The 57,671-nt window shown below is 31.0% G+C and carries 63 protein-coding genes, 1 pseudogene and 1 riboswitch; of the genes and pseudogenes, 5 read left to right on the top strand and 59 right to left on the bottom strand.

Features of this window, described 5'->3' with window-relative positions:
• Positions 1-201: 201 nt before the first annotated feature.
• The 9 genes from HMPREF3265_RS09625 to HMPREF3265_RS09585 all read right to left on the bottom strand — a co-directional run bounded on the left by HMPREF3265_RS09625 (position 202) and on the right by HMPREF3265_RS09585 (position 7,131).
• The gene (locus tag HMPREF3265_RS09625) at positions 202-1,083 is read right to left on the bottom strand and encodes a polyprenyl synthetase family protein (protein WP_070861538.1); all 882 of its coding nucleotides are present in this window, start codon (positions 1,081-1,083) and stop codon (positions 202-204) included.
• Positions 1,061-1,291 carry an exodeoxyribonuclease VII small subunit gene (locus HMPREF3265_RS09620; RefSeq protein ID WP_011275689.1) on the bottom strand — a complete coding sequence of 77 codons (231 nt, stop codon included), beginning with the start codon at positions 1,289-1,291 and terminating at the stop codon, positions 1,061-1,063. Before HMPREF3265_RS09620 ends, HMPREF3265_RS09625 begins: the two co-directional genes overlap by 23 nt.
• A complete protein-coding gene (gene xseA / locus HMPREF3265_RS09615; RefSeq protein ID WP_070861535.1) occupies positions 1,284-2,621 on the bottom strand; it encodes an exodeoxyribonuclease VII large subunit in 1,338 nt (445 codons plus the stop codon). The genes HMPREF3265_RS09620 and xseA overlap by 8 nt, the downstream gene beginning before the upstream one ends.
• An 18-nt stretch (positions 2,622-2,639) precedes the next feature.
• Positions 2,640-3,026, bottom strand: a complete 387-nt coding sequence (gene nusB, locus HMPREF3265_RS09610) for a transcription antitermination factor NusB (RefSeq protein WP_070861532.1) — start codon at positions 3,024-3,026, stop codon at positions 2,640-2,642.
• Positions 3,027-3,057: 31 nt separating this feature from the next.
• Positions 3,058-3,417: an Asp23/Gls24 family envelope stress response protein gene (locus tag HMPREF3265_RS09605; protein WP_011275686.1), complete on the bottom strand. Its 360-nt coding sequence runs from the start codon at positions 3,415-3,417 to the stop codon at positions 3,058-3,060.
• Between the two features lie 13 nt (positions 3,418-3,430).
• Positions 3,431-4,786, bottom strand: a complete 1,356-nt coding sequence (accC, locus tag HMPREF3265_RS09600; RefSeq protein ID WP_070861530.1) for an acetyl-CoA carboxylase biotin carboxylase subunit — start codon at positions 4,784-4,786, stop codon at positions 3,431-3,433.
• Positions 4,786-5,271 carry an acetyl-CoA carboxylase biotin carboxyl carrier protein gene (gene accB, locus HMPREF3265_RS09595; RefSeq protein ID WP_070861527.1) on the bottom strand — a complete coding sequence of 162 codons (486 nt, stop codon included), beginning with the start codon at positions 5,269-5,271 and terminating at the stop codon, positions 4,786-4,788. Before accB ends, accC begins: the two co-directional genes overlap by 1 nt.
• A 216-nt stretch (positions 5,272-5,487) precedes the next feature.
• On the bottom strand, positions 5,488-6,045 hold the full coding sequence (gene efp, locus HMPREF3265_RS09590) for an elongation factor P (protein ID WP_011275683.1): 558 nt from the start codon (positions 6,043-6,045) through the stop codon (positions 5,488-5,490).
• Positions 6,046-6,072: 27 nt separating this feature from the next.
• Complete coding sequence (locus HMPREF3265_RS09585) at positions 6,073-7,131, bottom strand: M24 family metallopeptidase (protein ID WP_070861525.1); 1,059 nt, start codon at positions 7,129-7,131, stop codon at positions 6,073-6,075.
• A 103-nt stretch (positions 7,132-7,234) separates the two neighbouring features.
• On the opposite strand from HMPREF3265_RS09585, the gene HMPREF3265_RS09580 reads away from it, so the two are divergent.
• Positions 7,235-7,816: a putative periplasmic lipoprotein gene (locus tag HMPREF3265_RS09580; protein WP_070861523.1), complete on the top strand. Its 582-nt coding sequence runs from the start codon at positions 7,235-7,237 to the stop codon at positions 7,814-7,816.
• Positions 7,817-7,830: 14 nt separating this feature from the next.
• A complete protein-coding gene (locus HMPREF3265_RS09575) occupies positions 7,831-8,046 on the top strand; it encodes an SA1362 family protein (RefSeq protein ID WP_011275680.1) in 216 nt (71 codons plus the stop codon).
• 43 nt (positions 8,047-8,089) lie between these two features.
• Here the strand turns inward: HMPREF3265_RS09575 and HMPREF3265_RS09570 are convergent, their stop codons facing one another.
• Complete coding sequence (locus HMPREF3265_RS09570; protein WP_070861522.1) at positions 8,090-8,920, bottom strand: lipoate--protein ligase family protein; 831 nt, start codon at positions 8,918-8,920, stop codon at positions 8,090-8,092.
• Positions 8,921-9,071: 151 nt separating this feature from the next.
• Between HMPREF3265_RS09570 and HMPREF3265_RS09565 the strand changes: the two genes are divergently transcribed.
• The gene (locus tag HMPREF3265_RS09565; RefSeq protein ID WP_011275678.1) at positions 9,072-9,458 is read left to right on the top strand and encodes a rhodanese-like domain-containing protein; all 387 of its coding nucleotides are present in this window, start codon (positions 9,072-9,074) and stop codon (positions 9,456-9,458) included.
• 164 nt (positions 9,459-9,622) lie between these two features.
• On the opposite strand, the gene gcvPB is transcribed toward HMPREF3265_RS09565, so the two are convergent.
• From gcvPB to HMPREF3265_RS09415, 30 genes and pseudogenes are all read right to left on the bottom strand, one after another.
• Positions 9,623-11,101, bottom strand: coding sequence for an aminomethyl-transferring glycine dehydrogenase subunit GcvPB (gene gcvPB / locus HMPREF3265_RS09560; RefSeq protein ID WP_070861520.1), 1,479 nt, complete (start codon positions 11,099-11,101; stop codon positions 9,623-9,625).
• Positions 11,088-12,440 carry an aminomethyl-transferring glycine dehydrogenase subunit GcvPA gene (gene gcvPA / locus HMPREF3265_RS09555; protein ID WP_016931107.1) on the bottom strand — a complete coding sequence of 451 codons (1,353 nt, stop codon included), beginning with the start codon at positions 12,438-12,440 and terminating at the stop codon, positions 11,088-11,090. The genes gcvPB and gcvPA overlap by 14 nt, the downstream gene beginning before the upstream one ends.
• Before the next feature lie 16 nt (positions 12,441-12,456).
• Positions 12,457-13,548, bottom strand: coding sequence for a glycine cleavage system aminomethyltransferase GcvT (gcvT, locus tag HMPREF3265_RS09550; RefSeq protein ID WP_070442828.1), 1,092 nt, complete (start codon positions 13,546-13,548; stop codon positions 12,457-12,459).
• A gap of 76 nt (positions 13,549-13,624) precedes the next feature.
• Positions 13,625-13,741: riboswitch (glycine riboswitch) on the bottom strand.
• On the bottom strand, positions 13,738-14,256 hold the full coding sequence (locus HMPREF3265_RS09545; RefSeq protein ID WP_070861518.1) for a shikimate kinase: 519 nt from the start codon (positions 14,254-14,256) through the stop codon (positions 13,738-13,740). (Overlaps the previous riboswitch by 4 nt.)
• Positions 14,257-14,326: 70 nt before the next feature.
• Positions 14,327-14,623 (bottom strand): hypothetical protein, encoded by a 297-nt coding sequence (locus HMPREF3265_RS13000; RefSeq protein ID WP_256323930.1) that lies wholly within the window; start codon positions 14,621-14,623, stop codon positions 14,327-14,329.
• Positions 14,624-14,780: 157 nt separating this feature from the next.
• Complete coding sequence (locus HMPREF3265_RS09535; RefSeq protein WP_011275672.1) at positions 14,781-15,080, bottom strand: hypothetical protein; 300 nt, start codon at positions 15,078-15,080, stop codon at positions 14,781-14,783.
• Positions 15,061-15,513: a competence type IV pilus minor pilin ComGD gene (gene comGD / locus HMPREF3265_RS09530; RefSeq protein ID WP_245164761.1), complete on the bottom strand. Its 453-nt coding sequence runs from the start codon at positions 15,511-15,513 to the stop codon at positions 15,061-15,063. The genes HMPREF3265_RS09535 and comGD overlap by 20 nt, the downstream gene beginning before the upstream one ends.
• Positions 15,494-15,814 (bottom strand): competence type IV pilus major pilin ComGC, encoded by a 321-nt coding sequence (comGC, locus tag HMPREF3265_RS09525; protein ID WP_011275670.1) that lies wholly within the window; start codon positions 15,812-15,814, stop codon positions 15,494-15,496. The genes comGD and comGC overlap by 20 nt, the downstream gene beginning before the upstream one ends.
• 13 nt (positions 15,815-15,827) lie before the next feature.
• Positions 15,828-16,892 carry a competence type IV pilus assembly protein ComGB gene (gene comGB, locus HMPREF3265_RS09520; protein WP_070581608.1) on the bottom strand — a complete coding sequence of 355 codons (1,065 nt, stop codon included), beginning with the start codon at positions 16,890-16,892 and terminating at the stop codon, positions 15,828-15,830.
• Entirely contained in the window at positions 16,864-17,838 is a 975-nt protein-coding gene (gene comGA / locus HMPREF3265_RS09515) for a competence type IV pilus ATPase ComGA (RefSeq protein ID WP_070861513.1), read from the bottom strand. The genes comGB and comGA overlap by 29 nt, the downstream gene beginning before the upstream one ends.
• A gap of 51 nt (positions 17,839-17,889) precedes the next feature.
• The gene (locus HMPREF3265_RS09510) at positions 17,890-18,516 is read right to left on the bottom strand and encodes an MBL fold metallo-hydrolase (protein WP_070861511.1); all 627 of its coding nucleotides are present in this window, start codon (positions 18,514-18,516) and stop codon (positions 17,890-17,892) included.
• A 1-nt stretch (position 18,517) separates the two neighbouring features.
• A complete protein-coding gene (locus tag HMPREF3265_RS09505; RefSeq protein ID WP_011275666.1) occupies positions 18,518-18,841 on the bottom strand; it encodes an MTH1187 family thiamine-binding protein in 324 nt (107 codons plus the stop codon).
• Complete coding sequence (locus HMPREF3265_RS09500) at positions 18,841-19,827, bottom strand: ROK family glucokinase (protein WP_070861510.1); 987 nt, start codon at positions 19,825-19,827, stop codon at positions 18,841-18,843. Before HMPREF3265_RS09500 ends, HMPREF3265_RS09505 begins: the two co-directional genes overlap by 1 nt.
• A complete protein-coding gene (locus HMPREF3265_RS09495) occupies positions 19,824-20,027 on the bottom strand; it encodes a YqgQ family protein (protein ID WP_070861509.1) in 204 nt (67 codons plus the stop codon). Before HMPREF3265_RS09495 ends, HMPREF3265_RS09500 begins: the two co-directional genes overlap by 4 nt.
• On the bottom strand, positions 20,011-21,468 hold the full coding sequence (locus HMPREF3265_RS09490; protein WP_070861507.1) for a rhomboid family protein: 1,458 nt from the start codon (positions 21,466-21,468) through the stop codon (positions 20,011-20,013). The genes HMPREF3265_RS09495 and HMPREF3265_RS09490 overlap by 17 nt, the downstream gene beginning before the upstream one ends.
• A 15-nt stretch (positions 21,469-21,483) precedes the next feature.
• Entirely contained in the window at positions 21,484-22,020 is a 537-nt protein-coding gene (locus HMPREF3265_RS09485) for a 5-formyltetrahydrofolate cyclo-ligase (RefSeq protein ID WP_070581602.1), read from the bottom strand.
• Positions 22,021-22,256: 236 nt separating this feature from the next.
• On the bottom strand, positions 22,257-22,406 hold the full coding sequence (gene rpmG / locus HMPREF3265_RS09480; protein WP_011275661.1) for a 50S ribosomal protein L33: 150 nt from the start codon (positions 22,404-22,406) through the stop codon (positions 22,257-22,259).
• A gap of 117 nt (positions 22,407-22,523) precedes the next feature.
• Complete coding sequence (locus tag HMPREF3265_RS09475; RefSeq protein ID WP_070861504.1) at positions 22,524-24,569, bottom strand: peptidoglycan D,D-transpeptidase FtsI family protein; 2,046 nt, start codon at positions 24,567-24,569, stop codon at positions 22,524-22,526.
• Between the two features lie 127 nt (positions 24,570-24,696).
• Positions 24,697-25,296 carry a superoxide dismutase gene (locus tag HMPREF3265_RS09470; protein ID WP_037558187.1) on the bottom strand — a complete coding sequence of 200 codons (600 nt, stop codon included), beginning with the start codon at positions 25,294-25,296 and terminating at the stop codon, positions 24,697-24,699.
• Positions 25,297-25,752: 456 nt separating this feature from the next.
• Positions 25,753-26,175, bottom strand: coding sequence for a Fur family transcriptional regulator (locus HMPREF3265_RS09465; protein ID WP_011275658.1), 423 nt, complete (start codon positions 26,173-26,175; stop codon positions 25,753-25,755).
• Positions 26,162-27,024, bottom strand: a pseudogene (locus HMPREF3265_RS09460) (metal ABC transporter permease). The gene HMPREF3265_RS09465 and the pseudogene HMPREF3265_RS09460 overlap by 14 nt, the downstream one beginning before the upstream one ends.
• A 62-nt stretch (positions 27,025-27,086) precedes the next feature.
• Positions 27,087-27,863, bottom strand: a complete 777-nt coding sequence (locus HMPREF3265_RS09455; protein ID WP_037536591.1) for a metal ABC transporter ATP-binding protein — start codon at positions 27,861-27,863, stop codon at positions 27,087-27,089.
• A 247-nt stretch (positions 27,864-28,110) separates the two neighbouring features.
• Positions 28,111-29,001, bottom strand: coding sequence for a deoxyribonuclease IV (locus HMPREF3265_RS09450; protein ID WP_070861502.1), 891 nt, complete (start codon positions 28,999-29,001; stop codon positions 28,111-28,113).
• A 9-nt stretch (positions 29,002-29,010) separates the two neighbouring features.
• Positions 29,011-30,357 carry a DEAD/DEAH box helicase gene (locus HMPREF3265_RS09445; RefSeq protein ID WP_070861500.1) on the bottom strand — a complete coding sequence of 449 codons (1,347 nt, stop codon included), beginning with the start codon at positions 30,355-30,357 and terminating at the stop codon, positions 29,011-29,013.
• 46 nt (positions 30,358-30,403) lie between these two features.
• Positions 30,404-31,504: a Nif3-like dinuclear metal center hexameric protein gene (locus tag HMPREF3265_RS09440; protein ID WP_070861498.1), complete on the bottom strand. Its 1,101-nt coding sequence runs from the start codon at positions 31,502-31,504 to the stop codon at positions 30,404-30,406.
• Complete coding sequence (locus tag HMPREF3265_RS09435) at positions 31,494-32,183, bottom strand: tRNA (adenine(22)-N(1))-methyltransferase (RefSeq protein ID WP_070861496.1); 690 nt, start codon at positions 32,181-32,183, stop codon at positions 31,494-31,496. Before HMPREF3265_RS09435 ends, HMPREF3265_RS09440 begins: the two co-directional genes overlap by 11 nt.
• Before the next feature lie 241 nt (positions 32,184-32,424).
• On the bottom strand, positions 32,425-33,531 hold the full coding sequence (gene rpoD / locus HMPREF3265_RS09430; RefSeq protein WP_011275651.1) for an RNA polymerase sigma factor RpoD: 1,107 nt from the start codon (positions 33,529-33,531) through the stop codon (positions 32,425-32,427).
• Positions 33,532-33,832: 301 nt separating this feature from the next.
• A complete protein-coding gene (gene dnaG, locus HMPREF3265_RS09425; protein WP_070861494.1) occupies positions 33,833-35,638 on the bottom strand; it encodes a DNA primase in 1,806 nt (601 codons plus the stop codon).
• 59 nt (positions 35,639-35,697) lie between these two features.
• Positions 35,698-36,513, bottom strand: coding sequence for a pyruvate, water dikinase regulatory protein (locus tag HMPREF3265_RS09420; protein WP_070441027.1), 816 nt, complete (start codon positions 36,511-36,513; stop codon positions 35,698-35,700).
• Between the two features lie 11 nt (positions 36,514-36,524).
• On the bottom strand, positions 36,525-37,148 hold the full coding sequence (locus tag HMPREF3265_RS09415; protein WP_075140644.1) for a transcriptional regulator CcpN: 624 nt from the start codon (positions 37,146-37,148) through the stop codon (positions 36,525-36,527).
• Between the two features lie 339 nt (positions 37,149-37,487).
• Here HMPREF3265_RS09415 and HMPREF3265_RS09410 point away from each other — a divergent pair, with 339 nt between their 5' ends.
• On the top strand, positions 37,488-38,879 hold the full coding sequence (locus HMPREF3265_RS09410) for a glycine--tRNA ligase (RefSeq protein WP_070581592.1): 1,392 nt from the start codon (positions 37,488-37,490) through the stop codon (positions 38,877-38,879).
• Between the two features lie 77 nt (positions 38,880-38,956).
• Here the strand turns inward: HMPREF3265_RS09410 and recO are convergent, their stop codons facing one another.
• From recO to lepA, 19 genes are all read right to left on the bottom strand, one after another.
• Positions 38,957-39,709, bottom strand: coding sequence for a DNA repair protein RecO (recO, locus tag HMPREF3265_RS09405; protein WP_070441033.1), 753 nt, complete (start codon positions 39,707-39,709; stop codon positions 38,957-38,959).
• A 31-nt stretch (positions 39,710-39,740) separates the two neighbouring features.
• Positions 39,741-40,640, bottom strand: coding sequence for a GTPase Era (era, locus tag HMPREF3265_RS09400; protein WP_070861492.1), 900 nt, complete (start codon positions 40,638-40,640; stop codon positions 39,741-39,743).
• A complete protein-coding gene (gene cdd, locus HMPREF3265_RS09395; protein WP_070861490.1) occupies positions 40,641-41,045 on the bottom strand; it encodes a cytidine deaminase in 405 nt (134 codons plus the stop codon). It lies immediately after the preceding gene.
• 19 nt (positions 41,046-41,064) lie between these two features.
• Entirely contained in the window at positions 41,065-41,400 is a 336-nt protein-coding gene (locus HMPREF3265_RS09390) for a diacylglycerol kinase family protein (protein ID WP_070861488.1), read from the bottom strand.
• 4 nt (positions 41,401-41,404) lie between these two features.
• Positions 41,405-41,866, bottom strand: a complete 462-nt coding sequence (gene ybeY / locus HMPREF3265_RS09385; RefSeq protein ID WP_070441039.1) for an rRNA maturation RNase YbeY — start codon at positions 41,864-41,866, stop codon at positions 41,405-41,407.
• The gene (locus HMPREF3265_RS09380) at positions 41,867-42,814 is read right to left on the bottom strand and encodes a PhoH family protein (protein WP_037550663.1); all 948 of its coding nucleotides are present in this window, start codon (positions 42,812-42,814) and stop codon (positions 41,867-41,869) included.
• A 312-nt stretch (positions 42,815-43,126) separates the two neighbouring features.
• Positions 43,127-43,816, bottom strand: a complete 690-nt coding sequence (locus tag HMPREF3265_RS09375; RefSeq protein WP_070861486.1) for a hypothetical protein — start codon at positions 43,814-43,816, stop codon at positions 43,127-43,129.
• A gap of 18 nt (positions 43,817-43,834) precedes the next feature.
• Positions 43,835-44,821, bottom strand: coding sequence for a flotillin-like protein FloA (floA, locus tag HMPREF3265_RS09370; RefSeq protein ID WP_070861483.1), 987 nt, complete (start codon positions 44,819-44,821; stop codon positions 43,835-43,837).
• Between the two features lie 12 nt (positions 44,822-44,833).
• Complete coding sequence (locus HMPREF3265_RS09365) at positions 44,834-45,505, bottom strand: NfeD family protein (protein ID WP_370591693.1); 672 nt, start codon at positions 45,503-45,505, stop codon at positions 44,834-44,836.
• A 196-nt stretch (positions 45,506-45,701) separates the two neighbouring features.
• Positions 45,702-45,878 carry a 30S ribosomal protein S21 gene (gene rpsU, locus HMPREF3265_RS09360; RefSeq protein WP_000048060.1) on the bottom strand — a complete coding sequence of 59 codons (177 nt, stop codon included), beginning with the start codon at positions 45,876-45,878 and terminating at the stop codon, positions 45,702-45,704.
• Between the two features lie 129 nt (positions 45,879-46,007).
• Entirely contained in the window at positions 46,008-47,354 is a 1,347-nt protein-coding gene (gene mtaB, locus HMPREF3265_RS09355) for a tRNA (N(6)-L-threonylcarbamoyladenosine(37)-C(2))-methylthiotransferase MtaB (RefSeq protein ID WP_070861481.1), read from the bottom strand.
• A 5-nt stretch (positions 47,355-47,359) separates the two neighbouring features.
• The gene (locus HMPREF3265_RS09350; RefSeq protein WP_070441051.1) at positions 47,360-48,112 is read right to left on the bottom strand and encodes a 16S rRNA (uracil(1498)-N(3))-methyltransferase; all 753 of its coding nucleotides are present in this window, start codon (positions 48,110-48,112) and stop codon (positions 47,360-47,362) included.
• Position 48,113: 1 nt separating this feature from the next.
• The gene (gene prmA, locus HMPREF3265_RS09345) at positions 48,114-49,052 is read right to left on the bottom strand and encodes a 50S ribosomal protein L11 methyltransferase (RefSeq protein ID WP_070861478.1); all 939 of its coding nucleotides are present in this window, start codon (positions 49,050-49,052) and stop codon (positions 48,114-48,116) included.
• Between the two features lie 4 nt (positions 49,053-49,056).
• The gene (dnaJ, locus tag HMPREF3265_RS09340; protein ID WP_070581587.1) at positions 49,057-50,190 is read right to left on the bottom strand and encodes a molecular chaperone DnaJ; all 1,134 of its coding nucleotides are present in this window, start codon (positions 50,188-50,190) and stop codon (positions 49,057-49,059) included.
• A gap of 151 nt (positions 50,191-50,341) precedes the next feature.
• Positions 50,342-52,177, bottom strand: coding sequence for a molecular chaperone DnaK (gene dnaK / locus HMPREF3265_RS09335; RefSeq protein ID WP_070861476.1), 1,836 nt, complete (start codon positions 52,175-52,177; stop codon positions 50,342-50,344).
• A gap of 50 nt (positions 52,178-52,227) precedes the next feature.
• Positions 52,228-52,854 carry a nucleotide exchange factor GrpE gene (gene grpE / locus HMPREF3265_RS09330; protein ID WP_037536635.1) on the bottom strand — a complete coding sequence of 209 codons (627 nt, stop codon included), beginning with the start codon at positions 52,852-52,854 and terminating at the stop codon, positions 52,228-52,230.
• Between the two features lie 31 nt (positions 52,855-52,885).
• The gene (hrcA, locus tag HMPREF3265_RS09325) at positions 52,886-53,863 is read right to left on the bottom strand and encodes a heat-inducible transcriptional repressor HrcA (protein WP_070861474.1); all 978 of its coding nucleotides are present in this window, start codon (positions 53,861-53,863) and stop codon (positions 52,886-52,888) included.
• A 101-nt stretch (positions 53,864-53,964) separates the two neighbouring features.
• Positions 53,965-55,086 (bottom strand): radical SAM family heme chaperone HemW, encoded by a 1,122-nt coding sequence (gene hemW / locus HMPREF3265_RS09320; protein ID WP_070441069.1) that lies wholly within the window; start codon positions 55,084-55,086, stop codon positions 53,965-53,967.
• Positions 55,087-55,219: 133 nt separating this feature from the next.
• Positions 55,220-57,043, bottom strand: a complete 1,824-nt coding sequence (gene lepA / locus HMPREF3265_RS09315; RefSeq protein ID WP_070861472.1) for a translation elongation factor 4 — start codon at positions 57,041-57,043, stop codon at positions 55,220-55,222.
• Positions 57,044-57,379: 336 nt separating this feature from the next.
• Between lepA and rpsT the strand changes: the two genes are divergently transcribed.
• Complete coding sequence (rpsT, locus tag HMPREF3265_RS09310) at positions 57,380-57,631, top strand: 30S ribosomal protein S20 (RefSeq protein WP_011275628.1); 252 nt, start codon at positions 57,380-57,382, stop codon at positions 57,629-57,631.
• Positions 57,632-57,671: the final 40 nt, after the last annotated feature.

Raw genomic sequence — 57,671 nt, 5'->3', positions numbered from 1 at the left:
TCAATAATCGTAAATTGTTTTAATTAAATACTAATAGGTACAATTAGTTAATTTGTATTGAAAAAATGTATAAACGAATAAATAAATATGTAAACTAAAATTAGGATATAAATGTAATACCACAATTTAAAATAGTGTACTAAAACACCCTTCAACGCCAGTTTTTAAACAGTAGCTTTGAAGGGTTAATATTAATGATAATTAATGATCACGTGTGTAGAAAAGCTCAACGATATCTAATAGAGGTTTAATATCATAGTGAGAAGAAAGTTGTTCTATTGATTCTATGGCAGCATCTTTATGGAAATTTAATTTATTTTCAGCACCATCTTTACCTAATAAAGAAACATACGTACTTTTGTGATTTTCGATGTCACTACCAACTTTTTTTCCTAATTTAGATTCATCACCATATACGTCGAGCAAATCATCTTTAATTTGGAACATCAAACCCATATGATTACTAAAATCTTCAAGAGATTGTGATGTAGACTTGTCTACTTTAGCAATATCTGCTGCACTTAATACCGCGAATTGAAGTAATGCTCCTGTTTTAGCTTTATGTATCCGTTCAAGTGTATCCAAATCAACAGGTTTATCTTCACTTTGCATGTCTAATGTTTGTCCTCCGACCATGCCTAAGTGACCACTGTTATGCGCTAATCTGGAAAGTATTTTAACTTTGACGTCAGATTCTAATAATTCATCATCAGCAATGATTTCAAATGCCTTAGTTAGTAGTGCATCACCAGCTAGAATAGCTTTCCATTCACCATAGACTTTGTGATTGGTAAGTTTACCACGACGGTAATCATCATTATCCATCGCAGGAAGATCATCATGAATTAAAGAATATGTGTGAATCATTTCCAATGCCAATGCAGTTTTTTTACCTTTTTTATAATCTTGATTTAATACATCTAATGTTAAAAATAAAAGAAGTGGTCTTATTCTTTTACCACCTGCATTGAGAGAATATTGCATACTTTCTTCTAGATTAGTATTTAGTGGTGATGTTTCGATTACACCGTCAAGAGCACTATTAATTTGATCAATTAATTCATTCATTGACTTCTTTGCCATTTTCTTCATCCTCTGCTTCATCTTTAATAAGTTGATTTACTTTCTTTTCAGCATCTTTAAGTGTTGCATCACATGTTGCAGAAAGTTTCATACCACGTTGATATAACTCTAATGATTCTTCTAATGATACAGTCTCATTATCTAACTTTTGAACGATATTTTCTAATTCTTGCATCATTTCTTCAAAACTTTGTTGATCTTTACTCATGTTCACACCTAACCTTTTTAACGATGGCATCTACGTTACCATCTTTCATTGCTAATGTAATTTCATCATCTTTACTTAAATCCTGTGTACTTGTAATGACTTTATCATCTTTATTAATAATAGAATAGCCTCTTAACATAGTATTAGTAGGACTTAAATTATTTAATAGTTCAACTTTATTTTTGAGCTCTAATTTATTATTATGAATGTTTTTAATTGTTAGATTTGATAAACGATTTTTTACATTCATTAGTTGCTTACTATTTTGTAATATAGTTTGATTTAATGTTTTTACATTAAAATTCTGATGAAGAACTTTTAATTGATATTTTTTATTCTCAATTTTGGATAATAATAATTGAGTTAGTTGTCTTTCTAAATCATCTTTGCGTTGTATCTGTTGATCGTATAATAATGAAGGTTGTTTAAACTTATAATAAGATGCTAAATGATCTAGTTGTTTATGTTGTTTTTCAAGATATTGTTTAATATACCTTGATAATGAAAATTGGTATTGCTTAATTTGTTGCATCAATTCGTACTGGTCTGGAGTCGCCATAACTGCAGCTTGTGTTGGTGTTGCTGCTCTGACATCTGCTACGAAATCACTGAGTGTAAAATCGGTTTCATGTCCAACAGCTGAAATAATAGGTGTTTGACACTCAAAAATCGCTTTAACAACATCTTCTTCATTAAAGTTCCATAAATCTTCTATAGATCCACCACCACGGCCTACTATAATAGTATCAACGCCAAGTGAATCAGCATACTTAATATTTTTTATAATATCCTCTTTGGCTTGTGTACCTTGTACTAAAGTACTTATTTGGATTTTATCGGCCAAAGGATACCTACTATTTATTGTAGATTGAATATCTCTAATTGCGGCACCAGTACTAGCAGTTAAGATTGCAATTTTCTTAGGGAATCGAGGAATAGGCTTTTTATGTTCATTATTAAAAAAGCCTTCTTTTTTTAATTTTTGTTTTAATTGTTCTAACTTTTGATACAAGTTCCCTATACCATCTAATTCCATTTTATTCACATAAATTTGATAATTTCCACGTCGTTCATATACTGAAACACGTGCTTCTAAAAGAACTTCATCACCTTCTTTTGGCTCAAAAGTAAGCTGACTCGCATTACCTTTAAACATCATTGCACTTATCACACTATCCTTATCTTTAACGTTGAAATAAAGGTGTCCACTTGAATGTTTTTTAAAGTTAGATAGTTCACCTTTTAGTAAGATAGATTGCAAGTGTGGGTCCTGATCAAATTTATATTTAATATATTTCGTTAAAGTTGTAACGCTTAAGTATTCAGACATTGTCATCACTCAAATTAATTATTTTATGTTACTCAACACACCATTTATAAATTTATAATGCTCATCGTCGCTAAATTGTTTTGCTAATTCTACAGCTTCATTAATGATTACTTTTGGTGGTGTATCACTATGCAATAATTCAAATGTAGCCATTCGTAATATTATTCGGTCTGTTTTTAATAAACGTTGAAGTGACCAATCTTTAAGATGTGGCTTAATAGTATCATCTAGAACTGGCTCATGATCTTTAACACCTGTTACTAACCAGTGTATAAAATCAAAGTCTAATTCAGGCTCATCATCTTTTATGAAATTAATGGCTTTATTTATTGTTAATTCTGTGTCTTTCATTTCTAACTGAAACAAAGTTTGAAATGCTTGCATTCTTGATTCTTTACGACTCATAAATAACTCCTTATTAAATGTAATCTATATATTATTCGACAGTAATATGCATGATGTGAACGTTAATTTCTTTTGGCTCAATAGCAGTCATCGTTTTAATTGAGTTAAAAATAGATGTTTGAATTTTGCTTGCAAATTTTGAAATATTTATACCATGCTTAATAGAGCAATATACATCAATTTGAATGCCATCTTCTTTAACATCAATTTTTAAATTTCTATTGAGGTTTTTACGACTTATTTTTTCAATGTTACTATTTTTCAATTCTGAAAAATGTCCAGTTACCCCTTCTACCTCAGAAACAGCTATACTTGCAACTACAGAAATAACTTCAGGTGCAATTTCAATTTTACCTAAGTTTGAATTTGAATAATCTGCTACTTTAACCATTTGGTTTAACCTCCTACTCCTCGTCATTCATAATATTATATTGTTCTAAGAAGTTAGTATTAAAAGATCCACTTCTAAATATATCATTATTCATAAGTTTTAAATGGAAAGGAATTGTTGTATCGATTCCTAAAATTAAATACTCACTTAATGCTCTAATACCAGTCATAATTGCTTCATCACGCGTTGGTTCATGTACAATGAGTTTAGCTACCATAGAATCATAATATGGAGGAATTGTATAATTTGTATAACAAGCTGATTCGATTCTCACACCATATCCGCCTGGAGCTAGGTATTGTGTGATTTTACCAGGAGATGGCATGAAGTTCTTATATGGATTTTCAGCATTTATACGATATTCTATTGCATGACCATTGATAGTAATATCTTCTTGAGTGTATGGCAGTGCTTCACCCATCGCAACTTTTAGTTGTAATTTTACTAAATCAATGCCAGTAACCATTTCAGTGACAGGATGTTCAACTTGAATACGTGTATTCATTTCCATAAAATAAAATTGATTATCATTTAAATCATATATAAATTCAATAGTACCTGCATTTTCATAATTAACTGCTTTTGCGGCTCTTATAGCTGCATTACCCATCTCTTCACGTTGCTCATCAGATAAAATAGGCGATGGAGATTCTTCGACTAACTTTTGCATGCGTCTTTGAATCGTACAATCTCTCTCTCCGAGATGAATGACATTTCCATGTTGATCTCCAATAATTTGAATTTCAATGTGACGGAAGTTCTCAATAAATTTTTCAAGGTAAAGACCGCCATTACCAAAAGCAGTTTCTGCTTCTTGTTGAGTCATACGATAGCCATTCTCAAGCTCTTTCTCTGTTCTAGCCACTCGTATACCTTTTCCACCACCACCTGCAGTAGCTTTAATAATTACTGGATATCCAATTTCTTTAGCAATTTGTTTTGCATCCGAAATGGTTGTAACTAGCCCATCACTACCTGGAACAACTGGGACATTAGCTGCAATCATTTCTGCTTTTGCAACGTCTTTGATGCCCATTTTTTGGATAGACTCATAGCTAGGACCGATAAATTTCAATTGGCATGCTTCACACAACTCTGCAAAGTCACCATTCTCAGCTAAAAAGCCATATCCTGGGTGAATACCATCACAACCGGTTGAAGTCGCAATTGATAATATATTTGGAATGTTCAAATAAGAATCTTTAGACTGAGTTGGACCAACGCAATATGCTTCATCAGCAATTTGAGTATGTAATGCGTCTTTGTCACCCTCAGAATAAATGGCAACAGTTTGTATGCCTAAATCATGACAAGCTCTAATGATTCTAACCGCAATTTCTCCACGATTAGCGATTAAGATTTTTTTCATTATTTCACCTTAAATAACGGTTGGCCATACTCTACCATTTGTCCGTCCTCTACTAATATTTCAACTATTTCTCCAGTAACCTCAGCTTGTATTTCGTTAAATAATTTCATTGCTTCTAAGATGCACACTGTAGATTCATTGGTAACTTTATCTCCGACTTGAACAAATGCATCTTCTTCTGGCGATGGCGATTTATAAAATGTACCCACCATAGGGGCATTGATTGTTTGGTATGATGAATCATCTGTATCCATTTGATCATTATTTTGTGGAACAGGTGATTCTGTTGCACTTTGATTTGGTGTTGCCATCGTTGATGCTGCTGGTGCTAATGGTGTTTGTTGTGTATATTGCGGTGTAATTATTTCTGTCTCTTTCTGTTTTTTTAGGGTGACTACACTACCTTTGTTATCTTCAATATTAATTTCAGTTAAACTTGATTGATTAAGAATTTCGATTAATTCTTTTATTTCTTTAAAATTCATAAGTTACTGACTCCTTGAATTAGTTTTCATCTACCAATCTATTTTACTTGACTGAACTTGCCAATTCAAGCATGTGTCATTTTAGGGAATTACATCTTACTATTTAATGCTTACTATTATTGATAAATGGACTTTTGTAATTTATATAAAATAACGATTTAGATATTAAAAAAAGTCTTTCCAATTAGTAATTAGAAAGACTTTAGCTAGTGTTAACTAAGCTCTTGAGATATAGCTTCCGTCGCTAGTGTTAATAACTAATACATCACCTTCATTAACGAATAAAGGTACATTTAGAGTATAACCTGTTTCAACTGTAGCTGATTTAGTTGCTCCAGTGGCAGTATCACCTTTGATACCTGGCTCAGTTTCAGTAACTTCTAATTCAACAGTTTTAGGTAGTTCAACTCCAATTGTTTCACCTTCATATGATTGGATCTGAACTTCCATGTTAGCTTTTAAATATTTTAATTCATCTTTTAAATAATCAGCTGATAATTCAGTTTGATCAAACGTCTCATTATCCATGAATACATGATTATCTCCATCAGCATATAAATATTGCATACGACGATTTTCAATCATCGCTTGTTCAACTTTTTCCCCAGCTCTAAATGTCTTTTCTTGAATTGCACCTGTTCTTAAATTACGTAATTTAGAACGTACAAATGCAGAACCTTTACCTGGTTTTACATGTTGGAAATCGATAACTTTCCAAATGCCATTATCTACTGAAATTGTTAAACCTGTTTTAAAATCATTAACCGAAATCATTCAGTTTCCTCCTCAAATATGCGCTTTCTATAAAATAATAAGGTCTTTTGTACATTTAGTAAAGACTTCACAACCATTTTCAGTTATTAAAATGTCATCTTCTATGCGTACACCACCAAGACCATCAACATAAATACCTGGTTCAATAGTAACACAATTATTTACTTCTACTATACCGTTTGCATTTTTAGATAATAGTGGTCCCTCATGTATGTCTAAACCAATACCATGTCCAAGAGAGTGGCCAAATGCTTCTCCATAACCGTGAGATTCAATATAGTCTCTTGATAACGCGTCAGCCTCAGCTACAGTCATTCCAGCTTTGATTTCGTTTATTGCTTTAATTTGGGAATTGAGAACGATGTTATAAATATCTTTCATCTTGGGGTCAGGTTCCCCAATAGCAAATGTTCTTGTTATATCAGAGCAATATCCTCTGTAGTATGCCCCAAAATCAAGCGTAATCATATCGCCTTGCTCTATGACTTTATCGCTTGCTACACCATGAGGTAAAGCGCCTCTATTGCCAGATGCTACAATCGTGTCAAATGAAGGGCCATCTGCACCTAATTCTAACATTTTAGCTTCTAATTTAGCTTTTAATTCTCTTTCAGTCATTCCAACCTTTGCAATATCTAATACATAGTTATATGTATCATCAACTATTTTAGCAGCGTATTTGATCTTTTCTATCTCTTCGGGTGTCTTTATTTCCCTGATTTTTTCAATCTCATTGCCAATAGAGATTAATTTAGCTTTCGATTGATCTAATGTTTGGTATGTATCGTAACTCACTAAGTGTCCTTCAAAACCAACATGATTAAATTGTTCATTATTAATAATTTCTACAATCGCTTCAATTAAACCACCACTGCTTTTGATGATGTTAAATTCAGTTGCCTGATTAGTTGCTTGTTCAATATATCGAAAATCAGTAATTAATTGATAGTTATTTTTTGAAATTATTAATGCACCACTTGTACCAGTGAAATCTGATAAATATCTACGATTATAATCTGATAAAATAACTAAAGCATCTAATTGTTGAACCTCTAGTAAGTCTTTAACTTTTGCTAATTTATTCATACAAATCACTCCTAGTATAACGTTTGTACATTTGCTCTATTTACATTAAAATAATAGCATAATTATTTTAGAAATAAAGAGATTTTGGTTTAGGGAGATTTTAATGAAAAAATTAATCGTTATAATTGGAGCTTCATGTTTATTGGTTGGTTGTGGCTCTCAAAATTTAGGACCATTGGAAGATAAGACAACCAAATTAAGAGATCAAAACCATAACTTGAAGTTAGATATTCAACAGCTAAATCAAGATATAAGTAATCAAAAAGCACAGGTTGAGGCTCTTAATAAAGATAAAAAAAATGTTTCCAAAACAGTTGATAATAATAAAGAAGCCAAATTTTTAGATGCTTCGTCTAAATATTATCAAGATATTACTAAAATTATTAGTAATTATAATCAGTTGGATTTGTCTAAAAATAAGAAAGAAGACAAAAAGCAAAATCTTGAAAAATTAAATACTATTGCTAATGGTATTGATGATGCTTATGGTAAATATAAGGGTGCCGTAACTAAAAAAGATTTATCTAATGCAAATAAAAATGAAGATAAAAATATTAGACAAATTAACAAAGAGTTACAATCAGCATTTAAAGATATTAAAAGCGGATATGAAAATAATAATACGAATAAATTGAATAAAGGTAAGACTAAACTATCTCAAGTGAACATGTCTAACAATTCATAATAGGAGTTTTTGATTTGAAAAATATATTATTTTATTTAGTAATTTTAATCGCTGCGATTGGCTTGATTTTGAATTTAAATGTATTCATGATGTCTTTTGCTAAAACGATTTTCACCTTTTTAATCATTGCGTTAATTATTTATTTAATATACTATTTCTTTTTCTTAACTGAAGATCAACGTAAATATAGGAGAGCAGCAAGAAAATATAAAAAGAGAAATAGAAAATAAAAAAAATCATAGGATGACCAATTATTAGCCATCCTATGATTTTTTATTTTTTATATAACCATTCATCAGAACGATATTTTTCTTCTAATTCTTTTACTTCTTTTATTTGATCATCTGATAAAGTAAGTGGTTTAAATTCTATGTTTAACCCCTTTTTAAATCCTTCTTCAAATGCTTTTTCCATCTCTTCAATTGATATATGTCTATCAGCAATATCATTAATCGCTACAGCTTTATCAACAAACGCTTTTTTCATCTTATCTTTTAGACGATCATTTTTGAAAATGAACATATCGAACAGCTCATCAACGTTAACATCTTGTAATAAGGAACCATGTTGTAGTATAACGCCTTTTTGTCTAGTTTGAGCGCTTCCTGCAATTTTTCTGCCTTCAACAACTAATTCATACCAACTAGGTGCATCAAAACAAACAGCACTTCGAGGTTGTTTTAATTTTTCTCGTTCTTCTTTGGAACGTGGAATCGCAAAATATGCTTCAAAACCTAACAATTTAAATCCTTCAAGTAATCCTTCAGAAATGACACGATATGCTTCAGTTACGGTAGAAGGCATATTAGGATGTTCTTCCGAAACAATAACACTATATGTTAATTCTTTATCATGAAGAACCCCTCTACCACCAGTTTGTCTTCTTACTAATCCAAATCCTTTTTCTTTAACTTTATCAATGTCAATTTCTTTCTTTAATCTTTGAAAATACCCTACAGATAACGTTGCAGGATTCCAAGTGTAAAATCTGACAACAGGGTCAATTTCCCTTCTTGATACGAAGTTTAAGAGTGCTTCATCCATTGCCATATTATAATATGGATCATGGCTTCCTGTATTTATAAAATTCCATGTCTCTGTCATAAAATAATCTCCAATCACAACATATAATTATCTATAGAAAAATATTAAATTTTACATATAAATCTTTGATAAAAATAGCTAATAAAAAATTTTGATAAATTTAGCTAACAGCCTTATAATTATAATATCGGTTAATTAGGGAGGATGCAATATGAATGTATCTTTGATTATAGCTTTAGCTATTATAGTCATAATTATTTTATATATGCTTGGAAATTGGTTTATGAATAAACGAGCAGTCACTGAACTTGAGCAGAATGAATTTCACAAAGGTTTAAGAAAAGCCCAAGTGATTGATGTTCGTGAGAAAGTAGACTATGATTACGGACATATTAACGGCGCTCGTAACATTCCAATATCAATGTTTAGTCAAAGATATCAAGGTTTACGTAAAGATCAACCTATTTATCTTTGTGATGCAAACGGTGTTGCAGGTTATCGTGCAGCACGTATCCTTAAAAAAAATGGCTATAAAGATATTTATATGTTAAAAGGTGGATACAAAAAATGGACAGGTAAGATTAAAACTAAAAAATAATCTCTTGTCTGCTTACTAACTCTTAAAGATGTTCTTTAAGAGTTTTTTAAGTATTTATGTGAAAATCATTTAGAAACGTTATCTAAATATAGAATAGACATAAAATTAAAATAAGGAAGACCCTATAATCAATTAAATTGGTTACAGGGTCAAAGTTTTGAATATTATTCTTTTTCTTCATGTAGATTATCAAATTTTAAAACAGGCTTACGCGCAGCTGTAGTTTCATCTAATCTATCAATTATTGTACTATGTGGTGCTTCTAATACTTTATCTGGATCATTTTTAGCTTCTTCAGCAATTTGAATCATAGCATCGATAAAGTAATCTAACGTTTCTTTAGATTCTGTTTCAGTTGGTTCAATCATCATACCTTCCTCAACGTTAAGTGGGAAGTAGATTGTTGGTGGATGAACACCAAAGTCTAATAAACGTTTTGCCATGTCTAATGTACGGACACCATGTTCTTTTTGTTTAGAACCACTTAATACGAATTCATGTTTACAATATTGTTCATATGGTATTTCATAGTGGTCTTTTAAGCTAGCTTTAATATAGTTAGCATTAAGAACTGCTGCTTCAGAAACCTCTCTTAAACCTTCAGCACCCATAGTTCTGATATATGTGTACGCTCTTAAGTAAATACCAAAGTTACCGTAGAATGGTTTTACACGTCCAATTGAGTTTTTAATATCATTATCGTATTTAAAAGTATCTCCATCTTTGATTACCATTGGTTTTGGTAAATAACTAGCTAATTCTTTTTTTACACCAACTGGACCTGAACCTGGACCACCGCCACCGTGAGGACCAGTGAAAGTTTTGTGTAAGTTTAAATGTACCGCATCAAATCCCATATCTCCAGGACGTACTTTATCCATAATGGCATTTAAGTTTGCACCGTCATAGTATAATAATCCGCCTGCTTCATGTACAATTTCACGGATTTCCATGATGTTTTTCTCGAAAATACCTAAAGTGTTAGGATTAGTTAACATTATTGCAGCAGTATTTTCATTAACAACGCGTTTTAAGTCTTCGATATCAACTTCACCACGTTCATTTGATTTAACTGTAACAGCTTTAAAACCAGCAAACGACGCAGATGCAGGGTTTGTACCATGAGCTGAGTCAGGAACAATAACTTCATCACGATGACCTTCACCATTATCTAAATGATACGCTTTGAAAATCATTAAAGCAGTCCACTCACCATGAGCACCTGCAGCTGGTTGTAATGTAACTTCATCCATACCAGTAATTTCTTTAAGTTCTTCTTGTAAACTATACACAATTTCTAAAGAACCTTGAACTTGCTCTTCTTCTTGTAAAGGATGTGACTCTGCAAATCCAGGTATGCGAGCAACTTTTTCATTGATTTTAGGATTATATTTCATAGTACATGATCCAAGTGGATAAAAACCTGAATCTACACCAAAGTTTTTATTTGATAATTCAGTATAATGACGAACTAAATCTAATTCTGCAACTTCAGGAAACTCTGCTTTATTTTTACGAATAAATTTATCATCAAGAATACTTTCAACTGAATCTGTTTTTATATCGCTTTGAGGTAATGAGTATGCATATCTACTTTCTCTAGATCTTTCAAAAATTAATGGACTTGATTTACTTACTACCATTTAGCTCACCAGCTTTCTTAACAAATGTATCAATTTCATCTTTAGTTCTTAATTCAGTAACAGCAATTAACATATGATTTTCAAAATCTGCTGAGGCTTCACCTAAATCAAAGCCTCCAATGAAACCATGTTCTGCTAATTTTTTATTTATATCTTTGATTGGTTGATCGAATTTGACAACAAATTCATTGAATGAAGTACCATCAAGCACTTCAAAACCATTGTCTTTAAATTGATTTTTAGCATAATTTGCGTGTTCTAAGTTTTGAACTGCAATGTCGTAAATACCTTGTTTACCAAGAGCTGACATAGCAATTGATGATGCAAGTGCGTTTAATGCTTGGTTTGAACAGATATTAGAAGTGGCTTTATCACGACGAATATGTTGTTCACGGGCTTGTAAAGTTAGAACGAATCCACGGTTACCTTCATCATCTTGTGTTTGTCCCACTAATCTACCAGGCACTTTACGCATTAATTTTTTTGTAGTTGCGAAATAACCACAGTGTGGTCCACCAAATTGTGTTGGTATACCAAATGGTTGTGTGTCTCCTACTACAATATCAGCACCAAATGAACCTGGAGGTGTCAATAGGCCTAAAGCTAGTGGATTAGCATAAACGATAAATAATGCTTTTTTGCCTTCAATAAATGATTGAATTTTTTCTAAGTCTTCCACTGAACCATAGAAGTTTGGATATTGAACTGCTACTGCAGCAGTTTCATCGTCTACAGCCTGTTCTAATTTTTCTAAGTCTGTAATTGTTCCATCTAAATCAACTTCAACAATTTCAAACTCTTCTCTAACTTTAACGTAAGTTTTTAACACTTGAAGTGCTTGATAATGAAGACCTTTAGATACTACAATTTTATTTTTCTTAGTATGATTAAATGCTAAGATACAAGCTTCAGCAAAACTAGTGATACCATCATACATAGATGAGTTAGCTACATCCATATCTGTTAATTCACAAATTAATGTTTGGAATTCAAAAATCGCTTGTAATTCACCTTGTGAAATTTCTGGTTGATATGGTGTATATGCTGTATAGAATTCAGAACGTGAAATCATTGCATCTACAACAGCTGGAGCATAATGGTCATAAACGCCAGCACCTAGGAAAGACGCATGAGTTTCTTTAGTTACGTTTTTATTAGCAACTGTATTAAGTCTTCTTAATAAAGAAGTTTCAGCTTCACCACTAGCAATATTTAAATCTCTATTTAGTAAAATATCTTTTGGCACATCTCCGAACAATTCATTAATTGAACTTGCGCCAATTTTATCAAGCATTTCTTTTTTATCTTTTTCAGTTAATGGTATATAACGATGACTCACAATACACACCCCTTAATTATTTTTCAATTTGGTTTTTCTTAACAATTTTAGCTTTAAGCTGTCTTTTACGTACTTGAACTAATAATTCTCGTCCCATTTCAAATTCATCTCGCTTAATAATTGCCATAGCGATTGATTTACCTGAAGATGGTGCTTGTGTTCCTGAAGTAACTTCCCCAATTTCGTTACCATCAAGGTCTAAAACAGGATAACCAGTTCTTGCAATACCTTTATCAAGCAACTCTAAGCCAACAGTTCTACGTTCTGAACCATTTTCTTTTTGGTCTTTTAACACTGATTTACCGATGAAGTCTTCTTCAATCAGTGGTTTAGCAGCAAAAGCAATTCCGCCTTCATATGGTGTGATAGATTCTGTTAAATCTTGACCATGTAATGGAAGGCCAGCTTCTAATCTTAATGTATCACGTGCACCGAGACCGCATGGAACTACATTATATTCAATGAAGCCGTTCCAAATGTCTACTGTGTCTTTTGCTTCACAATAGATTTCAAATCCATCTTCACCTGTATAACCAGATTGAGATAAGATAACATTTTTTCCAAATAGAGTAACGTTTTGTTGGAAATCAAATGGTTTCATTTCACTTACATTTATATCAACTAACCCGCTTACCAAATCTCTTGCTTTAGGACCTTGAACAGCTAACTGACCGAATTGATCAGATACATTTGATACTTCAACATCAAATTTAGGTGCATGTTTTTGTACCCAAGCAAAATCTTTATCTGTATTTGCAGCGTTAACAATTAATAGATAATCATTGTCGCCGATTTTGTATGTTACTAAGTCATCAATAATACCGCCTTCTTCGTTACATAAAGCAGTATATTGAGCTTTAGTATCAGTAAGGTTGTTAGTATCGTTTGAAAGTAAGTATTGGACAAATTTACTTGCATCATTGCCTTTTATAGAGATTTCTCCCATATGGCTTACATCGAACATACCTACTTCATATCTAACTGCATTATGTTCTTCTTTGATACTTGTAAATTGAACAGGCATTGCCCATCCACCGAATTCTACTATTTTTGCACCACTGTCAACATAATTTTGATACAATGGTGTTTTTTTTAATTCGCTTGTCATTAGAAAACCCCCTATAATTTTTATAAAAAACAGAGTAGCAAATAGCTACCCTGTTTATACACTTAATCCAGGAATGCGTAGCAGTATTATCCTTTTGCCTGAGAGTTTAGTAGTTAACTTGCACCTTCGGCGATAAAAATTATTATACTTAAATTTAAGTATAATAATTTTTATTCTCTCTAATACTGATCAACCGCAAGTAAGATAATTTATAATCTCATTATAAATTTCTCTGATTGTTTTATCACTATTCACTTTCATGAATGCGATTTCATTATATCTTGAAATCCTTGATAAATACAAGTTATTTAACTGTTTTTTGGATTTATCAATTGCATTTGGTCTATGATTATCGTTTATTACTCTCTTGAAGATAACATCTATGTCACAATCTAGCCAAAAAATGTATTTATACTGTCTCAAATGATTTAGTGATTCATTATATTCGATAACACCACCACCTGTTGCAATAACATCGTATTTTTTTGTACATTCAATTAAGTAGTTATATTCAATTTTCCTAAAACCGATTTCTCCAAGTTCCTCAAAGATATCTGGTATTGTTTTATTTTCTTTTATTTCTATATATGCATCTAAATCTATGAAACTTAATCGATTTTCTAATGATAAGTATTCTCCAAAAGTACTTTTACCTGTGCCCATAAAGCCGATAAGAATTATTGGTGATTTTTTTTTATTCAATAGCATCACCCTTTTTAAAATAGTTGATTTATCTTCAAATCATAATAACTACTAATGTTATGAATTGTCTTCAATTTTAAACTATATTGAGTTGTATAAAAAGAGATGATTGATAAATATATGATAAATAAAGTGTTTTGTCATAGAAATTCTCCCTACTTCCAATTCTTAAAAACACTTCTATAATTCCTTTATGATTAGAAATGAACTTCGCATTTAAAACATTATTTAGTAGTGTAATATTCCCTCTATTATTACTTACAAAAATGATTTTTTGATTTTGATATTTAATGAAACTATTTTGATTCTGTTGTTTAAGTAAAATTGAATGTTCATCAATTAATTTTAAAGAAATTGCTTTAGAATTGGTCATTTTATTAAGGTCCAATTGAAAAAATGAATATTCTAATTGGTCAAATTCATAGGCCGCACTTAAGTAAGTATCAGTCAAACGAAATAGATGGGGTATTATAGTTAAAATGATTATAGTAATTAATAAGGATATTAGCATTTCTATAAAAGTAAATCCTTTAGTTACTAAGCTGAACACAGACCTTATTCTTAGATAAACTATTATTATTGCATATCGTATTTTTATAAATTTTAATTTCATATTTTCCTATAGTAATCCCCTTCTTTAATTCTTTAATACTATAATGTTTTTGGCTTGTGATAATAGCACTTTTCATATCTAAAATTTCGTATTGATTACGTAAATTGAAATTTAATTGTTGTAATAGAGGTAAGAATATTAAAGTAATAAAAGTTAGAATCAAAAAACCTAATAAACTATCAATTAATAAACTTCCCCTAATTTGATAATTTAACAAATCTTATCCTTCCTTTATCAATGTTAAAAATTACTCTGTAAATATTCTCTTTAGCTTTCAAAATGATTGAACCAAAATGATTAATTTTACCTTCATTATTGAATGTTATGGTGTGTACTTTTGCAACTGAAATAATTTTAGTGCCAAATAATCCTAATTTGTATTTATTTCCATTTTGTTCAATAATATTCATTGCTGTTGCTTGTTTGCTAAATACAATTGTAATTGATTGGTTCTCAGCAATTGCTTTTGATTTGATAAACTCTAATTGGGTGATGATATTTTTTACTTTTAATTCATTTTCGATTAAATCTAATTTAGTTTTAGTATAAATGCTTGGGGAAATCATAATAATTATTATTAAAATTAATAAGGTAAGCAATGTTTCAAGAAGAGTAAACGCAGTAAATTGACTAGTTCGCAATAGCCTCACCATTAGATATTGTAATAGTTTCTCCCGATCTGCATTGTTTTTGTCCTTCTTTTATAAGGCCATCATTGATAAGATCATTTATATTAGAAGGTGTACGATTATGTTTTAAAGTATATGCTTCTATTTGACTATTTATCATTTTGACTTGAGCTTCACAACCTGTGGACTGGATATGTGCTGTTTGTTTTGCAATGTTTGGAATAATTAATATTAGTAATACACTGATAATTAGTAATACTAATAACATTTCTATTAGAGTAAAAGCTTTTAACTTTTTTAAATTTTCAAAGTGATTTTTCATATTAAACTCCTTATCATTTAATATTTTGCATTAACTGAAACATTGGTAACATAATTACTAAATACAAACTAACAATGAACAAGCCTAGAAACAGAAAAATAATTGGTTGAATGATTTTTGTATGAAGAAGTGATTTTTCTTTAAATCTATTAATTAAAATACTTGAGTAAATTTTAAGTTCTATATCTAATTTAGCACTTTTTTCTCCCTGCTTTATAAATTTAATTAAGTCTTTTTGAAAACACGGCATCATAGCTAAACTATTTGCTAAAGTTTCACCACTATTAGTTTTATCCATTAAAAACTCCCCTAGAAATCTTAAATATTCATTATCATTTTGTTTAATATATGTTGTAACAATGTCCTGTAAACTTACGCCATTTTTATAAAATAGACTTAAATCATTAGATATTTGATAAGTTTTAAAAATTTTATAATAGCTATTAAACAAAGGTATTGATGATAAAATAATTATTTTTTTAGAAGTTTCTATTCGTAATAATACTATGGTTAAAATTACAAAAATTAAAATTAAAATAGTAATGAAAAAGATAATAAAAGTAGGAAAAGAAGTAATCATTGAGGTTAGAAATTTCTGATAAAATGATAAATTTACATCCAAAGAAATGTATAGTTGTTCAAATTGCGGAATGACAGTATAGTTTAATACTACTATCATACACATAAAAATACAGCATAATAAGAGTGGATATTGAACAGCTTTAATTACTTGCTGTTTTGCAGATAAATTTGTCTTTAAATATTTGATGGACTCCTCTAAAGCGTCTTCTAAATTTCCATATTTTTGTGAAAAATAGATTTGAGTTGTAATTGAATTTGGATAACCTATCAAATTTAATACTTCATAACATGTTTCACCTGATTTAATAGATGCTATGATTTTATTTTTTAATTCTTTATCTCTGTATTTGAAATATAGGTTGATGAACTCAAAACTCTCTAAAAGTGTGAAGCCACTTTTTAATAAGTTTGACAGTGTTTCAAGTAAGTGAATCATTTGTGCACTCGTTAAATTCTTAGATGACAATTTAAAAATATTTACTTGCAGTATCTTCACAAATTGTTCCTTCTTTAGATAATAAATTTAATTGCTGTTCTAAATTATTAAAATTATGTGGCATTGTTTGTTCATGCTCGAAGAAATATTGTATCTGCTTTTTATCTATTGTTTCACAAATTAAGCGAAGCTCATTCTGAGTAGTCGTTATTAATCTTTGATTAGAAATGATATTGATAGATTGAGTTAATTCTTGAATTGAAATTCCCATCTCAAGTAATCGAAGTAATGCACCTCTACAATTAGTAGAATGCATGGTTGATAATACAAGGTGTCCACTCAAACTAGCTTGAATAACACATTTAGCAACTTCTGCGTCTCTTATTTCACCTATTAAAATAATATCAGGATCACATCTTAATATAGCTTTAAATGAACTTATGTAGTCTATACCTGCCTTTTTATTTATTGATATTTGGGTAGTGCCTTTTAGTAATTGCTCAACTGGGTTTTCGATAGTGATAACATTAAGATTTAATTCTTTATATGCATGTAGAACCATTTGATACATCAGAGTACTTTTTCCGGATCCTGTGGGTCCAGTTAATAGAATTAATCCCTGTTTTTTATTTACTAGGTGTTTAAAATCGTTAAATTCTTTATATTCTTTTTTTGCTTGAAAATATTGAGGAATTATCCTAATTACACAACTTTCTACACCTAAGGACAAAGGTAATGTTGAAATCCGTAAATAAAAAGTAGATTTAGATTGATAAGTATAACGACCACTTTGAGCGGATTGTTGAGATGAAACATCCAAACCTGATTTGAACTTCATAAATACTAATAATTTTTGATATACATCTAAGTTGAATATTTCATAAAGTTCAAGATAATCATTAATTCTAAATTTAATATGAACTTCATCAACTGAAGGGATAAAATGTATGTCGCTCGCATTTTTTGAAATAGCTTTATTAACTATCTCTCTGAATAATAGTTTCAAAAAAACACCTCCTACATATATAAACGTAAGAGGTGAAGAAATTACTTTATTTTATTGGCCATCTAAAAATGGATTTAATTGCTCGTCATCGACTGTTGTATATGGACCATGGCCAGGGAATAATGGTAAATCGCCTTCTAATTCAAATAATTTATCTTTAATAGAATCAACCAGTGTTTCATAATCACCGCGATATAAGTCAGTACGACCTATACCATTGTTAAATAACGTGTCACCGACTACTGCGAAATCCTCAAATACATACGTCAAACTTCCAGGAGAATGACCAGGAGTATGCAGTACATTGAATTTAAATCCTTCAATATTGGACTCACCTTCATCTAATTGGTTTGGTTTGACGTTACTAGTAATTAAAGGCATACCATATTGCTTAAACTTAGCAGAACCATTTTTATCAGAATCCTTTAGAAAACTAAACTCCTCTTTATTCATGTATAAAGGTACTTCATATTTATTAATGACATCGTCTAATGCACCAATATGATCAAAGTGCGCATGTGTTAATAAAATTGCTTTTAATGGTTTGTTAATTTGATTTAATTTTTTAAAAATCTTATCTGGTTCACCAGCAGGATCGATTAATATAACACTTTCTTCATTCTCAATAAAATATGCATTAGTATCTACCAATCCTAAAGTTAAGCTTGAGATTTTCATATTATTCTCCTTGATTATCGATATGTTTTTGAACTGATTTTAGTTTATCATTCATTTTACGAGATTTATCGCGTCTATCATCTATACGTAAGTTTGTACAAACTCTATCAATACCTTTATTAAATGGCAATTCATGGATTGCTTGTACTACTTCGAATAAGTCTTTTAAATCCCCTTCGATTAGAGTATTCATTGGGGTTAATTGATAATCAATTTTTCCTTCTTGTTTAAAACTTTCTAATTTCATTTGTATCTCTGCAATATATTTACTAACACTTGGTCCTTCAGTTCCAACTGGAATAATAACTACATCAACAATAGCCATTATTTAACACCACCCTTTTCTAATATATATGTTTTAATTAGCCCTGCTGCACCAGTTATTCCTGCATCATTTCCTAGTTGAGCTTGAACAATTTCAGTATCTTTTTGAGCGGGAGTGAATGTTAAGTTGTGGTACTCAGTTTTAATATTTTCGATTAAAATCAAACCAGCTGTTGACATACCTCCACCTAAAACGATGTATTTGGGGTTGCTTGTTGCGCTAATAATACTACATAAATAAGCGATGTGGTTTGCCACTTTTTCAGTAATAAAGATACAGAATTGATCACCGGCTTTAGCGGCATCAAATACGGCTTTAGCTGTAACTTTATTGTCTTTTATTAACGGTAATATTGATGATTTAAACGTTAATTTTGGATAATAAAAATTAACCAAATTAACGACACCAGTAGCAGAAGCAACAGTTTCTATACAACCTGATTTACCACAATTACAATTAAAGCGTTGATCAAAATCTGTTCTGATGTGACCTATTTCTGCACCTGATCCATTATGACCATGGACAAGTTCACCATTAGAGATAATACCTCCGCCTAAACCGGTACCTAATGTTATAGCAACTACATCGTCAGCACCTTGGCCTGCACCTTTATGTTTTTCTCCTAATGCCGCTACATTAGCATCATTATCAACATAAACAGGACAGTTAATAAATTCACTAAATATTTGTCGAACATTTACACTATCTGGCCAATGCAAATTAACTGCCCCATTAACAATGCCAGTTTCAAAATCAACAGGCCCTGGTACACCAATTCCAACACCAATGACATCATCAATTTTTAATTGGTGAGTTGAAAGTGTTTCGTTAAATGAATCATAGATATTCTTTAATAATGTTTTGCCCGTGTGGTCAGACGTATCTGTTTTAATAGACCATTTGTGTAGTTGTTCGAGTTCCCCATTGAATATTCCAAGTTTACAAGTTGTTCCACCAATATCTGCTGCTAAAATAATATCTTTCATTTATGCTCATTCCTTCTTTGTTTAATTAATAAAATACATTTTAGGTATTCATCTTTAGATAGTAGTTCGTAATGATATAATGATTTTATTTCTTGTAGCATCATTTCATACATATCGTTTGGATTTTTAAAATAGATAATAAATCCATAATGCTTTAAAAGCTGTAATACATCATAGAAATTTTTAATTTCTCGATTCATTTGATTGATCCAACTCTTTTTTTAAATTTTTATAATCATTATTGTCAGAATTAATAGTTAAAGCTTTTTTTACATATTTGAGTGCTTTTTCATTATCATCAAGTGCTCTATTAGCAATTGCAAGTTCATAGTTCAAAAGACCAGAATTTGGATGGTTTTTTAAACCGCGTTCCCAATCCGCCATGCCCTCTGCTCTAGAACTTGTAGCTGCTGTTATAAGCCCCTTTAAATAATACGTTCGATCGTCATCATAACCTTTGTCAATTGTATGGTTTACAATTGAACTTGCCTCTTTATAATTATAGTCTAATATAGCATCCTCAATTAATTTATCATAAATATTTTCTTCTTTAATAGTAAAAATTCTTACCTGTAATGCAACAAACAAAACAAGCAATATAATTAAGAAAATCCAAAATAAATTACGGTTGTGTGTGAAATAATAACCAATTAAAGTGATTAAAACACCACCAATAAATCCTCCTAGATGAGCCATAATATTAATATTAGACATAAATAATGATAAAGCAATTAGCACTAATAATGCGATTAACATTTGACCAATTGTTTTTCTAGAATAGGTCTTACTTACAAACATCATTGCAAAAATTGAGCCTATTAGCCCGAAAATAGCTCCGCTAGCACCTACAGATACAGTATGAAGATTAAATGATAGTGAAATAAAATTTCCGAGTAAACCAGAAATTACATAAATCCCTAGCATTCTTAATGGGCCGACTATAGATTCGACTATCTTACCGAAAATAAATAATGATAGCATATTCATTAAAATGTGCTCAAAATTAAAGTGTAGAAACATGGATGTTATTAGACGATACCATTCACCATGAACGTCGTTAAAGTGTACTAATCCACCTAAATCTAACAATTTAACATCGGAAAAATGATTTAGATAAAGAATCATTATTAGCCATATCAAAACGTTAATTATGATTAACCCATATGTCATAGGTGTAAAACGCAAAATATGTTTATCAATTGGGTTTTGTGACAATACACGTCGTTTATAGTAATTTGATAGTTTGTTATCTTGTCTAAACATTAATTTAGTTAATATATTATTATGAATCAATTTATGTAAATCATTGTTATTTGAAATACTCATGCTTTCTATTTTAATGGGACTAGAGTCAGCGGATTTGATATTATCAAATATTTGATCTGTGAAATAATAATATTTAACGCTTTTTAATTTAAAATTGAGGTCATCCTCATATTGTTGATAATTATCCAACATTTTAGCTTTATCAAACTGAATTTCTTGGTTAGAAGCGATATCTTTCCTAAATATCACTAGCTTGTTTTTCTTTTTATGTATAAGCCAAATTTCAGTATCATTTTTATCAATATTTACAATGTGATAATTGTAATATTTTATAAAATAATAGATAGACTTCCAGAAGTATTTTTCTGTATCCATTAATTCCTCCAAAATTTAAGTATTGAAAATTATTAATTTTTCAACAGGTTGATCATGGGATTCGATATCAAACTGTGTTAATTGTAGGTCATAAATTAAACTAATAGTATTGGCATTTGAATCACTTAAGAAGCGATCATAATATCCTCCACCATAACCTATTCGATAACCATCATCTCTAAAAGCAACTCCAGGAACAACAATTAAATCTAATTGATCAGTAATTTCAGTGTCATCATTAACATATAATAAGCCTTTTTCATCCTTTTCAAGTTGGTTTAAAGATAGTAGCTGTTTAAAATTCATTTCTTTTAATTTGTAGTTTGTATTAGGAACAAAGACTTTCTTATCATAAGTTAACATCGTTTCGATGATGGGATAAGTATCTACTTCATGAGGCATAGATAAAACAATACCTATTCTTTTCGCGTTTTTATATTCAGTATTATTGATTAATTGATTCTTCAACCATGCGTCTGCACGAAGTTTGTGTTCTTTTTCTAATTGTTTCATTTGAGATAATATTTCTTTTCTAATCTCTTTTTTACTCATAACATCCCCACTCTCTAGACACTATATATATTATAACGTTATTAAAAGAGGATGTCATTTATATGAAATAAAAAAGGAGCTAGACAGAATCCATTATGGATTCATAGTCTTGCCCCTGTAAGGATGACTTGAGCCAAAAAACGCAACTTTAGCGTTTTTCGGCTCAAGTCGGCTACTGCAAATTAGCAATGTAGTCTTATAAAATTATTTTTGAAACAAACTCTTTAGATGAGTTATTATTTAGTTTCACGGTGTAAAGTGTGTTTATTATCACGTGAACAATATTTTTTCATTTCAACACGTTCAGGATTAGTTCTTTTGTTTTTAGTAGAAATGTAGTTTCTATCTCCACATTCTGTACAAGCTAATGTTACATTTACGCGCATGTTAAATCCTCCTTACCTTTTCTAAATACGACTTTATAATCATACCACTTAGTTTAAAAATTGAAAAGTATTATTTTTGATGCTCTAAAAACTTTCAATTCATTAAAAGTAAAATAGTTATTTTTTATCGTCAAAGTAATAATTAATTACATCTCTTCCTAGGTCTCCACCATTTAACCATGGTGGTGGGACAGGTTGATTTGTATATACAATCGAGAATGATAGTTTAGGATTTTTGATAGGTGCATAACCTATATATGTTGAATTAACTCTAGATTCACCATCTTGGAATACTTCAGCAGTACCTGTTTTTCCTGCAGATGGTACTTTAGTTTTGTGGAAACTTGAATAACCTGTTCCATCTTGCTTATTGAATGCCATCTCAAATCCTTTTTGAACTTCATTAATTTCATCTTCAGAATTATTTACTTTGTTTAATACATTACCTTTGATTTTTTGTTTAACAGGTCCAATGTCATCACTATTTGTAGCATCATGAATTGCTAATCCAATGTGCGGTTGAATTCTATAACCATCATTAGCTATTGTAGAAACGTACTGTGATAATTGAATTGGACTATATGTGTCATATTGACCAATTGATAAATCAAGGTAATTGCCTGAATTGTTTGTTAATGGTTCAATTTGACCAATTGTTTCATTTGGCAAGTCAATACCTGTTTTAACTCCCAATCCGACTTGATTAAGTCCTTTTCTTAATTTCTTGCCAGCTTCACTTATATCTGTAGGTAAGCCCATTCCACTATAGTAAGGATCTCCGGCTAATTTAAGAGCAGTTTTAAACATATATACGTTTGAAGAGTGCATTAATGCTTCTTTATCATTAATTCTGACTTTATCATTTTTATTAAAGTATGAGCGTTTTGTTAATCCACCTTTAAAATGAAGTGGCTCATCTATCATTTCCTCGCCAACTTTAATCGCATTATTTTGATATCCAGCTAATAGGGTTCCACCTTTTACTGAAGAACCAACTGCAAATTGACCAGTAAAGTTTCCTAAATCATAATCTGTTAGCTTACCATTTTTATCGATTTGTTTTCCTGCCATAGCTAAAATATCGCCATTTTTAGGATTTTGCACTACAATAAGCGCGTTATCCATATCTTTAGCACCTTGACTGCGTAACGTCTTGATTTGACTTTCTAATAAAGATTCTACTTTTTTCTGTAAGTCTATATCAATTGTTAACTGTAAATCATCGCCTCTAGATCCAGGATTGATTACTTCAGAGTTTATGACTTTTCCAGATTTATCAGTAGTATATTTCATTTCTTTTTTCTTACCACGTAATATATCTTCATATTGATATTCTAAATAAGATTTACCAACTCTATCATTTCGAGAATAACCTTTAGCTAAATATTGTTCGGTCAATTCTTTAGGAATACCTTCACTTGATGTAGATACACTACCAAATATATTTCTTAATGTATCTCCATAAGGATAGCTTCGGTCCCAATCCATAGTTGTATTTACACCTGGAAGACTATCAAGTTGCTGTGACACTGCAGCATATTCTTTTTCACTTACATCTTCATTCTTAATTGTTTGCGGGTTCATGGTAGAACCTGCAGACATTTCACGATAAATTGCTAAAACTTGCAAGTCTTTTTTTGATAAACTATTAATTTGTTTGTCTCCAACTTTTTTATATAATTGTTTATCATATTGATCTTGGGTAATACTACCTTCATTTAACATTGAAGTTTCTTTTTTCATTAATTTGTCTACTTCATCTTGATGTTTTTGAATCCAAAAATCTTGTTTATCTCTTTCAGTAATTTTGTCAGTTTTCATAGTAATAAGAGATGACAATTTTTTTGCAGTATCGAGCATATCTTTTTGACTTGTTTTCCTAGATCTTGTGTATGTAATCGTTAGTTTAGAAGCATTATCTACTAATACTTTTCCATTCCTATCAAGAATTCTTCCCCTAGGAACAGATTCATTTACAGTTATGTTTTCATCGTTTTTTACTAGTTGGCTATAATGGGAGCCTTGCGCAATTTGTAAATATCCTAACCTTAAAACTATAATTCCAAATATAACTACAATAGCACCAAACACAAAACTTATTCGTTTATTCATTGTGTGCTTTATTTTTTCATCATTAGACTTTTCCTTTAACCTTTTAAGCAAGATAACCTACCTCAATTATTAAACATGTTTACTCATAAATGATATATGAAAATTAAACATATTACCATCATTTTAATAAAAAAAGTGGCCTCTTATAGAGGCCACAAATTAATTAGGAAATATAGAATTATTTTGTTGCATTGTATAATTCGTCAACTTTTTCCCAGTTAACAACATTCCAGAAAGCACTAATATAATCTGGACGTTTGTTTTGATATTTAAGGTAATAAGCGTGTTCCCAAACATCTAAACCTAAGATAGGTGTTTTACCTTCAGTTAATGGGTTATCTTGGTTAGGTGTAGTAACAATTTCTAATTGACCATTGTTAACAACTAACCATGCCCAACCTGAACCGAAACGAGCTGCTGCTTTGTCAGCGAATTCTTTTTTGAATTCATCTAAAGAGCCCCATTGTTCTTTGATTTTATCAACAACAGTACCTTTTTCTTCAGAATTAGGAGTTAATAATTCCCAGAATAATGAGTGATTTAAGTGTCCGCCACCATTATTACGAACAGCTGTTTGAATATCTTCAGGTACACTATCTAAGTTAGCAACAATTTCTTCAATTGATTTAGATTCAAGATCTGTTCCCTCAACTGCAGAATTTAATTTGGTAACATAAGTGTTGTGATGTTTGTCATGATGGATTTCCATAGTTTGTTTGTCAATGTGTGGTTCTAATGCATCTGCTGCATATGGTAAATTTGGTAATTCAAAAGCCATAATTAATCATCCTCCTAAAAATTCGTTACATTTATAATAACAAGTTATTAACTAAGCAACAAAATATTTGCTTGCAACTAATATTAATACGCTTATTATTAACTTACTTTTATAATATAACTCAAAATGATAACTTTTAAACATAATTACAAACTATAATTGGTTATTTTTAAATAACTCCTACTTTTGACCTATGTATATCAAAATTTTTTAATTACATTTAATTTTAAGATTGTTAAATTGAATTAAAATATGATTTGTTTTCTATTTTGTTAATCTATTAATTCTTTAATGGAATTTTCAGTCGACTGACTCAAAAAAACTGAGAAAGCTACAATTAACACTTTCTCAGTTTAGATTGCTAATATATATTTGCAATTTTGTCTTACAATAATTCATTATTAAATTATTTAAGTGTATTAGTAAAAACAATTGATATTTATATTTCAAAAAATTTTATTTTGAGTTTTGTTTTTGACACTCTTCACATACGCCATAAACTTCTAGTTTATGGGTGTGAATATCTACATTAGGTAGATACACCTTTATTTGATCAATTGGACAAAAATCAATAACTTTAGTATCACCACAATTTTCACAAATAAAGTGATGATGGTGATGATTCATACAAGCAATTCTAAATTTCATTTCACCATCTAATTCAGTACTCTCAATAATTTTTAAGTCTTTAAATAAATGTAAATTACGATAAATTGTATCGAAAGAAATACCTGGATAATCTTTGTCTAATTGTTGTTGAATATGTTTTGCATTAATGTATTTATCTTCTTTAACAAAAATATTAATCATATCTTCACGTTTCTTAGTATATTTCAAACCATTATCTTTTAAAATTTTAATTGCATCATTTGTATTCATAAGTTATTGCCCCTTTTTAAGTCTTACAATTGATTTTTGGAATAACATTGTAAGTCCTAATAATAAAACTAATAGTACTACAATAACACCACCCGGTGAAATATTCATATAAAATGCTAAAACAAGGCCCATTATAACTGAAAATTCGCCAATTATGACACTTAAAATGATTAATTGTTTGAAACCCTTAGTTATTCTCATTGCTATAGCAATGGGTAATGTTATTAATGCACTGACTAAAAGTATGCCAACCACTCTCATTGAAGCAGAAATTACCATAGCCACGATAACAATAAATAAAAATTGAATCCATTTAGGAATATTTACAACTCTACTATATTCTTCGTCAAATGAAAGTATAAATAATTCTTTATAAAATAAAGTAATAAATAAAACAACGACAATTGCTATAACTACAACCGTTAAAAAATCACTAAGACTGACCGCACTTATGGAACCAAATAGTAAACCTACAATTTCTTGGTTAAATCCATCTGCAAGAGAAATAAAAATGGCACTTAGTGCAATCCCTGTGCTCATAATAATTGGTATGGCAATCTCTTGATAGTTAGAATACGATGTTCTTAACTTTTCAATTAAAAGCGCACCTACAATAGCATATAATATACCAAACCACATCGGATTAATAATAGCTAGTGCGGGTGACAAAGTTAGTATAAACATGCCAAATGAGATACCGCCTAGTGTAACATGGCTAAGCGCATCTGCAATCAAAGATAATCTTCTTACAACTATAAAAGCACCAATTAAAGGTGCAATAAATCCAATTAAAATACCACTAAGTAATGAATATCTCATGAAGTCGAAATTTAATAACGCTTCAATCATGGATATCACTACTCACTTGTTTAATTAATACATTCATTTTGTTACTCCTAATATATTAAATTTTAAACTTCACAACATTCTCTATTATGTTGATGATCTACAAATTTAATGGGGTGACCATAAATTTTAGAAATTTCAACTTCGTCTAATTTTTTGAAGTCCTCGGTTGATCCATGGAAATGTAAATGCTTATTTAAGCATGCTACTTTTGTTGCTGTATCAGCTACAACGCCAATGTCATGTGTTACTAATATAATCGTTATACCTTCATCTTTTAATCTTTCAAGCGTTTCATAAAATTCACTTACATGTTTTGCATCAATACCATTTGTAGGTTCATCTAAAACTAAGACAGAAGGATTGGAGATTAAAGCTCTCGCAATTAATACACGCTGTTGTTGTCCGCCGGAAAGTTCTGCAATATTCTTGTTGATAAGATGATTGATATTTAATCTAGTTAAAACGTCATCGACAAGTGCTTCATCTTTTTTATTAAACTTTTGAAATAACTTTTTTGTTTTAGTAAGACCACTAAGTACCACTTCTTTAACACTTGCTGGAAATCCAGCATTAAAAGCTGTAGCTTTTTGTGATACGTAACTAATCTTTAAAGCAGATTGATTTTGCTTTTTATATGATTTTCCATCTATATATATTTCGCCCTTTTGCAACGGAAGCAACCCTAATATGATTTTTAGTAAAGTAGACTTACCTGCTCCATTGGGACCCACAATTGCTAAAAATTCACCTTTATTTATGTGTATATTAATATTTTCTAAAACTTGTTTATTATCAAATTGATAATCGATATTTTTTAATTCAAAAACAGGTTGATTCATTATTTCACCTCGTTTAATACTATACAGTTAAGTTTAGAAGTTGTAAATAGTAATGTTTACGACTTGATTTAATAGATAATAAAATGGAGCGATACTGAATTATTGTAAAATTAATTGTATCACTCCTGAGAAAATTATTAAGTCTGTGAAGAGTTATGGTTTAACGCCTTTTAAGGTTATACAGCTATTGTTTTATTACATCATAGCCTTAAATATTAATATTTGATTCACTTCCAATTAATAATAATTATTGCTGAAGAATTTTATATTTTAATTCTGAATCAAATTGTTGTGCTTTTAACATCTCTATTTCAAATTTATAAGGTGGTTTCTTATTTTTTTTATCTTCACCAACATAGGGTGTTTCTAAAATTTTAGGTATATCCTTGAAAACATCATGGTGTACTACATAATTTAATGCGTCAAATCCAATGTGACCGAATCCAATATTTTCGTGTCTATCTTTATGAGCACCTTGCTCATTTTTACTATCATTAACATGAACCACTTTTATTCGATCTAAGCCAATAATTTTATCAAATTCATTTAATACACCATCGAATTCCTCTTTAATGTTATATCCAGCATCATGAGTGTGACATGTATCGAAACAAATTGATAGTCGATCATTATGAGTAACCCCGTCAATAATTTGTGCGATTTCCTCAAAACTTCGTCCAACTTCAGATCCTTTTCCAGCCATAGTTTCTAGAGCGATGCGCACATCATTATCATGAGTTAAAACTTCATTCAATCCTTTAATAATCTGTTGAATACCTTTATCAGCACCAGCGCCAACATGTGAACCAGGATGTAGAACAATATCTTTAGCACCTAAAGCTTGTGTTCGTTCAATTTCATTTTGAAGGAAATCTACCCCTAATTGAAAGACTTCCGGTTTAGTAGTGTTAGCGATGTTTATAATATATGGAGCATGGACGACTAAATTAGATAAACCATATTTATCCATGGCTTCATGTCCTTTTTCGATATTTAAATCCTCTATGCTCTTTCTTCTTGTATTTTGAGGTGCGCCAGTATAAATCATAAATGTAGACTCACCAAATTTGTGTGCTTCTTCTGCAGAACCTTCTAACATCTTTTTACCACTCATAGAAACATGTGACCCAAGTAACATTGCTTTCACCTAACCCTTTTTATTATTTTTTCGTTGTTGTCTATTTTGTCTTTTACTAAATTGTTTTCTTTCTTGTCTCTTCATTCTTTCGACTTCTTGTTTGAATTTCTTTTTATAACCTGGTTTGACTTTATTTTTAGTCTTACTTCGCACTTTATGTTTTACTTCGTTCGTTAAGTGATCGTCTTTTCTTACACGCTTACGTCGAGTATTATGTGCTTTAATTGGTGTTAATTCATTATTTTTCACATCAACATTTTCAAAATGGTAGCCTTTATCTTCAATTAGTGTGATTAAATGTTCTTCATCCGGACTATAAAGTGTTATTGCCACACCTCTATAATTACCTCTACCTGTTCTACCCACACGGTGTGTAAAGAAGTCAATATCTTTAGGTACGTCAAAATTAATAACATGACTAACGCCTTCAATGTCTATACCTCGAGAAGCTAAATCACTTGCGATAACAAATTGAAATTCTAAATTACGTATACGTTTCATTTGTTGCTTACGCTCTTTAGGTGTTAAACCACCGTGTATCATGCCAACTTTAATACCGGCTGCATTTAATGAATTAGCTAATTCATCCGCATTATCTCTACTATTACAAAATACAATACATAAGTACGGATTTAAAATATTAATTAATTGAAGTGTTTTATCTACTTTTTCACTACCTTTAGTTGGAATTAGATAAAATTCGATATTTTTTTTATTTTGAGATTTAGAATCAACTTCTACATACTCAGGATTACTAAGATATTTATTTAAAAATGGTTGTAAGGATTTAGGTATAGTAGCACTGAAGACAGCTATATGTGCATTTTCATCAAGACGTGATGCAATTAAATCTACATCTTCAATTAATCCTAAATCAATCATTAAATCAGCTTCATCAACTATAAGATAAGATGCTAAGTGCGCATGTAAATGACCACTTTGAGCTAAATCATTAATTCTAGTTGGTGTTCCTATTACTAATTGCGGTTGATTACTTGTACGCTGTCTATCTTTTTCAATATCTGTACCACCAATAAATAAACTAACTTTAACGCCCTGTTTAAAAGTAGCTAGATGGCTTGCTGCATGATATAACTGTTGTGCTAATTCTCTTGTAGGTGCCACCACGATAGATTGAGGTTCTTTATTTTCAACGTCTATTTTATCCATTAAAGGTAATAAAAATGCATGCGATTTCCCTGTACCTGTTTGAGATTGACCTATTAAATTAACTCCTTTTTTAATTCTAGGAATTATTCTATTTTGAATTTCAGTTGGTTTTTCAAATTTTAAATCTTTAATTGCTTCTATAAGTTTTGAGTCTAAATTAAATAACTCAAATGGATGAGTTGCCATCGATTAGGCCTCCTTAAAATATTCAATTGATGTTGATTAAATTTTTTTAGCTATATTTGAATGGGTCTGTATTAATATTAGAAGCTTCAATTGGGAAGTTTACATTTTTAGTATTTAACCAATGCTTCAATAAATCTTTAAGTCCCTCTCTCATTACATATTCACTATAATGATTAATATCTAAAATGGTTATGCCGTTAGTCTGTGCATCAAGTGCATCATGGTGTTTAACGTCCCCTGTTATAAAGATATCAGCACCCTTATTGAAGGCAAGTGATTCAAATCCAATTCCAGAGCCACCAATAATTGCTACATTTCGAATGAGTTTACCAGAATCACCAGTATATCTAACACTAGGTATATCAAGCTGCTTTTTCACAAATTTCACAAATTCAGCTAATGGCATTGCTTCTTCCATATTCCCGATTTTACCAAGGCCATAATTAGCAGTTTTAGTCATTTTAATAAAATCATAAACTGGCGTTTCATAAGGATGGTTGCTAATAATTGCTTTTTCAGCTAATTCATATTGACTATCTTTAATCATAAATTCAATTTTAACTTCGTTCACGTATTCAATATTGTTTATTTGACCTAAATATGGTTTAGCTTCACCTACAGGTTTGAACTGACCGCGACCCTCAGTTTCATAAAAACAATATTCATAATTACCTTCTTTTGCAAGTCCTACTTGATCAAGACTATTTTTAAAGGTTTCTATATCTTCCTTAGGTATATAAGTCTGAACTTTAAAATAGGTTTCATTTTCTTGTGTTAAAAATTGTATATTGTTTAACTTTAATTTATTAGCTAGCATTTGGTTTACACCATTAACGTGGTTATCAAGGTTCGTGTGTAGAGCAATGAGGTTAATATCATGACGAATAATTTTTTGAATTAATTGTCCATAACCATCATCAATAATTGATTTTACTCCCTTAAAAATGAGTGGATGATGAGCGATAATCGTGTTGTAACCATTATCTATTGCTTGGTTAACAATTGAGTCGGTACAATCCAGAGTAGTTAAAATACCATTGATTTCAGATTCATTATTACCTATAAGTAATCCAACGTTGTCCCAACTTTCTGCTGTTTTGAGAGGAACGTGATTATCAACAATAGACATTAACTCTTTAATCTTCATAATTTAACACCTCAGTAATTAATGATATAACATTCTCTATTTCTTTAAGTCTCTCATGATGTGACTCTGAATTCAATTGATTGCGAATATGTTTAAGTGCTTCTAATTCATGATTCCATTTCTTATAAAAAATTTCATTTTTCTTTTGTAATAGCTTAGGTCCAAATTTTAATTCTTTATTATTCAAATTTTCACTAGTAGTATTGTATTCAGCTACAACTATTTCGTAAATATGTCCTTTTTCTTCCATAATAATCTCATCAACAATGTGATAGTTGATAGACATTAAAGTATATCTTAATGCTTCAGTCTGAATGTTACTTTGTAGAACTAGTCTAGGACCTTGAACTAGATGCTCTTTTCCTTCTTTTAATATTTTAGCAATTAACGGACCGCCCATACCACAAATAGTTATATTCTGTATTGATTCGCTTTTGCTTATAACACTCAATCCATCCCCTAATCGAACATCAATTACATCATTAAGTTGATTTACTAATACATTTTTTCTTGCTGCTTCATATGGACCTTTAATAACTTCTCCAGCAATAGCACTAGAGATTAAATTATTTTGAATTGCATAAATTGGAAGATATGCATGGTCAGAACCAATGTCAGCCAATTTTCCAGGAACAAGGTAATTGCAAACAGAAGTTAATCTTTGATTTAAAGTTATCATAGGTATCTCCTTTACTATAAAAAGAGACTGGGACAAAGTTAAGTGTCTCAGCCTAAAATTCTCTTTAGCTCAATATAGTAACGTTTAAAATAGAATTGAATTATCATGGTAGATAATAGAATCATTAATTAGTAAATGCTACAAATTAACTAATTAATTGAAATGAATATTTCAAAATTTTAAACGTTAAGTACTCTATGAGCATTGAAAATAAATAAAGTTTTAACTCGAATTATTAAAATTAATCCATAAAGTCCTTTAATCTCTTACTTCGACTTGGGTGTCTAAGTTTTCTTAGTGCTTTTGCTTCAATTTGACGAATTCTTTCACGTGTAACACCAAAGACTTTACCAACTTCTTCAAGTGTTCTTGTTCGACCATCGTCTAAACCAAATCTTAAGCGTAAAACATTTTCTTCACGGTCAGTAAGCGTATCTAAAACATCTTCTAATTGTTCTTTTAAAAGTTCGTAAGCTGCATGGTCAGATGGACTTTGCGCCTCTTGGTCTTCAATGAAGTCACCTAAATGACTATCATCTTCCTCACCTATTGGCGTTTCTAATGATACTGGTTCTTGAGCAATTTTAAGAATTTCACGTACTTTTTCTGGAGGTAAATCCATCTCTTCTCCGATTTCTTCAGGTGCAGGATCACGACCTAAATCTTGTAATAATTGTCTTTGAACACGTATTAACTTATTAATTGTTTCAACCATGTGGACTGGAATTCTAATTGTACGTGCTTGGTCGGCAATCGCTCTTGTAATTGCTTGTCGAATCCACCAAGTTGCATAAGTGGAGAATTTAAATCCTTTGCTAAAATCAAATTTCTCAACAGCTTTTATTAATCCCATGTTGCCCTCTTGAATTAAATCAAGGAATAACATGCCACGTCCAACATATCTTTTTGCGATACTTACAACTAGTCGTAAATTAGCTTCAGCTAACCTAGACTTAGCAATCTCATCACCTTGCTCAATTCGTTTAGCTAATTCAATTTCTTCTTGAGCACTTAGTAGATTAACTCGGCCAATTTCTTTTAAGTACATTCTTACAGGATCATTAATTTTGACACCTGGAGGGGCACTTAAATCATTTGGGTTTAATTTTTCATCAGTATCTGAGCTATCTTTCTCATTTACTAAACTAATATCATTATCATTTAATTGGTCAAAGAAATCATCCATTTGATCAGAATCCATATCGAAATTTTGCAATTTTTCGGCTATTTCCTCATGACTAAGGTGACCTTCCTTTTTACCTTTATCGATTAATTGTTTCTTAACATCTTCTAATGTTAATGTCGGATCTATTGTTTGTTTTTTAATTTTAACTTGGTTATCAGACATGAAAAGGCCTCCCAATAGTAATATTTGCTTTCAAACAAGATATTTAATTATATAATATTTCAATATAATAAGAAAAGTATTAATAAAAATTCATAATAATGGTAACATTTCATATTCAATATTTGAATGTTTAATATCAATTATATTTAAACGACATCACATTAATTAAATATTACTTATGTTCCATATCTACCCGTTAAAAACGCATAATAACCATTATACAATAATGGTTATTAAATAGAAATACTATTTATATGATTTATTAAAGTATGCAATTTTATAGCAGTTTTTATAATAATAGTTACATACGAGCTTTATTTTTATTAACGATTTGTTCCAAATAATATTTTTGCAATTCTACGTCGCCTATCCGTGACGCTTCACGTAATTTATGATTTAATTCTTCAAGTGTATCTCCATACTTTGATTCATTGATGACATTCATGTAATCTTCTATTTCACTATCATAAGGCTCTTGATTTAAATCATAATTATCCAAAGCGATAATTGCATCTCTCAAATTATCATTATCTGTGTAAAGTATCATATCGCTAATTGTATAACTGTCATTTTCAGCGTAAAAATCTTCTAAAACACTATATATACGTTTGAAAAATTGATTATCAAAGTCACCACTCTCAAGATGCTTATGATAATTTAAGAATAAGTCTTTATCATTCATAAAATGTTTAAGTAAGGCTCTTTCAGCACTTTCATGTTTTGATAAATGACTAAATAAATTATTTGTATTATTTTGTATTTCACTATCATATGATTGATAATCGTTAAAATGAGGTTCGCTAGGAATATATTGTTGTTGATTCAACACATTGCTATTTAGAGTATTAGAATCAACATTAAATATATGTGCTACATCTTTGATTATCTTATTCTGCAAAATTTGAGAATTCATTAATGCAATATCTTGGGTAACTTCTTTAAGATAACGTTCATAAGCTAAGTCATTATTAGCAATTTCATCTTTGTGTTTATTTACTTTATAAATGATAAATGATTTCTTTTCATTATTTACATATTCAAGAAATTTTTCATTACCATATTTAGTTATATACTCATCTGGATCCATATCTTTAGGTAATTGAACCACAAAAACATTAAATCCTTGTTGTAAAAGGTGTTGCCCAGTTTTAATTGTTGCTTCTTGACCAGCGAAATCACCATCAAACATTAGAGTAATATGAGATGTTAATTTTTTTAGAACAGTAATGTGTTCATCTGATATAGCTGTTCCCATACTTGCAATGACCGGTTTTAGTCCTGATGAATCTGATTTAATTACATCCATAAATCCTTCTAATAAAATGGCTTCATCATTTTTTCGTATATGCTTTCTAGCATTATCAAGATTATATAATAATCTTCTCTTTTGAAATATGGGTGTTTCCGGACTGTTTAAATATTTAGGTTCTTGATTATTATATGTTCTACCTGAATAGCCCACAATACGACCCTGAGCATTATTTAAAGGGAACATAATGCGATCTCTAAACCTATCAAAATAGCTGAAATTTTCTTCATTTCGTGATAAAAGACCAGCTTCGTACGCGAGTTCTATATCATAACCTTTTTGTTGTAAAAAGTCATGACAAAAGTGAGTATGATTAGGCGCATAACCAATACCACGTGATTTAATAAGTTCTTCAGTAAAACCACGTTTTGTTAGATAATTTAATGCCTCTTCACCTTCTACTGTCTTAAGTAAAGCATATTGATAATATTCAAGCATTAATTCATGCATCTCAATCATTGTTAAATCATTCGATGCTATTTGACTTGTATAGTCACTACTATTACCAATATCAACTGAAATGTTAATTCTTTCTCCTAGCTCTTTTACAGCCTCTACAAATGATAAATCTTTTATCTCTTGAGTAAATTGAAATACATTACCACCTTTTTTACAACCAAAGCAATGACAAATTTGTTTATCTTCAGATACAGTAAACGAAGGAGTCTTCTCATCATGAAAAGGACACAAACCAATGTAATTGCGTCCTCTTTTTTCTAATTTTACATATTCACTTACTAAATCCAAAATATCGGTCTTATCTTTAATTTCATTAATTACTGATTGTTCAATACGCAATATATATCACCTATAAATTGTAGTCATAATATTATACTTTGTCTAAAGATAAATTAAAACTATTTTGATTGACTTTCGATTATATTAATAACATCATTAGCTGTTTCTTCAATTGCTTTATCAGATACATCAATGACTGCACATCCAATTCTGTCTACGATATCTTCGAAGTATTTAATCTCTTCTTTAATACGTATTTCATTAGCGTATCTAGCTGAATCACCTAATCCAAGCTGTTTCAAACGTTGTTTTCTAATACGATTTAATTTTTCTTCACTAATTCTTAAAGCGATGCATTTTGATGAGTCAATGTCAAATAACATGTCCGGTGGGGTTACTTCAGGTACAATTGGAACGTTCATCACTTTATAACTTTTATGGGCTAAATATTGAGATAAAGGAGTTTTTGATGTTCTTGAAACACCAATTAATACTATATCCGCTTTAGGTAATCCTTTAGGGTCTTTTCCATCATCATATTTTACCGCAAACTCAATCGCATCAATTTTCTTAAAATAAGCGTCATCTAAACGATGGACTCTACCAGGTTGATTATATGGATTCTCTTCAAAAGCATCTTTTAAATAGCCCATTAATGGTCCCATAATATCAATAGAACGTAACTTATTAGTACCTATCTTACTTTCCATATATGTTTTCATTTCTGGTTTAACTAACGTATAAACTATAATTGCATTTCTGTCATTTGCTACTTGAATAACTTCATCAATGTCCTCTTTTGTCTCGATATAAGGATACCTTAAAAATTCATGTTTACATTCCTTTGGATTGAATTGAGAAATACATGCTCTTGTTACTAATTCAGCAGTTTCTCCAATTGAATCAGAAGCGATGATTATCTTTATATTTTCCATCGTTCTACCACCTATTCTTTAAATAATGATACAAATAATTTTGCAATTGTTGTTTTTGAAATTCTACCAGTGACTTGATATTTATTATTACCTTTATTTTTTACAATGGGTATTGAGTCGATTTCTTTCTCTATCATTTGATCTGCAGCATATATAATAAGTTCATCTTCTTCTAAATAAGTTAAGTTAGGCATTCTAGACATGTTTACACTGATAGGCATTGTATGAATATCCTCTCCAATCATAGATGCTCGTAACAAATCCTTTCTTGAACAAACGCCTATAAAATCATTATGCTCATTTGTAATGAATAAAGTACCTGCGTCTTCTAAAAAGATGGTACAAATAGCATCATAAACAGTCATATCTTCTTTTACAATGACTGGTGGAGACATATAGTCTTTAACAACATATTGGCGTAATTTATCGGTCATTAATTTGTTTTTTGATTTTCCTGAATAATAATAACCAACTCGAGGTCTAGCTTCTAAAAAACCGGACATAGTTAAAATTGCTAGGTCAGGTCTTAGAGTAGCACGCGTTAAATCTAATTTTTCGGCAATGTGTTCTCCAGTGATGGGTCCACCGCTTTTGACTATTTCAATGATTTGTTCTTGTCTTTTACTAAGTTCTATAGGTCTTCACCCCTTTTTTATTCACGTCTATTATACCTATTTATTTATGTAGCTACAAATACATATAATTTCTTGCTATTAAATAATCAATCTATTAAACTAATAGTAAGCGAGTTAAGGGTGGTGTAAGCTTAACAATTTTTAATTTGGCTAATATTAAAACTTTATAAAAGAGAGTGGCTACACTAATTTGGGTGGAACCGCGGGTTATTAAGGTATCAACTATATTAAAACAATATAGTAAAATAAATTAACTCGTCCCAAGATAATGATAAATGTAATTTATACATTTATTTATTGTCTTGGGGCGTTTTTATGTATTAAATAAGGAGAGATTATATGGTTAAAGATATGGAAACAATTGTATCATTAGCGAAACACAGAGGATTTGTATTTCCTGGTAGTGATATTTATGGTGGATTATCAAATACATGGGATTATGGCCCATTAGGTGTTGAATTAAAAAATAACGTAAAAAAAGCATGGTGGCAGAAGTTCATAACTCAATCACCATTTAATGTTGGTATTGATGCTGCAATTTTAATGAATCCTAAAACTTGGGAAGCTTCAGGTCACTTAGGTAACTTTAATGATCCTATGATTGACAATAAAGATAGTAAGATTCGTTATCGTGCAGATAAATTAATTGAAGATTACATGCAAAAAGAAAAAGGCGACGAAAACTTTATCGCTGATGGTTTGAGTTTCGATGAAATGAAACGTATTATTGATGATGAAGGTATTGTATGTCCGGTAAGTGGAACTGCTAATTGGACAGATATTCGTCAATTTAATCTTATGTTTAAAACATTCCAAGGTGTTACAGAAGATTCTACAAATGAAATTTTCTTAAGACCAGAAACTGCACAAGGTATTTTTGTGAATTACAAAAACGTGCAACGTTCTATGCGTAAAAAATTACCATTTGGTATTGGTCAAATTGGTAAGTCTTTCCGTAATGAAATTACACCAGGAAACTTCATCTTCAGAACTAGAGAATTTGAACAAATGGAATTGGAATTCTTCTGTAAACCTGGTGAAGAAATTGAATGGCAAAATTATTGGAAAACATTTGCTAGTCAATGGTTAAAAGATTTAAATATCAATGAAGAAAACATGAGATTACGTGACCATGACGAAGAAGAGTTATCTCATTACTCTAATGCTACGACAGATATCGAATATCGCTTCCCATTTGGTTGGGGTGAATTATGGGGTATCGCAAGCCGTACTGACTTTGACTTGAAAAAACATAGTGAACATTCAGGTGAAGACTTTAAATATCACGACCCTGAAACAAACGAAAAGTATGTTCCATACTGTGTTGAACCATCTCTTGGTGCTGATCGTGTTACATTAGCATTCTTATGTGATGCATATGAAGAAGAAGGTGTTGAAGGAAGCAAAGATGCACGTACAGTGATGCATTTCCACCCTGCTCTAGCACCTTATAAAGCCGCTGTTTTACCATTAAGTAAAAAATTATCTGAAGAAGCTATTAAGATTTTCGAACAATTAAGTTCTAAATTTGCAATTGATTTTGACGAGTCTCAATCAATTGGTAAACGTTACCGTAGACAAGATGAAATTGGTACACCTTATTGTATTACATTTGATTTTGACTCATTAGAAGATAATCAAGTTACAGTACGTGACCGTGATTCAATGGAACAAGTGCGTATGCCTATTTCAGAGTTAGAAACATTTTTAGCTGAAAAAGTGGCATTCTAATAAAATGTGAATAATTAGTACTAACCCCACCTCAAATTTCTTTGTGGTGGGGTTTTAAGTGTGAGTATTGTTGGATATTAATATTGTATACGTTTAAGTTGGTTAATTAGCTTTTGACCTTTAAAGTACATGCCTGCATATTCTTTATAAATTAATAATATTAATTCTGACATTTCATCTAATATTTCTTGGCTAATGTTAAATTGATTCATTTTATCAATTGGTAATTTTTGTAAAACATCTAATAAGTATAACGTTTTGTTAGATATTCGAAAGGCATGTGGGTCTTTGTGTAATTCTGATTCAAGAATAGTTCCATCATATACAAAACTATACGCAACTAATTTTGATTGATCAAAGCTATTTGAAATAGCTGAGTGATTAAAAAATGCTGTAAACCCAAAACGATTCATACATTTTAAAAGAACTATAATTGACATTAATTGAGCTGAATCACCATTTGAAATCTTTTCGAGTACGAAGTGTAAAAGTTGGTAATGGAACGGTGAAATGTCATCATTATCCATAGAACGTTCAATTGCCTCTGCACATAACGTAGCATAACTACTATTAAATATATCTAAACGTAAATAATAATATTGATTGATAACATCAACTGAACTTAATGTACCCATACCTTTCCATTTATTATAAATAAATAAGCCATACACAAATAGTTGCGTATGGGCTTGCAAACCTGTTTTTGATTTTTTAGCTCGTCTAACCATTAATGGTATTTTTGCACCATGCTCGTTTAATATTGTAATAATTTTATCAGATTCTCCATAATCTACGGACTTTATGATGATACCTTTTTGTTTTTCGAGCATAGTTTCACGACCTTTCTAAAATCAAATATTTTTAATCTTGATCTTCAATATATCCCATTTGACGAATAAAATTAACTTTATTTCGCCAATCTTTTTGAACTTTTACCCATAGTTCCAAATAAACTTTTGAGCCTAGTAACATTTCAATATCATGTCTTGCTCTTTTACCGACTTCTTTTAGTTTTTTGCCACCTTTACCGATAACAATACCTTTTTGTGAATCTCTCTCAACAAAAATAGTAGCTTCAACTCTAACACGCTCGTCATTTTCTTTAATCATTCTATCTACATTTACGCCTATTGCATGCGGAATTTCTTCACTAGTTAAATGTAAAATTTTCTCACGTATGATTTCACTGACAACAAACTGTTCAGGGTGATCTGAGATTTGATCATCTGGATAGTATTTTGGACCATCAGGTAAATATGTTTTCAACACATCTATAAAATGGTCAACATTTAGTCCTTCTAAAGCTGATATTGGTACGATTTCAGTAAAATCCATGTATTTTTGATATTGTTCTATTCTTGGCATTAGAGCATCAGGATGAACTAAATCGATTTTATTTAATACTAAGAAAACGGGCGTCCTAACATTCTTTAGCATTTCCATGATATATTCATCGCCACGACCGATTTCTTCATTAACGTTAACCATGAACATGATTGCATCAATTTCAGATAGAGTATTTTTTGCAACACGCATCATATAATCACCTAATTTGTGTTTAGGCTTATGAATACCCGGTGTGTCTAAAAATATGATTTGTGCATCATTTCTAGTCATTACACCTTGGATTTTATTTCGAGTTGTTTGAGCCTTGTCGGACATAATTGCAATTTTATGGCCAATAACTCTATTCATAAATGTAGATTTTCCTACATTCGGTCTTCCTATTATTGATACAAATCCTGACTTATGTTCTGTCATTTATTCTAAATCCTTTCCTGAAAAGCCATGTGGTAATAAATCTCCCACAGTTGACTCAAGTAATTCCCCTTTATGGTTTGTCATATATACCGGCATATCATCATCGCATAATTCTTTAAGTACCTGTCTACAAGTTCCGCAAGGAGAAGACGGTTTTTCAGAATCAACAGTTACTGTTATTGATTCAAAATCTCCAGGTCGATAACCTTCAGAAATTGCGGCCACTAAACTAGAACGTTCAGCACAAATGGTAGCAGGGTAAGCTGCATTTTCAACATTAGCACCATAGAACGTACGGCCGTCTTTGATCTTTAAATAAGCACCTACTTTAAAGTTGCTGTATGGTACATACGCACGGCTTTGAGCTTCTCTAGCTTCTTGAAAATAATGTGATTGATAAGTCATTTAAACATCCCCTTTATAGTTAGAAAATATGAGGTAAAAATATAACTAATCCAGTTATTAAAGCAAATATTGATACCAACATAACACTAAATGCGGCAATATCTTTAGCCTGTTTAGCAAGTTCATGATAATCCATTGTAACCAAATCAACTACACATTCAATTGCAGTATTAACAGCTTCTAAGGTTAATACTAAAAAGATGGCTAGTAATATAAATAACCACTCTAAAGCACTCAATTGATAAATATAACCTAAAATAATTGTTATAAAAGCAATAATGATATGTAGTAAATAATTATGATCTTTTAGAAGAAGCGTTTTTAACCCATCATACGTATGTTTAAAACGTTTAATATGTTTAATCTCTAGTCAATCCATATGCATTTAGTATAGTGTCTTGACGGCCAAACATTTCTTTCTCATCTTCTTCATTCATATGATCATAACCTAATAAATGTAAAAATCCATGAAGCGCTAAAAATCCAAGTTCTCTTTCAAATGAATGCCCGTATGAGTCAGCTTGTTCTTCAGCTACATTAGTGCAGATAATAATATCACCGAGAACTCTAGGCATATCTAGTCCAACAATTTCTGGTTCGTCTTCTTCAAGAGCGAATGAAATAACATCTGTTACTTTATCGTTATCGCGATAAGTTTTATTTATTTCTTGAATTTCATTTTTATCTACGAATGTGACTGAAAGTTCAGCATCCTCGTTAATTTGCTCTTGTTCTTTAGCAAAATTTAGTAAATTTTCAATCTGATGATACCAAGATTCATTTACCAGGTCTGTATGATCATTAAAATCAATTGTAAACATTTAAATGTCTCCTTCATAGCGATCAATTATTTTACTTACTAATGGGTGTCTTACAACATCACTTTGATCTAATTGCATAATGTTAATTCCTTTGACACCATGTAATTTTTTGACTGCTTCTTTTAGTCCACTTTTAACACCTTTTGGTAAATCGATTTGAGTTTGATCTCCTGTTACTACCATTTTAGAACCAAACCCAAGTCGTGTTAAGAACATCTTCATTTGAGCATGCGTTGTATTTTGAGCTTCATCTAAAATCACAAACGCATCATCAAGTGTACGACCACGCATATAGGCTAAAGGCGCAATTTCAATAGTACCTCTCTCTATAAATCGAGCTGTTTGTTCTCTTCCTAATACAGTGTTTAATCCGTCATAAAGAGGTCTTAAATAAGGGTCTACTTTTTCTTTTAAATCACCGGGTAAAAATCCAAGAGACTCTCCTGCTTCAACAGCTGGTCTTGTTAATACAATACGTTTTACTGAGCCCTTTCTTAGTTGTTTAGCTGCATATACCACTGCTAAAAAAGTTTTACCAGTACCTGCAGGCCCAATGCCAAAGACTAAGTCATTATTCTTCATTGCATTAACATATAGTCTTTGTCCCATAGTTTTTGCTCTAATAGTTTTTCCATAAGCATCTTTTGTAATTTCTTCATCATATAAATCAATAAGGTGATGTATTGTATCATTTTTAGCCATTTTTATTGCAGCTTCTACATCTTTTAATGTAATTGTGTTACCCATTTCAATTACTTTTAATAAATTTTTAAGAACTAATTCTGACTTTTCTACAGGCTCTATTTTTTGACCTTTAACTGCTATTTCTTGGCCACGAGCATGTATTTCGACATCAAATGCCTCCTCAATCGCATTAATATGTTCATCATTATTACCAATTAATGCTTGAGAATGGTTAATATCGTCTATTTGAATTATTCCTGGCATACAAGCGCTCCTTTTCACTTAAACAATGTAAAATCTTTTGATTATATTAGTTTCACTTAAAATTCAAAAATTAAACATGATTTGTTAATCTTCAAAAAAGTAAAACTTAATTAAGTTTAGTAAATTAACTTTCATTTAAATTTTACTAAAGTCTGTTAAAGTATACAAATTTAATTGGCTTTGTGTGCTGATTTATTAAATTATAATATGAGCCTTTTCTTTTTAATAAAATAAAAAAACCCGAAAATCATTTAAAAATGAAATTCGGGTTAAATATAATTTTTAATTATAAAATTATAACATTTCTTCAAATTATAATTGTTTAGGTTTATTGAGAATTTCTTGCCATATAATACCATTTACAACAGGATCATTATCAAACTGAAAACTTTGATGTGTCATATCTTGTTCTATTGCTTTACTATTTAACAATTGTTTTAATCTATAGCGTTTGGTACGTTCAGATAGATTTTTATCATTGATAATAGCTCTTGCTTTATTTTCAATTCTAGAAAGTTGTTTTTCTTTTTCACGGTCGATTTCTGTACGTACGTTATATAAATCGTCTACAAGTTGTTTTTCTAATTCTTTTTGAAGTTTATTCGAGTCTCTATTGCTCTCGCGTGAATTGGCAGATTGACGTGTTTCTCTTTCAACTCTACCACGTTGTCTTGTAGAACGCTCTAATTCCTCTGGTATGCTCTCTTTTTCGATTTCTTTTTCAAGTTTTTGATCCTGATAAACACGTTTTGTGTTACGCTGTTTAGCTTTCTTTTGTTTGTTAGATGGTTTATCTTCGTTTGTAAATTCCTTTTCTAACTCACTAAATGCTTCTTCAATTTGCTCAAAAAAGCCTTTTTCATGAGTTTCTTTTTTGTCAGAAGTTGACTTTTTTGGCTGAGGGGGTCTTTGATTTTTTCTTTGTTCATGACTCTTATCCCTCATCGCACTAATACCTGTAACAATTATGGATATTATAAAAATTATAATACCAATATTCATCTAATCACCCCTTAAATTTTACTTTGGTGATTCATCTTCATTTTGTTCAGTACGTTTGTTTATCGCATTTCTCATGCCAGTGTCAGCCTCTACGTTTTTTAAATTGTAGTAATCTTTGACACCCAAATTGCCTTCACGTAATGCTTCTGCCATCGCAAGTGGAACTTCAGATTCTGCTTCAACCACTTTAGCACGCATTTCTTGAACACGCGCTTTCATTTCTTGTTCAGAAGCTACGGCCATAGCACGACGTTCTTCAGCTTTAGCTTGTGCAATATTCTTATCTGCAAGTGCTTGTTCTGTTAGTAAGTCAGCACCGATATTTTTGCCAATATCTACGTCAGCGATATCGATAGATAAAATTTCGAAGGCTGTACCTGAATCAAGACCTTTACTTAAGACAGTCTTAGAAATGTTATCAGGGTTCTCAAGTACTTGTGTATGATGCTCACTTGAACCAATAGTAGAAACAATACCTTCACCTACACGAGCAATGATTGTTTCTTCTCCGGAACCACCAACTAAACGAGAGATGTTTGCACGTACAGTAATTCTAGCTTTCGCTTTTACTTCTATACCGTTCATTGCAACACCAGTAATAAATGGTGTTTCAATTACTTTAGGGTTTACAGACATTTGAACTGCCTCAAGAACGTCACGTCCAGCTAAGTCAATAGCTGCACCACGTTCGAATGGTAAGTTAATATCTGCACGTTGAGCAGCAATATTTGCATCGACTACTCTATCTACATTACCCCCCGCTAAGTAATGTGATTCTAATTGATTTGTTGTAAGGTTCAAACCTGCCTTATGTGCTTTAATTAATGGACCAATTACCTTACGCGGTGATACTCGACGTAATCTCATACCTACTAATGTTCCAATACCTACTTTAACTCCAGCAGCAATTGCTGATATCCAAAGTCCTACTGGGACAAATGAGAATAACACTAGTAAAGCAATGACAATGATTACTGCTATAACTATAATGCCTAATCCAAACATTTAACCACTCCTCTATGTATTTTCAATCTCTCTAACAACAACTCTAGATCCTTCTACCTCAAGAATTTTAACTTCTTTATTTCTTAAAATAAAAGCGCCATCTGATACGGCATCTATTCTTTCATTATCAAGCGTTATAATTCCTGCAGGTCTTAAATCTGTCACAGTACGAGCTGTTTGACCAACTAAATGAGAACGATCATCGTGAGATCTATATCCTGCTTCTGAATTAGTAGAATCTTTTAACACAACTTTATCTAAAAATGGAATTTTCCTTTTAAACCATTTCACTAATATCACCCATTCAATAATTGCCAATATTGACGCAATCACAACGTTTAATAGCATCAAGAGAATGTTATCTCCTAACATTATTATGCTAAGTATAATCAGTGATATACCAATAATACCTATGACCGCACCAATGACAAATAATTCAATAATAACGAGTATTGCTCCAACGAAGAATAGCAATACAGAAATCAGATTAACATCACCGTTTATTAAAAAACCGAGAAAGAGAATTAAAAGTGCAAGTATTGCAATAATTCCTGCAAAGTTAATACGCTTCGAATACAATTGATATAAAAAGCCTAAAAAAATGATACATGTTAATATAAGTGATATTAATGGACTCGTTACGAACTGGGATAAATTATTAAATAAATTATTAGTGGTTAAAATGGAATTGATAATTGTATGTATTGCAATGAAATAGGTCACAATTTCACCTCGCTCTCAATTCCAATTATACATGAATAAACTTAGTTATAATAGTGATAGTAGAATCTTTAACATAAAAAAGCTCTCGACTAGTTTAACTAATCGAGAGCATATATATAATTAATATTCTTGTTGAGGGAGTCAACAGAGTTATTAATTATTTGAATTTACGTTTACGTGCAGCTTCTGATTTCTTTTTACGTTTAACACTTGGTTTTTCGTAAAATTCACGTTTACGTACTTCTTGGATAGTACCACTTTTAGATACTGAACGTTTAAATCTACGTAATGCATCTTCAAGTGATTCATTTTTACGTACTACTGTTTTAGACATCTGTATTTCCCTCCCTCCAAATATCAACGGAACTTTAAAGTCATTGCATAGTAGGATACAACTATGCTTTACTTAGTATAATATATGAATTTATTATGGTCAATTCCAAATTATTATAAATTTTAAAAATTATAATAATACGCCTTTTTCAGATTTGTTCGTTGCGTGTTCTACAATTCTCACGACTTTACCTGTATTAATAGGATAATCAGCTTTAGCAATTTTTACTTTTACAATTTGACCGATTAAAGAGTCATTGCCTTCAAATTGTACTTTCATATAGTTGTCAGCATACCCCACCAATGTTCCTTCTATCTCGCCAGCTTCTTCAGGAATAACTTCTAAAACTTCATCTTCAAATTTAGAGGCATATTCTTTAGCTAATTGATCACTTAATGTGATTAATTTATGCACACGTTCATTTTTGATAGTTTCATCAATTTGATCATCCATACGAGCTGCAGGTGTACCAATTCTAGCTGAATATGGGAAAACATGTAATTCAGAGAATTTGTGTTTAACAATAAAATCATAAGTTTCTTGAAATTCCTCTTCCGTTTCACCTGGAAATCCAACTATAACATCGCTTGTAACAGCTAAATCTGGTAATGCATCATGTAATTTCATGATTCTTTCTGAAAAATGTTCCATAGTATATTTACGTCTCATTCGTTTTAAGACAGTATCTGAACCTGATTGTAATGGAACATGTAAATGTCTAACAACTTTATTTGAACGTTTTAGAACATCAATGACCTCATCTGTTAATTGACTGGCTTCAATAGAAGAAATTCTAATTCGTTCAAGTCCATCAATTTCTTCTAAATCACGGAGTAACTGTGCCAAATTATAATCTTTTAAATCTTGACCATAGCCACCGGTATGAATACCAGTTAAAACAATTTCTTTATAACCAGCGTTAACTAATTGAGTAGCTTGTTCAACCACTTTTTCTGGATCACGTGAACGCATTAATCCACGCGCCCATGGTATGATACAAAATGTACAGAAATTATTACACCCTTCTTGGATCTTCAGTGAAGCTCTTGTTCTATCAGTAAAATATGGTACATCTAATTCTTCATATGTACGATTTTTCATGATATTTCCAACACCATTGATTGGTTGACGTTCTTCTCTGAATTGTTGGATATAGTCTAATAGTTTATGTCTATCCTGTGTACCTACCACTACATCTACGCCAGGAATTTCCATGATTTCTGCAGAAGATGTCTGAGCATAACACCCTGTCACACATACCACTGCGTCTGGATTTTGTCGAATTGCTCTTCTAATTATTTGTCTACTTTTTTTATCTCCAGTATTTGTTACTGTACAAGTGTTGATTACGAAGACGTCTGCATTAGTTTCAAAATCAACTCTGTCATAATCAGCGTCTTTAAATAATTGCCAAATTGCTTCAGTTTCATAATGGTTTACTTTGCAACCTAATGTGTGAAACGCAACTGTTGACATAATATTCACCCCATTAATTCATTTTCATAACTGATAGCACTTAAAGCGTAAAGTGGCGCCGTTTCTGCCCGTAAAATTCGAGGTCCTAAACCAACATTGAAACTCGTTTCATTTAATAAATTGATTTCATTTTCTGAAAAGCCGCCTTCAGGACCAAATATTAATAAAATACGATCGTTAGTTTTAAACTTCTTCAAGGTTTCTTTAAAAAGACTAACTTCACCACGTTTTGCTTCATCTTCGTATGCTAACAAGATATAGTCATAATGATTAATAGTATCATAAATCTCATTTAAATTCGACTTAAAAATTATATTAGGAATAATTAAGCGATAGCTTTGTTCAGCAGCCTCTTTAATAATCTTTTGCCAGCGTTCTAATTTTTTTTGAACTTTATTTGAGGTAAGCTTTACTACAGATCTGTCCATTTCTACAGCTATAAAACTATCAGCACCTAATTCAGTAGCTTTTTGAATTAGCCATTCATATTTATCGGCTTTAATTAATCCACTACATATAGTAACCTGTACTGGTAACTCTGAATTGATATCAATCTGCTCTATTAGTTTAATTTCAATTGACTCATTTTCAATAGTAATAATTTCCGATTTGAAAACTATTTTATCTTTAAATGTTATAATAATCTGATTACCAATTGTATTTCTCATCACATTAGTAATATGATGTATATCTTCTTTATTTGTTATAAAAAAACGCTGACTTTCATCAGCGTTTTGATTGATAAAGTATCTTTGCAAATTATTCACTCACTTTCTGACCTACAATACATACCCAACCATTGTCATGATTTACTGATTTAATATCAAATCCAACATTTTCCATTTGATTTAATATTTGTTTATGTTTTTCCTCTATAATACCTGATGTTATAAAATAACCATCATTATTTAGAGTATTATAAGCATCTTCAATCATATCTTCAATAATATGAGCTAAAATATTTGCAATAACAATATCAAATTTTTCAGTTTCATTCTTTAATAAGTTTCCTGGTACAGCTTCAATTGCATCTTCACAATGATTTTTAGCAAAGTTTTCTTTAGCAACGTTAACAGCCAATTCATCAATATCCAAAGCTTTAATTCTTTTAACTCCAAGTAAATGACTGGCAATACTTAATATACCAGAACCTGTTCCAACATCAATAACGGAATTGTCAGGATCAACGTAGGTCTCAATTGCATTTAGACACATGCTTGTTGTTGGATGATCTCCAGTTCCAAATGCCATACCTGGGTCTAATTCAATACACTTTTCAGAATCATCTTCTTTAGTGTATTGTTCCCAACTTGGCACAATTGTGAATTTTTCTGAGGCTCTAAAGGGATGAAAATAATTTTTCCACTCGTTCTCCCAATCTACTTCAGCTATAGTTTGCTCAGAAAAATCTAAAACAGTTGAATCAATATTTTCAAGGTTAGTGACAGCTGTCTTAATATTATTTCTTAAAGAATCATCAAACTTTAATTCGTTGAAATAAGCTTTTAACCGGACACCTTTTTCAGGATAATCTTCTTGTTTCAGTTCATAAATTTCACCGAATTTATCGGCAGGTTGATTAATTAAATCATTAGAATCTTCAATTACAACACCATTTGATCCATAATTTTCTAATATATCAGTAACTAAAGGTTCAACTTCATGGTTTACAACAATCGAAAGTTCTGTCCAGTTCATTCGCTTATTCTCCTTTAAAGAATTTGCGTGCTCTATCTTTAAAATTAGATGGTTGTTCTTCAATCGATTCACCATTTAATTCAGCAAACTCTCTCATTATTTCTTTTTGTCTATCTGTTAGTTTTGTAGGTGTAACTACTTTAATATTAACAAATAAATCACCATGACCATATCCATGAACATTTTTGACACCTTTATCTTTTAATCGGAACTGTTTACCAGTTTGAGTGCCAGAAGGAATTGTCAACATAACATTACCATTAAGTGTTGGAACTTTTATTTCATCCCCAAGAGAAGCTTGAGGGAAACTAACATCTAAATTGTAATAAAGATCGTCTCCATCACGTTCAAATTTATCAGAAGGTTTGACCCTAAATACGACATACAAGTCGCCGTGTGGTCCGCCATTTTCTCCTGGTGTTCCTTCGCCAGCAAGTCTAATTTGTTGGTCATTATCTACACCTTCAGGTACAGTTACTTCTAATTTAACTGTTTTATTTTCTGTACCTTTACCATGACATGTTGGGCATGGTTCTTCAAATTCTTGACCAGTTCCATCACATTTCGGACATGTTTGTTGAGTTCTTACACGACCTAAAATTGTATTTTGCTCAACTGACACATGACCTGCCCCATTACAATAACTACATGTTTTTTTACTTGTACCTGGTTTAGCACCATCGCCATTACAAGTGTGACATGTCACATCTTTACGAATTGAGATTTCTTTTTTAGTTCCAAATACAGCTTCTTCAAATTCTAGTGTCATTGTATATTGTAGATCATCACCTTTTCTAGGTGCATTAGGATCTCTTTGACGTGAGCCACCAAAGAATGAACTGAAGATGTCTTCAAATCCACCTCCGCCAAATCCACTAAAGTCTTGGCCACTAAATCCTTGACCACCAAAACCACCTTGAGGTCCGTCGTGACCAAATTGGTCATAATTTGCTCTTTTATTATCGTCGCTTAGGACTTCGTAAGCTTCTGAAATCTCTTTAAATTTCTCATCTGCACCCTCTTCTTTATTGATATCAGGGTGATATTTTTTTGATAATTTACGATATGCTTTTTTGATTTCATCTTTAGATGCATCTTTACTTACACCTAGGACGTCATAATAGTCTCTTTTAGCCACAATCATCTCTCCTTAACTTAATTATTTACTAGGTTTAAAAGAACGAAGTTATAAAATAAAAAGTCAAAGCCAATGTTCAATTGACTTTGACTTTTTGGCTTACATTCATAATAGTTTGCTAATTAAAGCATACTTTACAAACGGTTAGCAATTATTTTTTACCTTCATCATCATTAACTTCTTTAAATTCAGCATCTTCAACATTGCTATCGTTTTGAGTTTGTTGAGTACCTTCTTGGGCTTGTTGCTGAGCTTGTTGAGCTTGTTGATATACTTTTGCAGATAAATCTTGAATTACTTTTTCAAGTTCTTCTTTTTTAGCTTTAATATCTTCGATATCTTGCCCTTCAAGAGCAGATTTTAAAGCATCTTTTTTACTTTCCGCATTAGATTTATCGTCATCACTTATATTGTCGCCAAGGTCAGTAATTGTTTTTTCTACTTGGAATACTAAGCTATCTGCTTCATTTCTTAAATCTACTTCTTCACGACGTTTTTTATCTGCTTCTGCGTTTTCTTCAGCATCTTTAACCATTCGGTCGATTTCTTCATCAGAAAGAGCAGAGCTTGATTGAATAGTAATATTTTGTTCTTTATTAGTACCTAAGTCTTTAGCAGTTACATTAACGATACCATTTTTATCAATATCAAATGTTACTTCGATTTGTGGTACACCTCGTGGAGCCGGTGGAATGTCAGTTAATTGGAATCTTCCTAAAGTTTTGTTATCAGATGCCATTGGACGTTCACCTTGCAATACATGAATATCCACTGCTGGTTGGTTGTCAGCTGCAGTTGAATAAACTTGAGATTTTGAAGTTGGGATTGTAGTATTACGTTCGATCAACGTATTCATACGTCCACCCATAATTTCAATACCTAATGATAATGGTGTTACGTCTAATAATACAACATCTTTAACATCACCAGTGATAACGCCACCTTGAATTGCAGCACCCATTGCTACTACTTCGTCTGGGTTTACACCTTTATGAGGATCTTTACCAATTTCTTTTTTAACAGCTTCTTGAACTGCTGGGATACGTGTTGAACCACCTACAAGAATAACTTCGTCAATTTCAGAAGTTGATAAACCAGCGTCTTTTAATGCTTGACGAGTTGGTTCCATAGTTCTTCTAATTAATGAATCAGCTAATTCTTCAAATTTAGAACGAGTAAGGCTAATTTCTAAGTGTAATGGACCACTTTCACCAGCTGAAATAAATGGTAATGAAATTTGAGTTTGTGAAACGCCAGATAAGTCTTTTTTAGCTTTTTCTGCAGCGTCTTTTAAACGTTGTAATGCCATTTTATCTTGAGATAAATCTACGCCATTTTCTTTTTTGAATTCTGATACTAAGTAGTCAATAATTACTTGGTCAAAGTCATCACCACCAAGTTTGTTGTCACCTGCAGTTGATAGTACTTCGAATACACCGTCACCTAATTCAAGAATTGATACGTCAAAAGTACCGCCACCTAAGTCGAATACTAATACTTTTTGATCTTGATCAGTTTTATCTAAACCGTATGCTAATGCAGCTGCAGTAGGTTCGTTGATAATACGTTCAACTTCTAAACCAGCAATTTTACCAGCATCTTTTGTGGCTTGACGTTCAGCATCATTGAAATATGCAGGAACTGTGATAACAGCTTTATTTACTTTGTCACCTAAATAACTTTCAGCAGTGCTTTTAAGGTTTTGTAATACCATAGCTGAAATTTCTTGAGGTGTATAAGATTTACCTTCAATATCTACTTTATAGTCAGTACCCATATGACGTTTTATTGATTGTACAGTGTTTGGGTTAGTGATAGCTTGTCGTTTTGCTACTTCACCGACTTGTGTTTCACCATTTTTGAATGCCACAACTGATGGAGTTGTTCTAGCACCTTCTGGGTTTTGAATTACTTTAGGTTCATCGCCTTCTAAAACAGCTACACATGAATTTGTTGTTCCTAAGTCAATACCGATTACTTTACTCATAATAAAATTCCTCCAATTTTAATATTTAATATATGGTATTTTTCGTCAATTTATTGATTTACTTTTACCATAGATGGTCTCAATACTCTATCTTTTAACTTATAACCTTTTTGTAGTTCTTGAGTAATATCACCAGATTTGAAATCTGGATTATCATCTTGAACGACAGCCTGGTGGAAGTTAGGGTCAAAAGCTTGACCTTCAGATTCGATTTCTTCAAGACCATTATCTTTTAATGCTCTAAGTAAACTTTCGTGTACCATTTGAACACCTTTTTGAAGTGATTTAAACGATTCATCATCACCTTCAATTTGAAGTGCGCGTTCAATATTATCAATCGTTGGTAAAATGTCAGTTAGAACACGTTGAGATTGATAAGTTTTATTAGTTTCATTTTCTTTCTGAATTCGTCTTTTATAATTTTCGAATTCAGCGTATAATCTTAAATATTTCTCTTCATTTTCATTAGCTTTTAATTGTAATTGCTGAATTTCTTCATCTTTAGGATCAACTGCAGTTTCTTCAGAACTTTCTTCATTCGAACTGTCGTTAGATGAATTATCACTATCAGAAGTACTACCTTCAACACTATCAACTGTTGAAGTTTCTTCATTCTTAACTTCTTGTTCTTCAGTATATTCAGAATTACTTTTTACTGATTCATCTTTTTCTGTCATTTTTTACCCTCCAATATAATTACAATTAAAATCACCATATTTGGTTAAGTAATTGAATCACATTCTGATAACGCATCGCTGTAGGTCCAATAACCGCAATTTGACCTTTTAATGTATTGTCGAAGTGATATTGACTCGTTACAATGGATATATCACTAAGACTTTCATCAATTTCTTTTCCTATCTTAACGTTAATATCATTTGATGTAATTGTCTGGAGCAATTCAGTGATTCTCTCAGATTCTAGATATTGTAAAATTGGTTGAATTGATGAAACATTTGATTCATTTAACGCATCAATTAGTTTAACCTTTCCACCTAAGAAAATGCTATTACTTTGTTTGTTAATATGAGAATTTATCATCTTAACAATGTCATTAATAAATCGATTCTCTTCATTCGAGCTAGCAAAAGAATTAATTTTATTTGATAGTTTGGCGCTCATTTCTAAATTATTGTTACTAATAAAATTAGAAATAGCGATTAATCTATCGGATGATAACTCAAGTGAAGAATTCAAGTGAAAATGCTCAACATGACCAGAATTATAAATAATTACTAAAATCATGATCGAATCATTTGCTTTAATCAAATGAACATTATTAATCATTTCTTCACTATGCTTTGGACGTACAACTAAAGTTGCATAATGAGATTTCATTGACAACTCATTTGCAAAGTAGCTTAATGCTGAAGAAATATCATAGTGATTCTCAATCAATAGTTGATTTAAACGTTGTATTTTATTTTTATTTTGACGAGAGGTTTGTTTTAACAATTGATCGACATAAAGTCTAAACCCTTCTTCGGAAGGTGAACGCCCTGAAGAAGAATGCGTCTTCTCTAAAAAGTTCAAATCTTCAAGTAGCTTCATCTCATTCCTTATTGTTGCAGGACTGACACCTAAATGATGTCTATCAATCAAAGCTTTAGAACCTATAGGTTGTCCTAAATCAACATAATCTTCAACAATTGCATTTAAAATGCTTAATTGTCTTTGTGTAATCATGTTTTCACCTCATTAGCACTCTTTTGTTCTAAGTGCTAATTATAATTTATCAAATTGGTCAAAGTAAGTCAACGTTAAAGCTTTACTTTTTGGATTTTTTATTAATTTAATAAGAAAGCTTCAAATACTTCGTTACCTATAACCTTTCCTCTTTCAGTAAGTGAGATGTTTCCGTCCGTTTCAACCAAAAGTTGTTTTGATTTTAAATGAAATATTGTTTCACCAAATATGTCATCTAATGATTGACCAAATTTCACCTCGAAACGTTCACGATTGACTCCTTGATTCATTCTCAAGCCTAAAAACATTTCTTCTTCCATCTTTTCGTTAAAGGTTGGACAACTAGAGGTTAAAACAGGTCGTTTTCCATTATTAATAGCATCAATATAGTGGCGAACTGGATTTAAATTTGTATAGCGTTCACCTTCAACATATCCACTTGCACCTGCTCCAAATCCGTAATATTCCTCGTTAAACCAATACACTTTATTATGATCGGATTCATGATTAGTTTTAGCAAAGTTGGAAATTTCATATTGTTTAAAGTCGGTTTGATTTAATGTTTTCATTAGGTATTGGTACATTTCAGCGCCTAAGTCTTCATTCGGTAATTTCAATTTCCCCTTACGATACATATTATAAAACTGTGTCTTTGGTTCAAGTATTAAACCGTAACTTGAAATATGGTCAATATCCATATTAACTGCTTGGTTTAAACTATCTGCAAAATCATCTATCGTTTGTTCAGGTAAATGGTACATTAAGTCAAGACTTATCGAATTAATACCAGCTTTCCTAGCATTATTTACTGCATTATAGATATCTTGAGTATTATGTGTTCGTCCTAATATTTTTAATAACTCAGGTTTAAACGTTTGCACACCCATTGAAATTCGATTAACACCATACTGTTTAAGTAACTTAACTTTATTTAAAGTAAGTTCATCTGGATTTGCTTCAAAACTAAATTCACCATTTATCGAGAATTTTGAATTTATCGCTTGTAATAAACGTTCTAATTGCATTTCACTTAGTGCAGTTGGCGTGCCTCCTCCAACGTACATGGTCTCCAGTTTTTTTATTTTACTAAATGACATTTCTTTTATTAAGGCATCAATGTATTCATCTACTGGCTGTTTATCAATATAATATTTATTGAAATCACAATAAGTACAAATTCTCACACAAAAAGGTATGTGTATGTACGCACTTTTAACTTCCAATGTTACTCCCCCTTTTTATAACTTAAAAAAGAGATTGAGACTTAGTAATATAAGTTAGTAGCTTCTTTATCAATAATATTCATTATTGTTATGATATCTACCAATATATATTCGTCTCGACCTCTTTTATGTTCTATTCATCATCCATTTTTAGTACAGCTAGGAAAGCGTCTTGAGGAATTTCAACACTACCTACGGCTTTCATTTTAGCCTTACCTGCTTTTTGCTTTTCAAGTAACTTTCGCTTACGGCTAATATCCCCACCATAACATTTAGATAATACATTTTTACCCATTGATTTTATGTTTGTTCTTGCAACAATTTTTTGACCAATAGCTGCTTGTACAGGTACTTCAAATTGTTGACGTGGTATAAGCGTTTTTAATTTTTCAACTAATGCTTTACCACGTTCGTATGCAAAGTCTTTATGGACAATAAAGCTTAAAGCATCAACTTTATCTCCATTAAGTAGGATGTCCATTTTCACTAAGTTACTTTCTTTATTTTCAATAAATTCATAATCAAAAGAAGCGTAACCTTTAGTGTTGGATTTAAGTTGATCAAAGAAATCAAAAACAACTTCAGAAAGTGGTATCTCGTATACGATATTAACTCTAATATCATCTAAATAATCCATATTAATAAATTGTCCACGTTTACGTTGGCATAACTCCATAACTGCTCCAACGTAATCGTTTGGAACCATCATTGTAGCTTTCACATATGGTTCATAAATTGAGTCAATCTTATCTCTTTCTGGCATTTGAGCCGGATTATCTACTGTAACCTCTGATCCATCTTTCATAATACATTGATAAATTACAGATGGCGCGGTAGCAATCAATTCAATACCAAATTCTCTTTCGATTCTTTCTTGAATGATTTCCATGTGAAGCATTCCTAAGAAACCTGTTCTAAAACCAAAACCAAGAGCCTGAGAAGATTCTGGTTCAAATTCTAATGAAGCGTCATTTAATTGTAATTTTTCAAGCGCTTCTCTTAAATCATTATAGTCTTTATTTTCAATTGGGAACAAACCACAATATACCATTGGGTTCATTTTTTTATAACCTTTTAATGGTGCTTCAGCTGGTCTATTGGCATGAGTAATAGTATCACCCACACGTGAGTCATCAACATTTTTGATGCTTGCAATAATATACCCTACATCACCTACAGTTAGTTCTTCGATAGGTAGTTGTTTAGGAGTATTAATGCCTACTTCACTAACTTCAAATTCTTTACCTGTAGCCATCATTTTAATTTTGTCACCAGCTTTAACGACGCCTTCCATCACACGTATTGATGAAATAACACCTCTATAAGGGTCGTATTCTGAATCAAAAATTAATGCTTTCAATGGTTCACTAGGATCACCTTCAGGTGGTGGGACAACTTCTACAATTTTCTCTAAAATATCTTCAATACCAATATTTGACTTTGCACTTGCCATTACTACATCGTCTTGATCTAGACCAATTACATCTTCTAATTCTTGTTTTACTCTTTCAGGTTCAGCTGCAGGTAAATCAATTTTGTTTACTACAGGTAATAATTCTAGATCATTATCAAGTGCTAAATATACGTTTGCTAAAGTTTGTGCTTCAATACCTTGTGCTGCATCCACTACTAATATTGCACCCTCACATGCTGCTAAAGATCGTGAAACCTCGTATGAAAAGTCTACATGCCCTGGTGTATCAATTAAATGAAATGTATAAGTTTGACCATCATTTGCTTCATATTTTAATCGCACAGCATTTAATTTAATTGTAATGCCTCGTTCTCTTTCAAGATCCATTGAATCTAATAATTGATCTTGCATTTCCCTTGTTTCTACAGATTTAGTATTTTCTAAAATTCTATCTGCTAATGTTGATTTACCATGATCAATATGAGCAATAATAGAAAAATTTCGTATATTTTCTCTTCTGTTATAGCGTTCTTGCATATCCATAGCCTATCATTCTCGCTTTCATAAAATTAGCCCGTATATGTATACATCTTTGATATAATAACGTTTTTAATGCTTAATTGCAAACGTAATTGTGCTATTAAAAATTTAAGCATAAGCTTAATAATTCATTACTTACATTACATTTTCATTTTGATTACATACTAATTATAAAGTGTTAAAGAGTGCATTCCAACAGTAATTATGATTTAATTCAGATTTTAATTACACTATACTTAATTAATGATTGCACAAATATGTATGTTTTGATAAAATATTTCTTGTTGTAATCAAAATAAAATTTGATATGCTTAAGATTACTTTTAGGAGGTGACAGTAATGCCAAATATTAAATCTGCTATTAAACGTGTTAGAACAACTGAAAACGCTGAAGCTCGTAATATTTCACAAAAAAACGCTATGCGTACTGCTGTGAAAAATGCTAAAACAGCAATCAACAATAATGCTGATAACAAAGCTGAATTAGTTAACTTCGCTATCAAATCAGTTGATAAAGCTTCACAAAGTAACTTAATTCATTCAAATAAAGCTGATCGCATTAAATCACAATTAATGTCTTCAAGTAAATAATTTGTTAAGAGTTCGGGACATAAAGTATCTGGATAAGTGA

Source organism: Staphylococcus sp. HMSC62B09 (genome assembly GCF_001839115.1).
GTDB classification, from domain to species: Bacteria; Bacillota; Bacilli; order Staphylococcales; family Staphylococcaceae; genus Staphylococcus; species Staphylococcus haemolyticus.
This window is presented reverse-complemented; position numbering and strand designations above follow the sequence as displayed.

Excerpts from the sequence above, each read along its gene's own strand:
- HMPREF3265_RS09435 (WP_070861496.1), bottom strand. The coding sequence starts at position 32,183 with ATGATAACTTTAAATCAAAGATTAACTTCTGTTTGCAATTACCTTGTT.
- HMPREF3265_RS09510 (WP_070861511.1), bottom strand. The coding sequence starts at position 18,516 with ATGAAAATCTCAAGCTTAACTTTAGGATTGGTAGATACTAATGCATAT.
- HMPREF3265_RS09465 (WP_011275658.1), bottom strand. The coding sequence starts at position 26,175 with ATGAATACAAATGATGCAATTAAAATTTTAAAAGATAATGGTTTGAAA.
- accB (WP_070861527.1), bottom strand. The coding sequence starts at position 5,271 with ATGAATTTTAAAGAAATAAAAGAATTAATCGAAATTCTTAATCAATCA.
- ybeY (WP_070441039.1), bottom strand. The coding sequence starts at position 41,866 with ATGTTTACAATTGATTTTAATGATCATACAGACCTGGTAAATGAATCT.
- rpsT (WP_011275628.1), top strand. The coding sequence starts at position 57,380 with ATGCCAAATATTAAATCTGCTATTAAACGTGTTAGAACAACTGAAAAC.
- dnaK (WP_070861476.1), bottom strand. The coding sequence starts at position 52,177 with ATGAGTAAAGTAATCGGTATTGACTTAGGAACAACAAATTCATGTGTA.
- HMPREF3265_RS09580 (WP_070861523.1), top strand. The coding sequence starts at position 7,235 with ATGAAAAAATTAATCGTTATAATTGGAGCTTCATGTTTATTGGTTGGT.
- gcvT (WP_070442828.1), bottom strand. The coding sequence starts at position 13,548 with ATGACAAGCGAATTAAAAAAAACACCATTGTATCAAAATTATGTTGAC.
- HMPREF3265_RS09380 (WP_037550663.1), bottom strand. The coding sequence starts at position 42,814 with ATGCCAGGAATAATTCAAATAGACGATATTAACCATTCTCAAGCATTA.
- HMPREF3265_RS09440 (WP_070861498.1), bottom strand. The coding sequence starts at position 31,504 with ATGAAGATTAAAGAGTTAATGTCTATTGTTGATAATCACGTTCCTCTC.
- comGC (WP_011275670.1), bottom strand. The coding sequence starts at position 15,814 with ATGAAAAATCACTTTGAAAATTTAAAAAAGTTAAAAGCTTTTACTCTA.
- efp (WP_011275683.1), bottom strand. The coding sequence starts at position 6,045 with ATGATTTCGGTTAATGATTTTAAAACAGGTTTAACAATTTCAGTAGAT.
- HMPREF3265_RS09495 (WP_070861509.1), bottom strand. The coding sequence starts at position 20,027 with ATGAATCGAGAAATTAAAAATTTCTATGATGTATTACAGCTTTTAAAG.
- HMPREF3265_RS09505 (WP_011275666.1), bottom strand. The coding sequence starts at position 18,841 with ATGGCTATTGTTGATGTAGTTATTATTCCAGTTGGAACTGAAGGACCA.
- hrcA (WP_070861474.1), bottom strand. The coding sequence starts at position 53,863 with ATGATTACACAAAGACAATTAAGCATTTTAAATGCAATTGTTGAAGAT.
- HMPREF3265_RS09570 (WP_070861522.1), bottom strand. The coding sequence starts at position 8,920 with ATGACAGAGACATGGAATTTTATAAATACAGGAAGCCATGATCCATAT.
- cdd (WP_070861490.1), bottom strand. The coding sequence starts at position 41,045 with ATGACTTATCAATCACATTATTTTCAAGAAGCTAGAGAAGCTCAAAGC.
- HMPREF3265_RS09620 (WP_011275689.1), bottom strand. The coding sequence starts at position 1,291 with ATGAGTAAAGATCAACAAAGTTTTGAAGAAATGATGCAAGAATTAGAA.
- floA (WP_070861483.1), bottom strand. The coding sequence starts at position 44,821 with ATGTTTGGATTAGGCATTATAGTTATAGCAGTAATCATTGTCATTGCT.
- mtaB (WP_070861481.1), bottom strand. The coding sequence starts at position 47,354 with ATGTCAACAGTTGCGTTTCACACATTAGGTTGCAAAGTAAACCATTAT.
- HMPREF3265_RS09625 (WP_070861538.1), bottom strand. The coding sequence starts at position 1,083 with ATGGCAAAGAAGTCAATGAATGAATTAATTGATCAAATTAATAGTGCT.
- HMPREF3265_RS09375 (WP_070861486.1), bottom strand. The coding sequence starts at position 43,816 with ATGAATATTGGTATTATAATTTTTATAATATCCATAATTGTTACAGGT.
- HMPREF3265_RS09445 (WP_070861500.1), bottom strand. The coding sequence starts at position 30,357 with ATGGCAACTCATCCATTTGAGTTATTTAATTTAGACTCAAAACTTATA.
- gcvPB (WP_070861520.1), bottom strand. The coding sequence starts at position 11,101 with ATGGTAGTAAGTAAATCAAGTCCATTAATTTTTGAAAGATCTAGAGAA.
- HMPREF3265_RS09455 (WP_037536591.1), bottom strand. The coding sequence starts at position 27,863 with ATGAATCAACCTGTTTTTGAATTAAAAAATATCGATTATCAATTTGAT.
- HMPREF3265_RS09490 (WP_070861507.1), bottom strand. The coding sequence starts at position 21,468 with ATGGATACAGAAAAATACTTCTGGAAGTCTATCTATTATTTTATAAAA.
- rpsU (WP_000048060.1), bottom strand. The coding sequence starts at position 45,878 with ATGTCTAAAACAGTAGTACGTAAAAATGAATCACTTGAAGATGCATTA.
- era (WP_070861492.1), bottom strand. The coding sequence starts at position 40,640 with ATGACAGAACATAAGTCAGGATTTGTATCAATAATAGGAAGACCGAAT.
- lepA (WP_070861472.1), bottom strand. The coding sequence starts at position 57,043 with ATGGATATGCAAGAACGCTATAACAGAAGAGAAAATATACGAAATTTT.
- HMPREF3265_RS09545 (WP_070861518.1), bottom strand. The coding sequence starts at position 14,256 with ATGCTATTGAATAAAAAAAAATCACCAATAATTCTTATCGGCTTTATG.
- HMPREF3265_RS09470 (WP_037558187.1), bottom strand. The coding sequence starts at position 25,296 with ATGGCTTTTGAATTACCAAATTTACCATATGCAGCAGATGCATTAGAA.
- nusB (WP_070861532.1), bottom strand. The coding sequence starts at position 3,026 with ATGAGTCGTAAAGAATCAAGAATGCAAGCATTTCAAACTTTGTTTCAG.
- HMPREF3265_RS09605 (WP_011275686.1), bottom strand. The coding sequence starts at position 3,417 with ATGGTTAAAGTAGCAGATTATTCAAATTCAAACTTAGGTAAAATTGAA.
- rpoD (WP_011275651.1), bottom strand. The coding sequence starts at position 33,531 with ATGTCTGATAACCAAGTTAAAATTAAAAAACAAACAATAGATCCGACA.
- HMPREF3265_RS09585 (WP_070861525.1), bottom strand. The coding sequence starts at position 7,131 with ATGAATAAATTAGCAAAAGTTAAAGACTTACTAGAGGTTCAACAATTA.
- HMPREF3265_RS09485 (WP_070581602.1), bottom strand. The coding sequence starts at position 22,020 with ATGAGTAAAAAAGAGATTAGAAAAGAAATATTATCTCAAATGAAACAA.
- HMPREF3265_RS09450 (WP_070861502.1), bottom strand. The coding sequence starts at position 29,001 with ATGTTACTTGGGTCACATGTTTCTATGAGTGGTAAAAAGATGTTAGAA.
- HMPREF3265_RS09410 (WP_070581592.1), top strand. The coding sequence starts at position 37,488 with ATGGTTAAAGATATGGAAACAATTGTATCATTAGCGAAACACAGAGGA.
- grpE (WP_037536635.1), bottom strand. The coding sequence starts at position 52,854 with ATGACAGAAAAAGATGAATCAGTAAAAAGTAATTCTGAATATACTGAA.
- prmA (WP_070861478.1), bottom strand. The coding sequence starts at position 49,052 with ATGAACTGGACAGAACTTTCGATTGTTGTAAACCATGAAGTTGAACCT.
- HMPREF3265_RS09420 (WP_070441027.1), bottom strand. The coding sequence starts at position 36,513 with ATGGAAAATATAAAGATAATCATCGCTTCTGATTCAATTGGAGAAACT.
- HMPREF3265_RS09500 (WP_070861510.1), bottom strand. The coding sequence starts at position 19,827 with ATGAAAGATATTATTTTAGCAGCAGATATTGGTGGAACAACTTGTAAA.
- HMPREF3265_RS09565 (WP_011275678.1), top strand. The coding sequence starts at position 9,072 with ATGAATGTATCTTTGATTATAGCTTTAGCTATTATAGTCATAATTATT.
- recO (WP_070441033.1), bottom strand. The coding sequence starts at position 39,709 with ATGCTCGAAAAACAAAAAGGTATCATCATAAAGTCCGTAGATTATGGA.
- xseA (WP_070861535.1), bottom strand. The coding sequence starts at position 2,621 with ATGTCTGAATACTTAAGCGTTACAACTTTAACGAAATATATTAAATAT.
- HMPREF3265_RS13000 (WP_256323930.1), bottom strand. The coding sequence starts at position 14,623 with ATGACCAATTCTAAAGCAATTTCTTTAAAATTAATTGATGAACATTCA.
- rpmG (WP_011275661.1), bottom strand. The coding sequence starts at position 22,406 with ATGCGCGTAAATGTAACATTAGCTTGTACAGAATGTGGAGATAGAAAC.
- accC (WP_070861530.1), bottom strand. The coding sequence starts at position 4,786 with ATGAAAAAAATCTTAATCGCTAATCGTGGAGAAATTGCGGTTAGAATC.